Consider the following 57671-nt stretch of genomic DNA (forward strand, 5'->3'; position numbering starts at 1 on the left):
CGTCACCAAGTAACTCTGTATCAATACCTAATGCATTCAATTGAGGCGTATTTAATCTCTCTACACCTAACATCTGTTCCCAATCTGTATGGTAAGCCCCATACGATAACATGGCTAAAACAAAGTCTTTTTTTTGTGCGTCACAGCCAAAAAAATGTTCTTTTAACGTATTTTTTGGCCAACGCTCTCTTTCACATAATGAAATATCTAAACTGCGATTTTGCAAGTAAATGTCTAATCCTTCCCGAGCAAGAGAAAGGCCATCCACAGAATCAAGTGTTGGTTGTATTGAAAAAGGCATGAATTCTCCCTAACAAATGCGTATGTTGGAAGAGCATTGGAAGCTAAATAGCAGTGAAGAGAAATAATCAACTTTATTAGAGGCAAATAAAAAGCCATTGATATCAATGGCTTTAGAATTTATTATACTGTACTAGATGTAATAGTGTTTAAACTTTATTACAGGCTTTCAGTGAAAGTACGAGTAATAACATCACGTTGTTGTTCAGGGGTTAATGAGTTAAAACGAACCGCATAACCAGAAACACGGATAGTTAATTGTGGGTATTTTTCTGGGTTTTTCACTGCATCTTCTAACGTTTCACGGCTTAATACGTTAACGTTTAAGTGCTGTCCACCTTCTACACGTACAGTTGGCTTCATTTCCAGTGGAACTTCGCGATATTCAAAAGCACCTAATTCATTTTTATCAACGATTTGGCCTTCATTATAATCTGCTTTAGCACAAACACAGCGAACTTCATTTTTCTCGTTATCCAGTAACCAGAAAGAATTCAGTAATGCTGCATTATCAGTTTTAGTAATTTGAATACCTGTAATCATGTCGACCTCCACGTTCGAACTTGATTGCGCCCGATTTTTTATATCAATCAAAGCTGCATTAACCATCAATCTTATGTAAATTTGCAATTGGATATTTGGTCTAACCAATGTCTATAGTTATTTTATACCAGCTCAACAGGTCACTTTCTTTGATATTTATCAATTGTTCCGTATAGCAATTAATCAAATCCATTCAACTTTATGATTTAAATCAATATTCGCCATAATGAATTTTTAATTATTTTTATAGATTTTCAAATTAATTTGAAGCGTAATTATAAAGATCAGGGCTTTATCTCTGCCCAACGAACCAGTAAGCTTATTACCATCATTTGGTTCAGTTATAAATTGCGCCAGCCAACATTCATTGTTATGGAAAATTTCATGTCAAATACCATTACATGGCACGACGTTATTGGCCCCGAAAAAGTAAAACCGTATTTTAAAGAAACATTAGCCTATGTCGCACAACAGCGCCAAGCAGGTAAAATAATCTATCCTCCGCAAGATGATGTTTTTAATGCTTTTCGCTATACCGAACTTGCTGATATTAAAGTCGTTATTTTGGGTCAAGACCCTTACCATGGTCCAGGCCAAGCCCATGGACTTTCCTTTTCAGTTTTGCCTGGCATTAAGCCACCACCGTCCCTTGTGAACATGTATAAAGAACTCGAAAACGATATCGAAGGGTTTACAAGACCATCACATGGTTATCTACTGAGTTGGGCTCAGCAAGGTGTATTACTACTTAATACTGTACTCACTGTTGAACAAGCTAATGCGCACTCTCATGCACATTTAGGGTGGGAAACATTTACAGATAAAGTTATTGAAGCTATTAATGAAAATACCAAAGGTGTAGTCTTTTTACTCTGGGGTGCCCATGCGCAGAAAAAAGGGAAAATCATTGATACCAAACGCCATTATGTTTTAAAAGCACCGCATCCCTCCCCGCTTTCTGCGCATCGCGGCTTTTTAGGTTGTGGGCATTTTTCACAGACCAATGAAATTTTAACTCAGCAAGGTAAAGCGCCAATTGACTGGAATCCAGTTATTAACGAATAGCTGCATATTTTAGGTAAGCAAAAAAATGGGATACACATGTATCCCATTTAAACAATTATTTCGAAACAATAACCATTGCTGGTCTGAGTAATCGGTTATTTAACGTATACCCTTTTTGCATCACGTTAATCACATGATTAGGTTGGTGGTCAGGTGATTCAATCATTGTCATTGCTTGATGAACTTCAGGGTTGAATGGCACATTCGCATCCCCCACAGGTTCGATACCAAACTTAGCGACAGCATCCAAGAACGTTTTCAGCGTTAAATCTAGCCCTTCTAACATGGCTTTAGATTGCTCATTATCGCGATCAGCAGCATCGATCGCACGTTCCAAATTATCAATCACAGGTAAAAGCTCATTTGAGAATTTCTCAAGTGCAAATTTATGTGCTTTTTCAATATCTTGCTCTGTACGACGACGAATATTTTCGATTTCAGCATGAGCGCGTAACATTGCTTCTCGTTCGGTCTTTTGTGAAGCGGCTAATTGCTCTTCAAGCTCAGCAATACGCGCTGCTAACGCTTGTTCATTTGCTTGTGCATCTTCTACTTGCTGGGCGTTCACTTCTTGCTCTGCTTGAACTTTTTGTGATTCATTTAACTCAGAAGCTTGCTCATCATGCATGTTTTGGTCTTTACTACTCATGAATATCTCCGCGTATTTAGCATTAATCCCATATATGAGAGTATTATGGGGATCTAATACAGGGATTCAAGGGAAGTCATACAATGAGAGGCCAAAAAAGTATGCAAAAGGACAATAATACAGCACATTCTCACTTCAAAACGATAGGCATTGTCGGGCACCCAAGGCATCCTGAAGCGTTAGCAACCCATGAACTGATTTATCACTGGTTAATTTCAAAAAATTACCATGCCATTATCGACAAACAAGTTGCTAAAGACTTGAAGTTAACAAATGCGACAACTGGCACATTAACTGAAATTGGCCAACAAGCCGATTTAGTCATCGTCGTGGGAGGGGACGGTAACATGTTAGGTGCAGCCCGTATATTATCTCGCTATAACAATAAAGTTATTGGTGTGAATCGTGGAAATTTAGGTTTTCTAACTGACCTTGACCCCGATAATGCCTTACAGCAACTTTCACGCGTGCTTGAAGGAGAATACCGTGAAGAACAACGTTTTCTTCTTGAAGCTCAAGTGATTAAGGCTAATCAAAAAGCGCGGAAGAGCAGTGCGATCAATGAAATCGTACTCCACCCTGGGAAAGTCGCTCATATGATTGAGTTTGAAGTTTATATTGATGATAAATTTGCATTCTCACAACGTTCTGATGGGTTAATTATTGCTACACCAACAGGCTCAACAGCCTATTCGCTATCGGCAGGAGGCCCTATTTTAACTCCTAATCTGGATGCCATTGTCTTAGTTCCCATGTTCCCACACACACTATCTTCTCGTCCTTTAGTCATCAGCAGCGACAGTAGTATACGCTTGAAATTCTTACGCACGAATATTGATTATGAAGTCAGTTGCGATAGCCAAATTATGTTGCCAATTCAAGATGGTGAAGAGGTTATTGTAAAACGCAGTAATAAAAACCTCAATTTAGTTCATCCTAAAGATTATAATTATTTCAATACGTTAAGTTCAAAATTAGGATGGGCAAAAAAAACTTTCTAATTATTTTACTCTGCCTCTTTACTGTATAAAAAAACAGGATAAACTGTATGAAAACACAGGTGTGTATTTTTACAGGAGAGCGCAGATGCTTACTCAATTAACTATCAGTAATTTTGCTATCGTTCGTGAATTAGAAATTGATTTTCGTAGCGGTATGACAGCCATCACTGGTGAAACTGGTGCGGGTAAATCTATTGCAATTGATGCGCTTGGCCTGTGTTTAGGTAACCGTGGTGAAGCCAATATGGTTCGTCCTGGTGCTCAACGGGCTGACCTCTGTGCCCGCTTCTCTCTATCTGATGCAAAAATAGCCGCAAATTGGTTGGTAGAACACCAACTTGATAATCAAAACGAATGTTTATTGCGCCGTACTATTGCCTCTGATGGGCGCTCAAGGGGCTTTATCAATGGCACATCGGTTCCCTTATCTCAACTCAGAGAATTAGGCACCCTATTAATCCAAATTCATGGCCAACATGCTCACCAACTGTTGCTTGATAATACTCATCAAAAATCCTTACTTGATGCCTATGCAAATCAGCAAGAATTGCTTGTACAAATGAAAAAAGCATGGCAAACATGGCATGATTCCTGTCAGCAACTCGCTGTATTTCAAAAGCAAATGCAAGAACGTGAATCACGTCAGCAACTGCTGGATTACCATTTAAAAGAGCTTAATGAATTTCTTCCTGTCCAAGGTGAATTTGAGGAAATTGACCAAGAATACAAACAACTCGCCAATCATGGTCAATTTTTAACGATTGGGCAAAATACAGCACAAATTTTGTCTGAAGATGATGGTGCTAATGTCATCAGCCTGCTAAACATGGCAAAAAGTGAATTAACCGATCTTGTTGCACTAAACCCTAAATTCTCAGGGTTACTTGATATGCTCGAAGAAGCATCAATACAAGTCAGTGAAGTCAGCGATGAAATAAAACATTATTGCGACCAATATGAGCTAGATCCTAATCGCTTGTTTGAACTTGAACAGCGCATTTCTAAGCAAATTAGCTTAGCGCGCAAGCATCGCATTGCTCCCGAGGCTCTACCTGAATTATTTCAACAGCTTTCATCTGAACAAGCGCAAATTGCTAACCAAAACGAAGATTGTGAGGCACTAAATGCACAAGTCTTTGCTGACCACCAAAAAGCTCTCTCTTACGCAGAACGCTTGCACCATGTTCGTTTACATTATGCACAAGAACTCAGCACACTTATTACAAATAGCATGCACCAATTATCAATGCCTCATGGCTTATTCACAATTGATGTAAAATTTATACCAGAACAACTCCAAATTGATGGCGCTTGTAAAATTGAATTCAATGTTACAACCAATCCAGGGCAGCCACATCAAGCACTAGCAAAAGTCGCTTCAGGTGGCGAACTTTCACGCATAGCTCTTGCTATCCAAGTGATTACTGCGAAAAAAATGGATACCCCCGCATTAATTTTCGATGAGGTTGATGTTGGTATTAGTGGCCCTACTGCTGCCATTGTGGGTAAATTATTACGTGAACTCGGCGAATCGACGCAAGTGATGTGTGTAACGCATCTACCACAAGTTGCGGGATGTGGTCATCATCATTTTTATGTGAGCAAAGAAACAAATGGCATTGAAACTGAAACTCACATGCAATTATTAGATAAAAAAGCAAGATTACAAGAACTTGCAAGGCTTCTAGCAGGTTCTGAGGTCACAAAAAACACGTTGGCAAATGCAAAAGAATTGCTTGCAGCGTAATTTTTGACAACTTTTTTGCGCTCATGTGGTCTTAGAGTCGATAAGGAAGGTTTTAAAATGTATCAATGTCGATTATCATTGATGTTCTGACTCCAAAAGGAATGAGATATCCATGCGTTATAAATTGTTAACTGCTGCTGCACTATCACTCGCATTAATGTCTACGGGCTGTTCAATGATGGAACGTCTTGTCTATCACCCAGACATTAACCAAGGTAATTACCTCACAGCGAAAGATGTTGCTAAGATCCAAAAAGGAATGACACAGCAACAGGTCGCTTATACTTTGGGCACACCAATGTTATCCGACCCGTTTGGTACTCAAACCTGGTATTACGTATTCCGTCAAGAGCTGGGGCATGATCCGGTCAAGCAAGAAACTCTGACACTTATTTTTGATCGCAACGGTATTCTTACTGACATCAAAAATGAGAAGAACCTTGCAGCTCAGGAATCGATGGAAGCTGCTGAGACTAAAACCGCTGACTAATAATGCATATGCATTAATATAGAACTAAAAATGTAACTACCCATAACCGAGCCTTAGCAGGTAGTTACTTGTGTTTTTATAAATGTCTGATAATGCCTTCTAGGCTATAAAGTCACAGCAAACATAAACAAAAAACCGAGCAAATAGCTCGGTTTATCAATTAACTGAAGTTTAATTACTTTTCGCTTCTTTCGATTTTTCAGCACGCTTACGGCGTAATTCTTTTGGATCTGCAAGCAAAGGACGATAGATTTCAATCCGCTCCCCATCTTGCACAGTATCAGAAAGTTTTGCAGGACGACTATATATCCCTACTTTATTTTTTTTTAAATCAATATCGTCACGCAGTGAAAGAATACCTGAAGCGATAATTGCCTCTTCTATTGTTACACCTTCAGTAAGCTTTACGGATAGTAAATATTGCTTCTCTGGCAGTGCATACACCACTTCAACATTGATATCAGACACTATAAACATCCTTAGCTCTTAATGTAAAAGCCTGAACCATATTATTAGCAAGCTCTTTAAATATTTTGCCAAATGCTAGTTCTATCAGTTTATTGGTGAATTCAAAATCAAGATGAAACTCGATTTTACAAGCATCCGCACTGAGAGGAATAAATCTCCATCCGCCAGACAACTTACTAAACGGCCCTTCTACTAATTGCATATGTATGCACTTATTGTCTTCAAGCACATTTTTGGTAACGAACGTTTTGCTAATTCCCGCTTTGGATACCTCAACAGAAGCCGTCATTTCCTCAGCACTGTGACTGATAATACGACTCCCCACACACCCAGGTAAAAAGCTTGGGTATGAAATCACATCATTTACGAGTTTATACATTTGTTCTGCGCTAAAAGGGACTAACGCAGAGCGACTAATCTGTGGCATATCAATTCCTATCCCTAAAAACTGGGCATATAATAGCACTATTGATTGGTTAAACAAAAAACAAAACCCACACAGGGCAAGAAATGCACAATCAAAAAAATATCAACGCAGAAAGATTTCTTTCGACTCAGCTTACAGTATAATGATTGCACTATGACAAAGAAAAAACCATATAAACCCGGTTCAGCAACAATTGCTATGAACAAGCGTGCTCGCCACGAATATTCTATCGAAGAGGAGTTCGAGGCGGGTTTGTCCCTACAAGGTTGGGAAGTTAAATCACTGCGTGCTGGCAAAGCCAACATCGGTGATAGTTACGTATTACTGAGAGATGGCGAAGCCTATTTATTTGGTGCTAACTTTACGCCTCTTAACGTTGCTTCTACTCATGTTGTTTGTGATCCAACACGTAGTCGTAAACTATTGTTAAATCAACGTGAATTAGACACCCTTTATGGTAAAGTCAACCGTGAAGGTTACACCGTCATCGCACTTTCTCTCTATTGGAAAAATGCATGGTGTAAAGTAAAAATCGGTGTTGCAAAGGGTAAAAAAGCCCACGATAAGCGTTCTGATATCAAAGAACGTGAATGGCAACTTGATAAAGCACGTATAATGAAACATTCTAATCGCTAAGTCCTAGCTTTATAGGATAATTTTCTGTTATACTGCGTTCAACAACTTGGGGCTGATTCTGGATTCGACGGGATTTGCGAAACCCAAGGTGCATGCCGAGGGGCGGTTGGCCTCGTAAAAAGCCGCAAAAAAATAGTCGCAAACGACGAAAACTACGCTTTAGCAGCTTAATAACCTGCTTAGAGCCCTCTCTCCCTAGCCTCCGCTCTTAGGACGGGGATCAAGAGAGGTCAAACCCAAAAGAGATCGCGTGAATGCCTTGCCTGGGGTTGCAGCGTTAAATTTAATCAGGATAGTTTGTTGATGGCGTGTCTGTCCGCAGTTGGCAAATGAATTTAAAGACTAGACTAAGCATGTAGTACCGAGGATGTAGAAATTTCGGACGCGGGTTCAACTCCCGCCAGCTCCACCAAATTATCTTCTAAGGACGTCCAAAGAAGACTGAAAAGCCCGCTAACTCAATGAGTTACGGGCTTTTTTATGTCCTACGCTGTCCTATTTTATCCCACCCAAGCTAATTCCTTTAGGCCCATTGATAGGCCCAACGAAAAGAACTAACATCTTTGTTGGGCCTAAACGCATGGAGATTTTTCATGGCAAGAAAAACAAAGCCATTAACCGATACCGAAATCAAAGCAGCTAAACCACAGGACAAGGACTATCAGCTGTATGATGGTGATGGACTCACACTGCTAATCAAATCTAGCGGAAGCAAGTTATGGCAATTCCGTTACTACCGCCCGTATACAAAACAAAGGACCAAACAAAGTTTTGGGGCCTACCCTGCAGTCACACTTTCAGATGCTAGAAAACTTAGAGCAGAATCTCGCTCATTACTGGCAAAAGATATTGACCCTCAAGAATATCAGAAAGATCAAATAAGAAACTCTCAAGAGGCTAAAACCAATACCTTTCAACTTGTCGCTGAACGTTGGTGGGAAGTGAAGAAGTCCACCGTAACCGAAGATTATGGTAATGATATCTGGCGCTCACTTGAACGAGATGTGTTCCCTGCCATTGGTGACATCAGCGTTACCGATATCAAAGCGCATATATTGGTTCAAGCAATACAACCGGTTCAAGCTAGAGGTGCGCTAGAAACGGTTCGTCGCCTATGTCAGCGTATCAACGAAGTGATGATCTATGCTCAAAATACTGGCTTAATTGATGCCGTACCGAGTATCAATATTGGCAAAGCTTTTGAAAAACCCAAGAAAAAGAATATGCCAAGTATTCCCCCTGATCAGCTACCAAAGCTCATGCAGACAATGCGTACAGCTAATATTATCTTACCTACCAGATGTTTGTTTATGTGGCAGCTACTCACCATCTCGCGCCCTGCCGAAGCCGCTGAAGCCCGTTGGGATGAAATCAACTTTGAAACCAAGGAATGGAAGATACCGGCTGCTAGAATGAAGATGAACCGTGAGCACACCGTTCCATTGTCTGACGCTGCTTTAGCTATTCTAGAGCTAATGAAACCACTCAGTGGTCATCGTGAGTTTATCTTTCCTAGCCGTATCAAGCCTGCCCAACCGATGAATAGCCAAACCGTCAATGCAGCATTAAAACGCGCTGGGTTCGGCGGTGTCTTGGTTTCTCACGGTCTACGCTCAATTGCTAGTACCGCCCTAAATGAGCAAGGCTTCCCACCCGATGTTATTGAAGCCGCCCTTGCCCACGTTGATAAAAACGAAGTTAGACGTGCCTATAATCGTAGTGACTACCTAGAGCAAAGACGCCCTATGATGCAATGGTGGGCTGATTTTATTGAATCGGCTGACAGGGGAAGTATTATAGAAGGCGGGATAAGGGGAATATCGTTAGTTGGGTAATTTACTGTGTACCAGCTAAATTTAGCTGGTACTATACTCAAAGTTAACAGAAATACATGGTAAGTTCATTGGGACATTTATGGAACTCGAACAATGATGATATAAATATTGAATACATGTCCCTTCAGGGATAGGTTCTTAATAAATTTTTTACTATCTTTCTGATTATTCATCAAAAAAACATTCTAAATATGCTTATAAGGTATTGATAATTATTTTATCAGAATATATTAAAAACATTTAAAAATATCTTATACTTATCTAAAATAGTTTCAATATAGTGATTTACCATCACCATAAAATTAATAAAAAAGTAATAAATGAAAGGGAAGCCATGTACGAACTATCTAACGAAATATATGAGAAAATTCAGAAACAAATACAAGCGGTTACAGGAAAATTAACAGAAGAACAACTTGATGAACGATTAGCAGAAGATATTTCTGATGCAATGGACAACTTAAGTTTACTCAACAACCATATTCAAGAAGAACTAGAAAAATTAAAAGAAAATAGCGAATGGAAACGTTTTACTATTGCTTTTTATGGTGAAACCAATGCAGGTAAATCAACTTTAATTGAAGCTTTACGTTTATATCTCTGCGAAAAAACTAAAAAAGAGAGTCAGTCAAAGTTTAAAGAAATCCAACAGCAGCTTGGATTAACGCAAGAAGCATTTGATAAAGTTTGTCGTATAATTATGGATATGACGAAAGCGATTGAAGAAATACAACAAGAAATAACCGAATTGTCGAAAAAATATGCTGAGCCAATTATACAAGCAGAGTTAACCATTCGCCAAACAAAAGAGAAAAACATCCAAGAGTCAAAAATATTGGCAACAAGACATAACAATACGATAAACGAAATTGAGTCTGAAATTTTTAACTTAAGTGAATTAGTGGAAAAACTAAAAGCAGAGCAAACTTGGATACAAAAAATAATAGCCTGCTTCTTCAAATCTCATGAAGAAAAACAGCTTATTGAGCTTGAAGATCACTGTTCACAAGTGAAGAAACAACAACAAATTAAGCAGCAAAAACTCCTACAATGCCAACAACAAGAAAAACAACAGGCAACTGCGGCTCTTCAACAAATACAAGAGAAAAAACAGCAAGAACTCACCCTATTAAGTCAAAAGGAGCAAAAGCTACAACAAAAACAACAACAAGCTGAGCGAGAAAAAAACCGTTTAGATAATGATGCTAAGAAATTAACCGATTTTGCTGATGGGCAGATTATTGGGGATGGTCGTTCTGATTTTACTCGTAATAATACTTCTTTCGACTTTAATGTCGATGGACAAGCATTTTCTTTAATTGATGTTCCGGGTATCGAAGGTGATGAAACGATTGTAAGTACGCCAATTGAAGAGGCTGTACGCAAAGCCCACGCTGTATTTTATGTTACTCGTACAGCACGCCCACCACAAACGAGTGATGGTGAAAATGTAACGACAAAAGGAACGCTGGAAAGAATTAAAAAACATCTTGCCGCACAAAGTGAAGTATGGTCTATATACAACCACCCTGCGAACAGTCCGCGTCAACTCACATCACCACTATTAAATGAAGATAACAGTAACAGTTTGGCGGCCATGAATGAAAAATTAAAATCAGAATTACAAGAACAATACTACGGAAGCTTAGTTGTAAGTGCTCGCCCAGCTTATCTCGCACTGACAGAATGTATCGTACCTGGTAGCAAAGAAGCCAGAGAACAAAAAAAGTTTTTAGACAAATTTGGTGACCCAAAAACCATTTTATCATTAAGTGGTGTGACTGATTTTATCACTCATTTAAAGACTGCAATTATTGGCGATTACAGAAATAAAATTAAGCAATCAAATTTAAATAAAGCTTATAAAACACTCAAAGAGTCTTTAACTGAATTACAAAAATTGCAAACTGAATTTTCTAATTTAAATAGAAATGTAAAAAGTGAAGTTTCAAATGCAAAATCAAAAATTAATGCTGCTTTAGATGAATTTATCGGCACATTAAATGCTATAGGGAGTAAAATTTGCCGTAATTTTCACGATCAGGTACAAACGCATATTTACGAAAGAATTGATAATGATATAAGCAATGATGAATTTAAACGCGATCTAAAAAATATATTAGAAAAAAAAGCTATCACTATACAAAGTGATCTTAAACATGCTATTGAAAATGAAGCCGATATTTTTGGTGAAAAAATTAGAAATATTATTGACCGTTCAAGTCAACATTTAAAGAATATTGTTATCAAACAAAATAACAATCTTAATTTTCAACAAAATTTTAAATTTAATATTAATGTTGATAATGGACTACAAATAAGTGGATTAATTGCTAGTGGTGTTGGTGGTGCTCTGGGTATTGCTTTTTTGGCAACAAATCCTGTGGGATGGACGCTAGCATTTGTTGGAGGAGCAATCGCCCTAGTTGGTTCATTAGTTGGTATAGCAAAATCTATTTGGGGATTTTTTGACTCAGGTTATAAAAAATCCCAACAAAAAAAAGAAGTTAATAAGATCTTACGTAATGCAAATGGAACCGTCGAAAAAGAGATAAATAAAATCATAGGAGAAATTCAGCAAGAAATGCTGGTAGAAGTGCAAAAGATCCAAAGTGAACTTGAGCTGCCAGTAAAACAATGTACTGCTATCAATAACTCATTAAGACAAGCTAATACTGAATTAACGACTATCGCTAACCATATTAAATACTAAATAAAAAGGAATTGTTATGAGTAATACTGTAACTGAATTTAAATATCAGCAAGAAAAGAACTATCAAATACTACAAAAATTAGCTGAATTTATTGAAAAAGGACGTGATTTTGGTTTAGAGCCAGATGTAAATTTAATCAAAAAATTAACAACAGCACTCAAAACTGCAGAGGAAAAAATATTAAAAGTAGCTTTGATTGGTGGTTTTTCTGAAGGTAAAACATCCATTGCATCCGCTTGGTTAGAACGTTTAGATAAAAGTATGAATATTAGCCAGCAGGAGTCATCTAATGAAGTGCAAGTATACCGTTTAGATGACGACATTGAGCTAATTGATACTCCTGGATTATTCGGTTTTAAAGAACAACTCAATAGTGCTGGAGAAATTGAAAAATATAAAGAAATAACAAAAAAATATGTTAGTGAAGCACATTTAGTGCTGTATGTTATGAATTCAGTTAACCCAGTGAAAGAAAGCCATGGAGAGGATTTAACCTGGCTATTTCGTGAACTGAATCTACTTCCTCGTACAATCTTTGTTCTCAGTCGCTTCGATGAAGTCGCTGATATTGAAGATGAATGGGATTATCACGAAAATCTAAAAATAAAAAAACAAAATGTAATTACCCGTTTAAAAAACTTAATTAAGTTGACTGTTCAAGAAGAAAAAAACATAAAAATTGTGGGTATCTCAGCCAATCCATTTGGTGAAGGTACATCCTATTGGTTAGAGCATTTAGATGAATTTAAGGAAATATCCCGAATTGCAACTTTGCAAAAAGCAACACAGCAAACAATAGAACAAAATGGAGGAGCCACTCCTATTGTAATAGAAACTCAAAAAAGCATTATTCAAGACATATTAGGCAAACAAATGCCAATCGTACGGCAACAACAGAGTTTATTAGATGATAAATTGAACCAGCTATCAGATACAACACAACATTTGAAAAATGAATTGGCATCGATAGAAAATAAAATTATCCGCACTCGTATAGAATTAATAAATTTTGTTAATGAGCATTTCACTTCACTTATTCGCCAAGTAAAAGGCACCGATCTAACCACGTTTAACGATTTTTATGAAAATGAAATTGGTGCAGAAGGCATTGTATTAAATACAAAAATAGAAACCGAATTTAGTCGTCAGTGTCAATCTATTTCTAGTGGATTACATCGTATTAGCCTAGATTTTGATAATGAAATAGCTCGATTTGAAACCTCAGTTGGTGCTGATTTAGCTGTCAAAGGTATTTCTAGCCTAAAAAATATCAAACTAAATAATACTCATATATTAGCTGCTCGCGACGGCATTGTCTCTGTAGGTAAAATGGTCGGCGTGGATTTGGCTAAATATATGAAATTTAAGCCCTGGGGAGCTGTTAACTTCGCCGCCAAAGCAAATGCGGCCATTGCTGTGGCTGGTCTTCTTTTGGAAGCATGGGATAGTTATAAAAAGGCCCAAGAAGAAGCTAAATTCAGAGAGCTAGTAGCAGAAATTGTTTCAATGCTAGAAATGCAACGTAAGGGCCTATTAGAAGCGTTAAACGATAAAGATTTTATCAATCAACTTTTCCCTGTTTATCAAGCACTACAAGAAAACCTTAACATTGTTTTGCAAGCAAATGAAAGATCATTTGAACGTAAAAAATCCTTCGATGAATGGCAACATGAGGGAGCTATAATTGAGGGCGAATATCGTATTATCACAGCAAGCTATGCTTAGTTTCCGCAAAAAAACAGGGAAATAACTATTTGTTTAAATAGGGTATTTCCCCTTAATTGTGTCACTCAGAACCTCGGCTGAGGTTAAGTCTTAAAGACTGAGGTTAAGTCTTAAAGACCAAGCTTATTTTTTAACACTTCATACGGTGTTTTACCAGCATGAGCTGAGTGGGGGCGATGATAATTATAAAAAGCCTCCCATTCAGCTAATTTTTCATGTAAATCGACATCATCCTTATAATCGATTAATTGATAAAACTCTTGTTTATCTGTTAAATGAGAACGCTCTACCTTCCCATTCAATCTGGGGGTAGCTGGCTTGATATAAACATGCTCCATCCCGAGATCATGAATATGCCAATTAAATTTTGATTGGAATTCGTGGCCATTATCCGTTCTAATCGTTTTGATTCTAAAGGGAAATTTATTTACAACGTAATTAATAAAATCAATGGCATTAGCCTGATTGTGCTTTTCATAAATTTTAAGTGCTCTGATCCGTGTCGCATCATCAATCGCCGTATATTGAAAACGTTTATTTCGTTGACCATCTGGCGTATTAAAAAATAGGCACTTCACATCAACTTGAACATGGTGCCCAGGCACTTGTTTCTGATAACGTTTAAATAGTGGTTTAGAGCGACTTCGCTGATTTTGGGGAAGTTGGTTTAATTTGTTTCTTAGTAATACATAGTAGCAGCCAGAGCGTGATATTTTGATGTTATGAAACCGCAGAAGATACCAAGCGATGCGCTGGGGGCCAAAATGGTAAGTCGTACGCAGATAAATAACCAGCTCTTCGATATGTTTTGCAACTCTTCTGGTTGGATTTTCAGGACAGGGTTTATTATTGATTAATCCTTTCTCGCCATCTCGTTCATAAGCTCTTTTCCAAGTATAAAAAGTTTCTCTACTGATCCCAAAATGACGACAAGTTTTAGCAATGTTTTTGCTTTCGCGGGCATGATTTAAGATTTTTGTTTTATGTGCAATATCTCGTTTAGCTTTAATATTCATCATATCTGACCTCCGGCTGCAACTAGAAAAAACTAATTGTCAACCGAAGTCCAGACTTTCATACCGAAAGAATACTTATTAAATCTGACTTGTTCCGAAGTTTCTAAAGTCAGTAATGAGCTCCTTGGTATTCATTTTAGCCAGATACGCTATTCGTAATAGGAAATCCAAATAATTGGAATTACTAGTCAGAGCATCTCGTCTATCAAATCGAAATACGGGATTCTCTGGAAAGTTAACTAATGGCGCGTAGTCCGGGTAAACCAAGCCAATAGCACTACACCATGCCCGTTGTATTCTAGTCGCCATATTATTGGCGTCATCTTGTAAATAGTTACCAAGATAATTATAAACGTCAGCATTGAATAACAAAACTAGATGATAGTGTGCGTATTCACTTTCGTTACGTTCTCTTACCCAAACATAATAAGGGAGTGTCGGTGTACCAGAACGTCCAGAACTGTGATGTGCTGCTTTCAGTTGACTTTTCAGTGACTCGATAAAACGGGTAATAGCTCGCTCATCTGTGCGTTGAAAACATACCGGCATATCTGGGGCATCAGGAATATGATCCTGAGCGAATCGTAAATCGACTCGGATTGCAAATACTAGGTTATAGTGTTCTAGTGTATTATCAACTACTGCCAGTAATCGACGAAGAATATAATACGATATGGAGGAATCATAACGATCACTCGCGAGAGTTATCAGGTGATTAAATTCTGGTTCACTTAATGCATAAGATGACATTTTTATTACCTTACTATCATAGAAATAGCGATATCTGTATTCATGTTTAAGCACCTATCGTGTCCATAACACTATAAGTTATAGACACAATAGGTACGGTGATTAGATAATCATTGCTTTGTTGATTGATGAGTGCTATTATTTGAAATTAATATTGCATTCAGTAAGATGGTATATAATACCTATACCGACATAATTCCATCCAATAAAAAACAGACTCCCCCTCCCCAAAACCGCAATAAACCTAGTTTGGTGATATAATCCTACTCACTGATATTATTAAAAATAACTCTGAAGTTATCCTTATTTTGGTGAGTTATTGAGTATGAATACCCCTCTACTACTGAACGGAATATTCAATCGTTCGGCTAGCTCTTCAGGTGTCATTTTTGCACCAATAAATCCCACATAACCAATACCATCTTGAATAAACTTTTTCAGTTTCCCCTCTCTTTCCAATTGGTTAATAGCTGGCTCTAAACGCTCACTATGTCTAACAGCTCTTGGTCCATATTTAATAATATAATTCGTTCTAAAATTATAAGACCCATTACTCACTAAATGACTCTCAAGCCAATCGATTAATTTTTCAGCATCACTTGACTCCCTCGTTTCATCAGTTTTAGCAATAAAGTGATTGAGATACCACTGTGTAATATAAAATGCCGCATTCAAGGTTTCTTCTGTGATCAGCGTTGAATTCGGTGCCATAAAAACCTGCATCACTGCCGCAATTCTCGACGCATGCTCCATATAGCGTGCAATAAAATCTTCATAATGTGATAATGCCGTGTTCCGCTTCATACAATCTGATATGATTCGCTGCTGTTCATACCAGCGTTTTTGTGCCTCCGCCGTTAACGTGATACACTGACGTTCACTGCCATGCTCTCTTCGCAATGTAGCCTTGTCTAAATGGTCGGTCAAAATAGAAGAGAAAGTTTTAAATGCCTGATCGCTCAGTGGTAACGTTTTCAAGTCATCCAGTCGCGTTAAGGAATTGTTCAAATCCACGAGTAAAAAACGGACTAGTCCACCAGAATACCGAAATTTCGTGCCTTTTTTCCTCAAATAGTGATTAAGCAATTCCGGTTGTAACATTAACAAGATGCTAAAACGGGCATCTGAAATAAAGTAGCTGTCGCGTGAAACACGGCTCACCGAAATACTCTCGCCACACCAGAGTGAATTTAATAACGAAATTTTATGAAATAGATTACCGTCAAACAGAGCTCCAGCTTCATCTGAGGCCAATGTTAACACTGGATACCCTTGCCCTAATTCCCGAGTTAATGCCTCGCTGGTGGGATCATTGATAATTAAACGCCGTTGAACCGGCTTAACAGGTGCTTGTTGTAGGCATTCATCTAACTGACGACGAGCCTCAGCCACATCACCTTTATCCTTAAGTACTTTTTGATAATATTTCTCATGAGCTTTTAGCTCTATTTTCCAAATAGCCTCATGTCGTTGATACTCCGCCTGTGCTGAACCATATTCTCTTTTTTGTGTTTTTTCCCACTGAATAACGGGTGCTATCAGCATTCTGAATACCGATGTCTTTTTACTGCCCGACTTGGCAAGCACGAGCGTATAGAGCGAAGTCGGATAACGAAGCCCTTCGATAGGTTGAACATCAACGTTATCCTGACACCCCATCCCCATAACCCCTAATAGGGTGGGTAAAATAATATCTGGGCTCGCCCCTGTTTGAGTGTGTATGTGCCCGATCAGCTGCTGAAAAAATTCAGGTAAAACTTTCAACTGCAAACACAGTTCTGGATTGTCATTTGACATTTTTCTTGCCCCTTAAATTTGATAGACACCTAAACTTCACGTGAAGCAACCCATTTTTCCACCGAACTGTATAGCCATCCAACCGATGAAGCGCCAAGCTTAATTGGTTTTGGAAACGTGTCATCATAATACTTTGAACGTGGATTCAATTTTTCATAAATACTGGAACGTGAAATTCCCAGCGCCTTGGTAAGTTCTGTAATGCGAAGAATACGTAAGGGTTGAATTGATGTTGACATTTTATGTCCTCCAAGTGTGTTTCGTTCGAAGTAGACTTTGCCACAAATTCTGGCAGTATTTCCCCGTACAAATTTGGAAACCAATTTAGGAAGAGCGCATGAGTCATCACAATTTTGTCAGTATTATGTTAACGGTTTGTCGAGTATTCGAGCTAAATACAAAAGACATCACCGGTAACGCACTGAATATGCGAGATAAATATGAAACTTCAGATTTTTCATTACATCAAAAGTTTTTTGATATCTATTACAATAAAATCATTGGCATGATAGATGCCGAGGCGGTTTATAGTCAGGAAGACAGGCGTGATGTATTCTATAAATACGACCAACTGTATAACGAAGTTGTGCATGCAGTGGTTTATTCCGACTTAGAAAGAGATATCATCACAAAAAAATATATGGAAACAGCGATACCCGCCATTATTGCACTCGATATGTATAAAACTCTCAATCGCCATACTCAAAATGCGCAGCCCCAAAGCTTTTATCACCATATACAGGCCTTTTTATTGAGTGATGACTTCCCCTTTGATAACTCAGATCCTAAACACCTATTTCAAGGTGCCAAGCATTACTTGAAAAAAGTCCTTAAACAACAAGGCATACAACCGAAAGAGAGTTTAATGGGAATTAACTCACTGATTGATAATATCCGGTGTGGCAAAAACCAAAAAACAAGCTCAATTAAACACGCCATTAATATTTGCAAATTTGAAGCGAAGAATTTCGAAAACGCACTTGACGCATTTGAAAAGACCTATACGTCTTTAAATACCTTATTAAGACTTCAAAATACCACAGGGTGGGTACCTCTCATTACTCAGCATTATCGTGAATTGATGGAGGAAAATATGCGCTCATCCCATCTATTATCTTCTCTACATATGTATCTCTATCGATTTGATTACGACAAAGGTTTATTAGAGGAATGTGCGAAAACCCTTATTCATTATGCCAATGTGATTACCCCAAAAAAAGATCGTATAGAACAGTACAGCCTGGCGATTAATTATTTAAAATCGATGATATTTAAAGGAGACTTTCCTTCCGCTAATCATACTGAAAATGAATTTAAAAATTTAAAACGTTGGTTTGAAAAAAGAGCGGATATTCCCTTATTAGCTCCCTATGCTAAACTCACTGTAATCATCGATTTATTGCACAATAAAAAACTTGAAGAAGCGTATCAACTGACGCATGAAATGTTATCTGAAGAATTACCTTACGGATATTTAAAAGCAGCCTTTGCAAACATTAACCTCGCATTGAAAATAAAGCTACAGAAAAACACAATAAAAAATGGGACACTACTGCATTTAATTAATCCGATTTTAAATTCGCAAGGTGAGTATGCTGATTTTGCACTGGGTTCAACAGCATCACTAAATAATCCCATCATCACTAAATAATCCCATCATCACAGACCCAAATAATTTAACAATCCTTCGAGCAATTAAAATCTACAACACACTCATTACCACAGTTACCTCCAATGAAGAGGACGAAAAAATTGAATATTATTCTCAAACGATCTCAGGATTATTAAGTGAGGTTAATACCGCTCTTGAAAAACTTGATGACCAGCTCCATTATATTGATGATATTTCTAGTGAACATTTTGCCGATTTAATAATTGAACAAAAGGTACTGACCCGTCGAGAGCTCACTCAAAACCTAATTGGCATCTTAAATCATTGTACCCTAATTAATTGCATTGGCTGCTTACCCGTGTTAATGAAATATCTGAAGGCACCAGATGAAAAACAAGAAGCTATCGCTTCTTTTATGGGAGTATCTGAAGACAGTGAACTCGAAAGAAACGTATTAGTTGAAACGTTACACATCGTGCATAAAAAGTTAGATCAGCAAGCCAACACACAATAATTTCTCTACAATACACTATGGGCCCGGCTACAATGGCTACATGTAGCCATTGTAGCCGGGGGAACACGCCTTTTTTATTTTTTATCGCTAAATAACGCGGAGTCAAACAGTATCATGTAGTCCCTCAAAACGTGATTTTTAATGTGCTTTCTAGATTAAAGAAATTGAAAGGTAATACATTTAATAATGCATTATTTATTCGATTTTAATTCCATCTATACATTACAATAATGGATGCTATTCATATTATTAATTGAATCTAATTTTGCAAAGGTTTCCAACTTTTAGAAAAGCTAGCACTTTTCGAAGTTGGTGCATTTATAGGACGTTTCATTTTCACTGTCATAGGGAATGGGAAATCGACTCCTAACAACAGCGCTTCTCCTTGTCCCAATACAGGTAGAAAAGACGCTGAACGTTGATCAATAGCACCAACAGCTTTTTTTACAATTTCTTGATCCAGCTGATTAGTCAACCTATGCACTATCAGTGTACCAATCTGACTTAAAACATCCTCAGGAATGTCACGTGGCCGCTGAGTAGCAATGATAGTATTCAAACCATACTTTCTACCTTCTTTAGCTATATTTCCAAAGGCATCCAACTCAAATCTATTCGTTTCTTCACCGATACGCTTATTTAGAAATTGATGAGCTTCATCAATAAATACTAATAGAGGTGCACCATGATTTATTGCGCCTTGCCTCGCTACAGATAACAACTTTCTACCTATGGCATTAACAAGTATTTCTCTTGAGTTTGCTTCAAATGGAACTTCAGAAAGATCTAATCTCAACACATTATTGTTACTTATTGGTGAACAAAACTCATCAATAAGGTTAGGTAAGGTTTTTAATTCATCATCTGCGTCAATCATCCATTTTAAATTGGGATTGTTTGAATAGGCTTTAATTCGAGCTATCAGGTTTAAACAGTGGCCGACATCATTATCAGCTCTACCGCCCCAAATAGTGGGGTTAGGATTATTACCAGTACCTCCATTAGGCCACACACACTCGTTTACAATCTGATCGGCAATGTTTTTAAACAACCATGGAGCTGTTTGAATAGAGCTATTCATAGATAACAGAGCGGCTTCGTAAGATGCCTTTGCTTGGCCTGATTTGTTCAAAAGATAATTTGCAGTAATATCAAGCCCATGATTGTGTTGCTGCCAAAATTGCCACACTATTTTTTGACTCTCAATAGCCGCCTCTAATTTAGGCGCTTGGCTTTGCGCTGAAGGCCTTAAAAATGCTCTAATATCTGAGTCTGTAAACTGCTAATGTGGAAAAGTTAACTGATTCAACGGTGTTGCATTTGTATGATTGCCAACATAGTAACTATCACAGCCCAGTGACTCATATTCCCCCGTCGGGTCGATAATAATTGCTTTGCCTCCAGCTTTAATCACTTGCTCAATGATGTTTGTCATTGAGTAACTTTTCCCGCCACCAGTTGCCCCTAAAATAGCGCAATGGCGTGAAAATAATTTTTCTGGAGTAATGTGAACAGTTACGGATTCATCATGCGGAAGTGAGGCTAATGGTAAATGGATTTGGCCAGGCTTCTCATCTTGTTTACCTTCAGCGATTATTGATACCAGATACGGGTGAGCTGAATATATTTGGCTACCTAATCTCGGATGCTGCTTAATTCCTTTGTAGTTACGACCACTAGCTGGATTCAGACTCACCAATAATTGAACCAGTCCAATAGGGTGATTTGCGGATGGTTTATCAGCCAAACCGTCAACACTTAATCTCTCTCCTCCCTCAATCCACACTTTCACTAAGCGCCCAAGTATCGCTGTTTCACCTATATCGATGAATACAAATTCATTTACTTCTCCAGCTGCTATTCGATTTCCGAATGACCAACTGGGCTCACCAGAGCCCGCTTTAGATAAGTTAATGATTAGCTCGGTTGCAGATACGCTAATGACGCTACCAATCCGTCTTGTTGGATCATACGGGGAAAACCACTTTTTCCGCTCCATGAATAGTAACTCCTATTTAATGTTCGCTGTGATCTTTTCAAATGCTTCGAAGAGTTCATCCTCGGGAGTTGTTGATCTTCGCTCAGGTAGCAGATAAGAAAACTGTTTAAACGTTGAATCCACTATCGCGATTCTGCCATCCCCATGGTCAATAGCAGCCATTAGCAGATTCCTAATTTCATTATTAAAAGAACCAGTTACACTAAATGGATCTTTAGTTGCCACCATTAGCATAAACTCCGGATTAGTCCTAAGCGCCATAGTTAATGCATTATTTATATGCTTATCATTAAAACCAAAGCCTAGACACAATACGGCCGTTTTGGGTTGTTTAACTACTTCCAAAAAAGAAGTCATCATATCTAAGTAAGGAGAATCATAAGAAGTCTGATATTTGCTACTACTTGGATAGATAAAAACAGGTTCACCAATTTTGCTATCAGCACCTAACTTTCTAACTCTGCCGTTAAATTTTCTCCAGTCCACAGAGCCATGCATCTTGTATAGCTGAACCACATTGGAGATGTATGCGCCCTCACTGCTCTTGGACTGCCCACGGTTCACTATGTCATACTTGAACCACATAGGATTAAAAAAAGAAGGGTTAGAAAACTCAAAACCATCAATAACAACAAAACCAGTATTTGATGCAGCGTACTCAAAAGCCAAGTCATAATTAGTCGTGAAAAGTTTAAGTCGTTGTTGCTGAGCACTCCTTCTACCTACTGCACGCATAAATTTATCATGACTAAACCAGTCTGATTCAGGGATCGATTCAGTAAAGCTAGTTTTAGCTAAAATTATGTTTTTGGCTTGCTCAAGAAACTTACTTGATTAGTTCTTTGATTTGAAAGGTTCCCAACGGCTAAAGAGGAATCGCAAAGAGACAATAATAGTTCAATATCTGGCTTTGCATCTCCGTTTGCTTCACGATGTTTTTGAAGGACATCATAATTCGTCGCCTTCAAAACCAATTGAAAAAGATTCTCATCTGCTCTTTTACAATAATCCCAAAGGTGCCACATACTTGGAGCGATAGGTGATTGGTTCTGCTGAGAAGGACTATTGAATGTTAAAGACGTGCCTGAACCAGCCAGTATGACTAAGTTATCAGTATCCAAAACTTTATTGATAAAACGAAAAAATGTGGCCAGCTCGTCATCTAAGTCATCGTTAGAAAGATCAATTTTGATTGGCTCTCTCTTCGAAGACACTGAGTTCCTTTTTAGGTCTGATGACAAAAACCTTATAATGTTTTCATTTTCCATTTCTTTAACTCACCTTCCACGTAATAGACAATTAGCCTAGCAATCAATAAAACTCAGACACTTTCGCTAGTTAACTTGCACCCTGCTCAGCACTTAATGACTTTTATATCTGTCCACCCACACCTTTGAATTTTTCAACAAAAGCGGCGATTTTCTGAAAAACCGTTTGCTTCTGGGTTCGGTACTGTGGACTCAAAGGGCTAAGTTTTGGTAGCGCCTCATTAAGCGCAGTGCCATTTTCAGAGGCATACTCTCGCTTAAGTGATGAAGCAATATAGCGTTTGGCAGCTTCTGCATTTAGCTTTTCAGAGACAATAATGACATCAGCTTCGCGCTTCTGTTCCGCTTGAGCGAACTTAAAGAAGGAGTCGATAATGCTAGCTTTGTCATTGATCTCATCAAGGTTTGTCTGATTAATAAAATCAACCACTAAGCTCTCTTTCGCTCTATTGCCAAGGCTACCTCGGATCATACGGCGGACTTCTTCAATCAAACCTTCTTTACTTTTGTTCTTCTTATTGTGATCAAAAATCAGTTCAAGAATGTAATCGAGGTTTATTTCTTGAGATTTAAGCAAGTCAATTTCAAAGACCACATCGTCCCAGTCTACCGTTGACTTATCTTTGTCCTGACCTTCTTTATCGCGGCGTAACCAGTCGCGGGTATCGTTGTAGGTAGAGCGATAATCTTGTATAGCACGCTCGTTAGGTATGTCGATGGTTTGCATTGCCTCGATATCAGCATCGTCTAGATAGTACTTTGACTTGAACTCTTCGACAGCTTGTTCATCATTGGTATCCAAGTTTTGCAACGCTTTTAAACCAGCAAACTCATCATAGTTTTGTAAAATATTTTCTGCTTTTAGGTATTCACCAAAAAGCTTGGCAAATTCTTTTTTATCTTGTTCTTTTTCAATGTGTTCTGGATTTGGAAAGCGTTCTTGCAGCTCTTTTACGATATCGATAAAACCTCGACGCGCTTGGCCAGTAACAATATCGTTAAAGCCCTCCATATATTCCTTATAGCTCTTCTCCAGTACCACATTTTTGGTATTTTTGTCTCCAAACAAGGTGATGGCATCAATGGTTGCCTGTTCCAGGTCCCGGAAGGTAACAATATTGCCAAAGGTTTTAGTTGCATCATAAATGCGGTTAGTGCGAGAAAATGCCTGCATCAAACCGTGATAGCGTAAATTCTTATCAACAAACAAGGTATTGAGCGTCGGTGCATCAAAGCCCGTTAAAAACATACCCACCACGATAAGTAGATCGATTTCTTGATTCTTCACTCGATGGGCAAGGTCACGGTAGTAGTTCTGAAAGCCATTACTATCCACGCCATAATTAGATTTAAACATTTTGTTATAATCCGTAATCGCAGCGTTCAAAAACTCTTTCGCACTGCTGTTCATGGCACTGACTTCAAAGCTCTCATCTAAAATATCACCAATGGCGTCCTGCTCTTCATTAGCTGCAAATGAGAAGATAGTCGCAATGCGCAGAGGTTTACTTGTGGGTCCCTTTTCAGCCTCGGCCTGCAATGTTTTAAAGGTTTCATAATACGCTTTAGCAGCATCAACACTACTTACCGCAAACATGGCGTTAAACCCTTTCGCACCAGAATACGCTCGATGCGTTTTCTGGTTAAAATGACTCAGAATATACTGCGATATTTCACGGATCCGCATCGGATGTAAAAACGCTTGCTTGTTCTCCGCGGCACTGAGCTTTTTATCATCCTGTTCAGTCTCAATACTCTTAAATTGTGGGCGAACGTCGTTATAGTCCACTTTGAATTTGAGTACTTTTTCATCACGAATGGCATCGGTTATCACATAAGTGTGCAACTGCTGACCGAATACACTGCCCGTTGTTTCAGCACTCAATGCGTTTTCAGGGAAAATTGGCGTACCCGTAAAGCCAAACTGGTAATACTTTTTGAATTTCTTCTTCAGGTTTTTCTGCGCTTCACCAAACTGGCTTCGGTGACACTCATCAAAAATAAATACCACTTGCTTGTTGTAGATAGGTAAATCGCTCTCACTTTTGATTAGGTTGTTGAGCTTTTGGATTGTGGTAACAACAATCTTGTTATCATCTTTGTCAAGGTTGCTCTTAAGCCCTGCAGTACTGTCTGAACCATTCACACTATCAGGCGAGAAACGCTGATACTCTTTCATGGTCTGATAGTCGAGGTCTTTTCTGTCCACTACAAAAAAGACTTTATCTATAAATTCTAATTCCGTGGCTAACCGTGCCGCTTTAAAGCTGGTGAGTGTTTTACCTGAACCGGTTGTGTGCCAAATGTACCCGCCGCTATCGGCGTTGCTCCAGTTCTTAGCGTTAAAGGCACTCTTTATTTTCCATAGGATTCGCTCGGTAGCCGCAATCTGATAAGGACGCATCACGAGCAAGGTATTGCTGACATCAAATACTGAGTATTTCAAAATGACTTCAAGTAGGGTTTCTTTCTGGAAAAAAGTTGCCGTAAAATCTTTTAAATCTTTAATTAACTTATTGTCTGATTTCGCCCAGTTCATCGTGAAGTCAAAGCTGTTCTTGTCACGCTTGGTCGTATTAGCAAAATAGCGCGTGTCGGTGCCATTAGAGATCACAAATAGCTGTAAGAACTTATACAACGAATTCTCTTCATTAAAACTCTCTTTGCTGTAACGATGTATTTGGTTAAACGCCTCACGGATCGCTACACCACGCTTTTTCAGTTCGATTTGTACCAAAGGCAAACCATTGACCAAAATCGTCACATCGTAACGATTGGCATGGCTTCCCGTTTGCTCAAACTGCTTAATGACCTGCACTTTGTTGCGAGCAATGATCTTCTTGTCGAATAGGTAGACATTTTCGATATGACCATCATCAAAAACAAAATCGAAGATATAATCACTGTGCACTTTGCGGGTTTTATCGAGAATATTATCGCTTGGAGTATTCAGGTATTGCTCACAAAAACGAGCCCACTCAGCATCAGTAAACTCAACTTTATTTAGAGCTTGTAGCTGCTTGCGTACATTCACCATCATGGCATCTGGTGTCGTAAGCGCGGGTAAATACTCATAGCCCTGGTTGCTTAGATCCTGAATCAGCTCACGCTCTAAATCACCTTCACTTTGATAGCCCTCAGCAATTTGCTCTTGTCGTGTATATTTATCTAAAACAATGTAATTTTTAGACTCTGCGATTGTTTTGTATTCTGCCATATCTATTCCTAAACCTGTGTCCCTTGTGGAGCGCGAATTCCTTTATAAATATTGTCTATCTCTTTCACCAAAAACTTAAAGACGCGCTTATGATCATCTTCGACTTCGGCCACTTCATGGCCTGCGTGTTTTGCATGGTTATATAAATTGATCACCCGTGCATACGGGTTTACTTGCCCCGTAGCCCTACTACCTCTGACACTAGGTAACAGCTCGCCCCACTCTTTGTAACCCAAAAACGTTGAGGTTTTTTCGAGCACATTTCGCAAAAAGTTAAAGTGGTATTTTTGGATATCGCCTGAGTCTGCTGCTTTCATTAATTCATTTTTTAAATACAGGTGATACGAGAAGGGTGAGTCATTTTCTTGCTTAATCAAATCATGGTGACCATCATCAAGCTTGCGCAAAACGAACTTTGGTGCTCGATTAAATTCATTATGCAAAACATTATAAAAAAGCGGATTATGAGTGGTGATAATGAACTTAAGACCAGAATCACTCGACTTAATTAAACGAGCTAAATCAACAGCCAACTCTATTAGATGGTTGTCATCTAACGAACTTACTGGGTCATCAATAAACACATATTCTAATTGGTTAAACTGGTCAGTTTCGCGGCCAACATCTTCATGTACATTTAAAATGGTAATCACTTGCTCAAGCAGCGAATAAAAAATACTCCAAATAAAGTTACTTTCTTCTCCCTTAGATATTTTAATTTTTCTATCCGACTCATCATCCCCACCCTGATGTGAAAACGTCACCTCAGAAAAGGCTTTAACGGTAACTGGGTTGCCGTCTTTATCTTCTAACGTATATCGCGGATTAAAACGTGGCGTAAGTTTATCGTTGGTGTAGTGCTGGAACGTACTGATCACGTTCATGTCTTGCCCTTGGTCTTGCAAAATCCAATCGGTAAACGTATTGGGTTGGATTTTTAGCTTCGGCTCCGCATCAGTATCTAAATCGTTATCCCAGTAAAACAAATCTTCAGTAAACGCGTTGTAATACAAAATTTTGTGGCGAGACAGTGGCGCTTGCTCTGCCTCGTCAAACTCATCCTGTCTATCTTCTTTTGGTGCTATAAGTTCTTTAAATTCACGCGACAAACGCGTTTTACCTGTGCCATTAAAGGCATAGATCAACTGTACTTTTTTGTCGGACGCTTGCAACAGCGCTGCTATTTCTGTTAGCGTTTTACTCATTAAGCCACCTCATCTGATTTCGGAAAGCTTAGTAACGTGTCACGATAATACTCGTATTGCTTTTGACGTAACTCGATTTCGCGGGGTAGGCCCTCTTGAATAGAACAGGTCAAAGCATCAAACTTATCTAATATTGCCACAATGCGTTCTTTTTCTTTTGGGGCTGGATTTGGAATTTTGATACTTTCCAAGTTCTTTTTATTCAACTTAGGTTGGGCTGCTCCAGAAATATAAGGTGTTAAATCGATACTATTCAGATAGTATTCAACGTACTTTCTCTCCGCGTAAGTTTCAAATTTAAGCACGTGAGCATGATTATTTACCCACGTTTTACCACTAATACTAAATGCTATAGGCGTATTACGGGCTAATAGATTTGCACCATCCTCAGAGACTAATAAGTAATCATCGTCAAATATGTAATCCTTGACATAATCGACAATACCTGATGCGCCGTAGTATGGAATTTCGCCAGATTCTCTCAGTCCACTGGTTATAGGTTTACGCTTTGAGTCCAAATTTTCCGCAAGCTCACCTAACGTCCTCCACTCAACTTCACCCTCTTCAAAACTTAACAACTGATCGCGGTAGTAGTTGTACTGTTTTTTACGCATGTTAAGCTCTACTGTCAGCTCGGCTATCAGGGCGGTAAATGCGTCCAGAATACACACAATTTCAGCTTGTATTGCCAACGACTTTTCTGGGTTATCTGGGCATGGGATGGGGACTAGGATTTTTTTAAACCTGGCCTTGGATACATTGAAGCGGGTTACTCCACTTGCTGATTTGGCAATCTCTGCCCGCATGAGCCTGCTACGGAATAAATACTTTGAGAACTCAGGCATCAGTTTGACATTATTATTAAACCTTACACCAAACGAAAAACTGTTTAGGTAGACAGGCTCTTTGAAATCGATCGTAACTGCAGAAGACATCCCAGCTTCAATTGCAATTTCGGATGATCCTGTAAATAGAATATCACCATATCGAACCTTATGTTGACGTTCGTTCTCGCTCACCTTTACGAGCTCTAGCTGGCTTGGGTCAACATCAATGTTATTGAAAATATTCTTATACGAAATGTATTTAGCATTTCCACTCTCAAAATCAATCTTACTCTTACCAGTAAGACCACCGTAAATCTCAGCAATATCAGCAAGCGGCTTCCACTCCACTTTTACACCTTCAAGTAGATTCTCCATGTAATTCATATTACTCATGCTTCAAACCTCCTCACCTTCAATTTCCGCCACAATGGCATCAAGATCACTGCGAAGCGCATCAATTTTAGCTACAGTGGTTTTAAGTTCAGCATTAAGCTCTGCAATATCAACTAACTCGCGATTATCTTTAGATTCCACATAACTGCTCACCGAAAGGTTGTAGCTGTTGTCTGCGATGACATCCAAATCAACGGATTTAGCAAAGTGCTCAACGTTTTCCTTGCTAGCAAACACCTTCATGATGTCTTCAATGTGTTGCTCAGTCAGGACGTTGTTATTGGTTTCTTTTTTAAACAAACCACTGGCATCAATAAACTGAGTGGTGGTGCCGGTTTTGTGCTTAGACAGCACCAAAATATTCACAGCAATGGTGGTACCAAAGAATAGATTAGGTGCCAATGAAATCACGGTTTCAACATAGTTGTTATCTACAAGGTACTGGCGAATTTTTTGCTCCGCGCCACCGCGGTAAAAAATACCGGGAAAGCAAACAATGGCAGCACGGCCTTTGCTTGATAAGTAACTCAACGCATGAAGCACAAAGGCAAAATCGGCTTTAGATTTAGGCGCAAGCACTCCTGCGGGCGCAAAGCGGTCATCGTTGATTAAGGTTGGGTCGTCGCTACCAATCCATTTCACTGAATAAGGCGGGTTAGAAATAATCGCATCAAACGGTTTGTCGTCTAAAAAGTGCGGTTCGATTAAGGTATCACCCAGCTGAATATTAAACTTGTCGTAGTTAATGTTGTGTAAAAACATGTTCATACGCGCCAAGTTGTAGGTGGTGTGATTAAGCTCTTGGCCAAAAAAACCATCCTCAATGATATGCGCATCAAAGTGCTTCTTGGCTTGTAAAAGTAACGAGCCCGAACCCGCTGCGGGGTCATAGATTTTATTGACGCTGGTTTGGCCGTGCATGGCGAGCTGTGCGATCAATTTTGAAACGTGTTGAGGGGTGAAAAATTCGCCACCAGATTTACCTGCATTTGCGGCATAGTTTGAAATAAGGAACTCGTAAGCGTCACCGAATAAATCAATTTGGTTGTCTTCAAAATTGCCGAAGGTTAAACCTGCCACGCCTTTTAACACAGCTGCCAAACGCTTGTTCTTTGCCTCTACCGTATTACCCAGACGATTACTGGTGGTATCAAAATCTGCAAACAAACCTTTAATGTCTTTTTCTGAATCATAGCCATTAGCTGAGTTTTCAATGGCCGCAAAAATACTGGCTAAATCGGTATTTAAGTTGTCGTTCTTGTGTGCATTAGCCGCCACATTGCTGAACAACTGGCTAGGGTAAAGAAAATAGCCTTTGGTTTTAATGGCATCTTCTTTAGCAAGTTTGATATTTTCATCATCGTCAGACATTGCTGCATAATTAACGCTCTCATCACCGCCAGTAATGTACAACACAAAATTTTCACTGATAAAGCGATAGAAAAGCGTACCCAGTACATATTGTTTAAAATCCCAGCCATCCACTGAGCCTCGTACATCGTTGGCAATCGCCCATATTTGGCGTTGAAGTTCTGCACGTTGTTGTAAACTTGTCATCTGCTAATTCCTGATTTTAAATCGTCATAATTCGTTTATTGGTTAATCCTATCATAAATTATTTTGTAGGAAAGACTAAGCGATAACTTGATGATCTATAATGAATAACAATCTATCTGCTACTCATGTCATATAGCCAAGTAAGCAAGAATTTTTCTCATGAATGGTCTTATCCTCTGACCTTACAAAAAATCTCAGATATATATTATCTCCTTGAATAACTATCATTTTCTTTTATTTCAAGGAGTAATATGCCTCAGCACTCTCACTTCAAACCGCTCCTATCAGCACTACCTCATTCATTCCAAACCTCTTTTTTCAACCAACTCAATCACCTAATTAGCTACTCTCCCACCATCGGCCTGATGGGTAAAACAGGTACTGGAAAATCCAGTCTTATCAATGCGCTATTTCAATCTCCCTTATCCCCCGTCAGTAATGTTTCTGGCTGTACGCGCCAAGCCCAACACTTCAGTATGACGATGAACGACCATACCCTCACCTTTGTAGATTTACCCGGCGTGGGGGAAAGCCTTGAGCGAGATAAAGAATACCACCAGCTCTATCGTAACTTATTGCCAGAACTGGATTTAATCATTTGGGTACTCAAGGCAGATGACAGAGCATGGTCTTCGGATGAACAGTGTTATCGCTTTCTTACGGAGCAATGTGGTTATCAACCAAACCGCTTTCTATTTGTGCTGAACCAAGCTGACAAAATAGAGCCCTGCCGACATTGGGATGAATACAACCACCAGCCATCCCCAGAGCAATCAGCTAATTTAGAATTAAAACAGCAAGCCGTGATAACAGTATTCAAGCCGCACCACCCTGTGATGACGGTTTCTGCGGCAGAGGGTTACCAACTCACTGAATTAGCAGAGCAATTAATACAGGCGTTACCAAAGCAAGCCAGTAGCGGTGTTGCTAGGCAACTGAACAGCGCTTACCGGACGCAATCCGTGGAAAACTCAGCACGTAACGATTTTGGGCAATGTATCAGTGATATTGTTGATACTTTAATCGACATCATTCCCTTGCCACCATTGATAAAAAGTACGATTGGTACGGTCAAAAATAGCATCATTTCCGTCGCTAAATCCCTGTGGAGCCTATTTTTTTAACCTCCTACGTTAATTAATTATTCATCACTCTCAGCGCCAGTCCTTAACAGGATTGGCGCTTTTTTATTTCTTTTTATTGGAGTATCAACTTATGAGTAACACAACTGAATCTGCTATCACAATGACACTCGTTCCCGATGAACAACGCCTTGATTTTTGGTTCAATCATTTTGGTACCGTTAAAGGCTGGGCCACCTTTGAAGTGGTGACCTTCACCACGATGGGCCAATTCTGCGATGAGTATCATGGCGGTTATTGGGAGTATGGCTCGCTTAGTAATGGCGGTGCCTTTATCTACCCCGATATCAACGCGGACACCTTAACCCTATTCAACATGCACAACGGCAACGAAGCTACCGTGAGCCAAGAGGCGGCAGGTATTGCGGTGTGTCTGATCTTGTACAGCATCTGGTCATTCCAAACAGAAAGCGAAGTGATGTGCGACCGCTTTTATCAGCTGCGTGACTACGCTTCACAACATCCCGAATCTGCTGCCATTTTCCACTTAATTGATTAATCAGGAGTCTATCATGAGTTTATTAGCCTCTCGTTTCGGTTCTGCCAACAGTATTCGCCGTGACCGTCCACTCACCATCGAAGAGTTATTCCGTACTGTACCGAGTGTGTTTTCTGAAGAAAAACACGATTCACGCAGTGAACGATATACTTATATTCCTACCATTACCTTACTCGATAGCCTGCAAAAAGAAGGCTTTTATCCGTTCTTTGCTTGCCAGACCCGTGTACGGGATATCAGTCGTCGAGAGCACACCAAGCATATGTTAAGGCTTCGACGCCATGACCAAATTACGGGAATACAAGTCCCTGAAATTATTTTGCTCAATAGCCATGATGGCTCAAGTAGCTATCAAATGTTACCGGGACTCTTTAGAGCCGTGTGCTCTAACGGTTTGGTGTGCGGTGATGTATTAGGTGAAGTGCGTGTACCCCATAAAGGGGATGTGGTGGGTAAAGTGATTGAAGGGGCGTATGAGGTACTCGATACGTTTGAGCAAGTGGCTGAAAAACGCGAAAGTATGCAGTCGTTATTGTTACCTCCACCCGCCCAGCAAGCCTTTGCTGAAGCGGCTTTGACCTATCGCTTTGGTGAAGAGCATCAGCCAGTGACACGGGAGCAAGTTCTTCAGCCTCGACGCTTTGAAGATAAAAAAGAAGACCTCTGGACAGTGTACCAACGTCTACAAGAAAACCTGATTAAAGGAGGATTATCAGGCAGAACCGCAAAAGGTAAACGCGCTCGTACTCGTTCGGTGAATGGGATTGATGGCGATATCAAGCTCAATAAAGCCCTGTGGGTGATGGCGGATACCTTATTTAACCAACTCGCTCCCCGCCAGCCCAACTAATTTTCCCGCCCTGACAGGTTGTGTCGTTACGCCTTACATTCTTATCGTTCAAATAAAAAGCATAACGTTATTTATCAAATAATTAGATATAGCTATTTTTAACTAAAAAGCCCAATGAGAATTTTTCCCAACAGACATAACCTGTCAATCCCCTAAGTTAAACTCCCTCACTTCTTAATTTCCTAACGTCTGTTATTGAGAGCAATACGTTATGTTTCAGACCAACCGAAAATATGACCGCATGGCTGTGCGACTCTCTGCGCTGATTGCCCGCTTAATGGCAGGAGAAAACCTTGTGCTCTCATGTTTAGCCCAAGAGTTCAATGTTTCTGAGCGCACGTTACAACGGGATTTACGTGAACGCTTGGCTTATCTGGGTGTAGAAGGTCGGCAAGGTTGTTATCGCTTGCCCATCAATACGCTAAAAGCTTACCGAGATAAAGATGTTCTTACCTTTGTGAAACAGATTGGGATGACTCGGTTGTTTCCGGGGCTAGACAGCCGCTTACTCGGGTTACTGTTAACCCAGCAGCCTCATGCACCTTGTTTGATTTGGAATCACGCCCATAAGATTTCGGCTTTGCATGCCGACCATTTCTATCAATTGGTGTATGCCATTACCAGTAAGCAATCTATTAGCATACTCACGTTTGAGCGTCGTTTTAATCCGCTACAACCTTATCAACTGATTTACCGTGAAGGCCAGTGGTATTTATTGGCGGAATACCACCAGCAAGTACATGTCCTGTTGTTGGATGATATCCAGCAAGTTCAACCACTCAATACCCCCTTCACACCGAAACACGCAGTGATGCAACTGTCACAACAAAACAGTTTTATCGCAGCCTTACCGCATTTTAGATTGATATCACAATTACTTACCTCTCTTCCATCACACAAAGAAAGGAGCCGACCATGACGTTATTAACCCCACCAGCATCGCATCCCACACATTGCCCGCAGTGTTCTTCTGAGCAAGACATCATTGCATGGGGCTCGGGCTGGATGTGCCGCGATTGTGGTCACGAATGGATCATGCCTATTCAAAATAACCATCACATCGTGAATTCATCATCACATAAGGAAGCTTAAAAATATGAACACCGTTTCACACTTACAACTGGGTTTAGAACGCATCGCTATCGTTATCAGTATCTTGTTATGCCTTTGGATCACTGGCGTATTGCTAACACATTTCCAGCTTATCGCCCTTATCATGAACCCGTATGGGATCACATTGATGTACTTCGTTTTATATCTCTTGGCTTTGGTTACCCCACAACTCTTAGCGCAATTAGGTTTGTGGGTTTTGAGTGCCTTTAAAGGGATAGATTATAAAATCCATTTCAACCCCAAATTAGTTGCCATTATCTCATCCATCATTATCGGATTAGCCCTTTCTAGCCTACTGATTATCATGTCATCCGATTGGCTATACGGTTTTACTGAAGGTATCGCCACCACGATATTGCTGGTTGATTTGCTTATCGCCACTGGTATTGCCTTTTATCTTCATCGACGAATTCGTCACTGGGTTTCAGTGCGATTAAACCGCTAGCCATAACATTAAACATGATCAGCAATTTTTATTGTGGATACCTTATTCACCATTCACCCGATAACCATCGAATACGCCATATCAGGGAAAACCAAGCACCCATTAGACGGTGTTCATCAAGCGTCAATCTGACGTTTCTATTTATGTTGATAGGAATTTATAATGAAAAAATATGTAGTTGTAACTGTATTGGCCTCACTGTGGTTGATGACATTACCCGCCTCTGCCACCAGCCAGCCCCCTAAAAATACTATTTGGGAATATAAAGGCGATGGCGGTAAAACCTTATGGCAAGTGTGTGGAAGCCAAAACAGTACCTGTAGGATTGTGGGCTCAACCAAGCATTATGTTGCTGTACTGAATCATAAATCCGCGTCAGGTTGCGCATTTGGTGATTTTTATATCGTGACAAGAACTGACGGAAACTGGCAACAACGCGATACGGGCACTTGTAGCCCTAATGCCTACGTCCAAAAAGGAACCATTAATAATGGTCAGTACTCCTCGGTCGATATTGGTGTTGGTGGGACGATTGTAGCCCGTTACCCCATTGGGTATTGGAGTATGCAAAAAGAATTCTCAGGCAAGAATCGACCGCGCTGGAAAGAAAAAGACCGTACTAAAGGTGGATTGCAAACCAATCAACAATAAATCTATATTCTCGCTACCGTCAATGGCGGTAGCGAGGACGATACAAGATAACTAAAGGTAACGTAATGAATAAGGTAAAAAGTGTATTCGCGATAGGACTATTAGCAGTTAGTGCATTTAGCTTGGCTGAAGAACAACAGCGTTATGCGAGCATCACACATACCAGTTCAAACTTTATTAACCAAGGTTACTGTGGTTATTCATTTACCCTCGATAATGGCGGCAACCATATGGTTCTAGACCACGCGGAGTTTGGTGCGCTTGAACTCACGCTGCGGATGAAAGATGGGCAAGGAAAAGTATTAGGGGATACGGTACTGGAAGTGGAACCTTTTGGCGATTCTAGCGCCACTCGTGCCACCTTTGCTGGATTAGAAATACCTTGTGAGGATGTCGCTGAGTTTGAAGTGGTTAAAGCGGTGGAAGATCAGAACGGGCGTAAGGTTGAGTTACCACTATCAATCTTTGAGGCCAATAATCCAGAGTTGGCGAAGATGTCGGTGGCTGAGGAAAAATAATAGTTTTTTTTGCTATCTATCAAAGTAACGAGTGGCAGATTGAATGATCTGCCATTTTTGTTTTTTTACTCTCACGCATTCTGGATTAGAATGAACTAATATTTATCAGCTAAAAACGTGGTGACTTAAAGAATAATGAGCATAAACATCTATCCATAACTCAGCTAACATTAAAAAAACGGTATAAAAATCTTCTTTAATATACATACCATAGTTAATACAAGTTATTGTTTTACAAAATAGAAATAATAGCTACAATGGCAAAAAAGTATAATTGATTACTAGATGGGTATATTCATATTGAAGCAACGGTGATTTATGGGGATTTTATTTTTATTTTCTTTATTATTGGCTTGGCCTACTTATGGAATATCAATAATTTTATATATTGGTATTTTTACCTATCTAGCAAATTCAAAAGATAAAAATAATTTCGTTAAAAATAAAACAGTCAGAAATTTCGCTAAGAATGACGAAACGAGATATCCATCTTGGATAGATAACGAAAATGAATTGAGTATATTTTTAGAGGTAGTTCAGCAATTATCTTTAAAAAAAGGAGTCCCTTTACTCTTTTACACATCAGTCTTTAAAAATAAAAATTCCAAGGAAAAAATTTTTTCTTATTTAATGAATATAGAAAAATCAGGGGCTAGCTTTATTGAACAACAGATATTAACATCCGAGATTATCTATAATATATGGGAAGAGCAAAAAAAAGTACATTCAATAAAAAATATAGAACCAAGTTACTCACCAATAAGTAGTATTGTAAATACACACAAAAACAACACTAAAAACCATCAAGCATTTATTCGATTTTTGTATTTAACAAGAAAAACAAACAAAAAAATAAAACATGGAGTTAATTCTTTAAAAATACCACAAGATAAGCTAAATGTTTTCTTTGCAAATGAGGTTGACTATAGTAATTTATCAATACCAAAAATAAAAATAGAATTAAAATCCAAAAATAAAGAAACACTAGATATTTTATTTTTCAAAATAAATAAAAATTTAGATAAAAAAGTTTTATTTATCTGCTTTCTTTTTAAAGAACTTGGAGATGATTCATTTTTTTACTACCTAGCAAAAAATCATAAAATAACCAATAATACTGTTATTGGTGATAACCTAGATTTTAAATTCATAACCAATGGTATTTTAAATGCTAAAAGAATATAGGATAAAATCAGAAGGGAAAGAACTAATCTTTTACAAGTTTAATTTAAAGAAACGAGGTAAAACTAGGTTAATATTCAAAGTAAGCGAGCATTTATCCTCATTCTATAAGGAAATAGCAAAAAAAATCGAGTCCTACTACTACTCAATGCTTAATGATGAAAGTTTATATTTCTCTAAATTAATGTTAAATAATAGTTTAGAGGAAAAGATGGCCAGAGGATTTATTAAAAATGTCCCTCATGCTTTTTTTAAAGAAAGAAGCGCTGTAACTAATGCATTAAAGCATATAGGCTTTGATCTAACATTAAAACTAGATATAAAAGATTTCTTTAATAATATAAAACCACGTATGCTGCAAGGGCTGTTGGATGAGAAATATTTAGATTTGTGTTTTATAAATGAAACACTGCCACAAGGATTAAGCACTAGCCCTATAATCTCAAATATTGCAATGATAAATATAGATAGAATGATTTATTTGAAATTATGTTCTATTTTACCTATCGATAAATTTATTTTCACTAGATATGCTGATGATATATCAATAAGCATAAAAACCATTGAAAATAACGACATTAAAGCAATAGCAAAGAACATAATAGAAGAAGTGACATTGATTCTAGATAAAAAAGGGTTCCAAATCAATAATAAAAAAACAAAAATAATGTTAAAAAGTAATGGATATAGAACAATAACTGGCATATCAGTAAATGAACACGAAATAAAACCGACAAGAAAAACAATAAAAAAATTAAGGTCAGCTGTGCATAATTTAGATTTTAATGGTGCAGTCGGATTACTAAGCTGGATTGAATATGTCAAAAGAGCGAAATAATCGCTCTTTTGACAAGAGCCTACGTTTTAAGTGTAAAGTGTAAAACACATTTTCAGAACGGACAATTCAGCGGACGAAACATCACGCCATACCTGTATAGGATAAGTCTCTAAGCTAGGCTTGCAAACTATAACCTAAAAAAAGTAAGAAGTCTTGGCTTATTTATGATTATTGAAAAACCTTAAGTTGATTGTAAGTAAGACTATGATTTGTATTAGTCCCCATAAAAAACAGTAAAATAAAATTTAGGCCCAACAATAGGCCCAAATTAAAAGTTGAATTGAATATTAGCGCTATAAAATCATTCAGTTAAGCGACGAATTCAAACTCCGCCAGCACTACGCACTGACACAAATAGGACTACAAATGATACGCAAATATACGCGGATTATTAAGTTCACTAAAAGCCTGCTTCCGTGGGCTTTTTGACATAAACTGAATTTTTAGCTGCTCGATATTGTAATCAAAAAACTATATTTATTATTACAAATAATGGAATGATAACATGCCAACAATCCCTGCATTCTGTGATAACTGCCACGCCCTATTCTCATCTGGCATTTTTGTTGATAATTGTACAAACCTTTAATATCGTTTTGTTTCGCTCGCTCTTGAAAATAAGACCAACGAGACTGCTGCGGCAAAAAGAAACGTTATCTTGTTGATAGAAAACATCCATATCAACAAAGGCTTCTGACCATTTTTGGTTAATTGGCTGCGTTTGGCTTCGAATTTATCACTGATAAATTTCAGAAACACCAAACTATGCACCACGTGTTTATATTCGGAGGATTCAACGCTACCACGTAGTTGATTAATGGTATCCCAAAGGGTTTCTTCAAAGCCTTTGGTTGGTTTTTTCGCGGGAGATTTAGTTATGTTGGTAGTTTCTCTTTTCTTACCAATTATTATCAGAGAGCATTGAGTTAATGTTGATTATTTTTACGCCAACTGACGATAATATATACAAAATAGGTTTGAAAAAGATTACCTCATAAAACCAGGTGGGATTGGGCAGCTACAGCTAAAATAATATCCCTTTTTTCTATTTTTCAGAACAGTAAAAATAATAAAATTGATTATAAAAACACCAAGAGACCCATGTGTATGCCGAGTATAACCGATTGATATTACTTAGAAATATCATCGTTTTTATCAGTTCCCCTGCTATCTATGGCTGGGGAGCTAATTATTTTGTACATCAGTACCACATGCAAAACATAACGACTCAAGAGGCGCTGTTGTAAACATAGTTTGATAAAACGTTTTTAATTACAACAATAACATGGCCTAGAATATTAATTTTTTAGCAGTCCCTTGCTTGCAATTCTTGTCTTATAGACCCTTATTAGCCCTATAATCAGAGAAACACGCATATTTTATCGTCGCTAAATATATAAGGAAGGCTCCCCATCCGGCCTAGTTTTAAATCGTCTATGAGCCCATAAATACTGCTCAGGTGCTTTTATTATTTCCTTTTCTAATATGGAATTAATAATAGTGGCGTCTTGTAAAGCATCATTAGTCGGATAATTAATAATTTCTTTTCCTAGTACTAAATCATAATTAATACCACTATTATTACGTAATAATGTCACCGTCAGTGTTGGTGATTGAGATAATTGAGCAAGCGTTGATGTGCCTTTTGAGGTAGAGGTATTTTTAACTGAAAAAAATGGGGCAAATACTGTCCCTTTCCTACCAAAATCTTGGTCTGGTGCAAACCAGATGGCTTTACCACTTTTCAATTCTTGTACCATGAATCTTAAGTTTTTTCGGTCTATCATCCCTTTTCCTGATCTGCATCGTCCTTTTGTTTGAATATACTCCATCGCCTTATTGTTGTGTGGCCTATACATCGCATTAACAGGAAAACAAAGCCCCATTATCCTACCGCCCAGCTCTAAAGACATGAAGTGAACGCCAACTATAATGACCCCTTTATTTTTGCTCATAACATCTTGATAATTAGACATTCCTTTAACTTGAAATAATTTTTTTATTTTATTATCACTCCAAAACCATGCAATCCCTGTTTCAAATAATGCAATACCTAACGACCTTAAGTTCTCAGTAACGAGGTCATTTATCTCTTTGGTACTTTTATTTGGGAAACATAGCTCTAAATTTCTTTTTATAATTGAAACTCTTCTTCTAATAAAATACTTCGAGTTTTCGCCTAAAAAAGCACCAAGTTTAACTTGCCATTTATAAGGAAATTTAACTAGTAAAAATAAAAATATAATTCCTAACCATGTCATAGCATATTTAGGATGGAGCAACTTTATAGAAAATAAATTTTTGGTGTACATGATATTTATCAACACTTCATCTTTGCGGTGTGCAATCTAGGTTAGACAGTTAAATTTTTTTAAAATTCAAAATATATGATTAATTATTTATCAACGCCACGGGGTCAGTAAAAAGCTCTCACTGAGTTCATGTCCATAATGGGTACCCTGAAATATGTTACCACTTTGTATCTAAGTTCACTAAAAGTGGTATCGTTATACCTCATATAGAAACAGTTAGCGAAGGCTAACTGGTAAGGTTATACATGTACAAACAAAACCTGGTCATTATTTAAACAGCAAGCGCCAACTAAAATGGCTTGCTTAATAAATAGTTGCAGCGAATACGTATGCTCTGTTTACTAGGCAGTACAGAGATCCTTAGTGTTCTGAACAACATTCATCGATTTCTCATGAAAGCCAATAATAAATTAACATTGAAATTTTTAGCAAACAGAGACTTTTAATTAAATTATTTTTATTAAAAAATACTCGGGGAAATAATTACGTGGATCATTTTACTTACAACTAAGATTAAAAATATCGCGAATATTTGACGGATCATTTTAACTGACAGTTTATACGCAATTTTAACGCCAAGAGGAGCAAATAAAACACTGGTTATGCCAATACCAATAAATGCTGGAAGATAAATAAAACCGAGATAATAATCTGTAATTTCAGTTTTATTCCACCCATAAATGACTCCCGCTATCGCCCCCATTGTTGCTAAAATAACACCAAGCATTGAAGATGTTGCTATACATTTTCGCGTGTTAAACCCCCAAGCGCTGAGAAGAGGCAATGTAATCGCTCCACCTGCAATGCCGATAAAGCTGGAAATAAATCCGATTAATACCCCACCACTGGATAACCAATGTTTTGATATAACAGGATCTTCTACATTTTTAATTTGATCAGCTTCATTTTTTTTTGAAAATAACAAAGTATATATCGTATAGCCCATGAAAAGACAAAAAATAATCTGCAAAATAATATCTGATGTTTTGTGAACGAAATAAGCACCAATAAATACGCCCATAATGGTACCCATTGATAAATATGGAAATTCATTCCACAGAATCGCTTTATGCTTACTGTGGGAATAAGCAGATGATGCCGTAGAAAAAATAATAACAGAGAATGAGGTCGCTAAAGCTATTTTCATTGTCAATTCATGAGGCATTCCTTGCTCTGTTACTGTATATATAATAATAGGCACAATGATAGCGCCTCCACCTATACCTAACAAACCAGCTAAAAAACCCGTAACACACCCTATTAATAAGAAAATTAATAGCATATCCATAATTATTCCTTATATTATATGGAAATAAAAACGAAGATATAATTAATACATATTATATAGGAATGCAAGTTGATAATTTATTTTTTAATTAATTTATTTAACTCATGATTTACTATGAAGTACTGAAAAAATATTTACCACTGCGATTAGAATAAAAATATTCAAATATTATATAGAGTTAAATCCATTTCAAATAATAGTTCCCCCTTAATCAGAGGATTTTAAATAAAATGAAGTACACCAACCAATTACAATATTAATTTTTAGATACATAAAAATATTTTCAAATCTTTAAAAGAATTTTTTCACCATATTTCTTAGCCATCGATGAGCAGGATCATTATCTTGCCTTGGGTGCCATGCTTGAACTATTTGTATAGGCGCAAGTTCAAAAGGTAACTCAAACTTTTCGAAAGGAAGTCCAATTTTATCAATGCCTTTTAAAACATACTCGGGTATCGGTAAAATACAATCAGAAGCCATTACCATCATGAGTGCTGAATGAAAACTGGGTAATGTAACCTCGATAGTGCGTGTGTAACCTAAACTAGCTAAAACTTCATCAAGTTGGCTTTGCATTTGGCCTTTTGATGAAACTGCAATATGAGGATATTGAATTAAACTTTTCACTGAAACATTACCTAAAATAGGATGGTCTTTTCTTACAACAGCTTGAAAATTACTATAAAATAATCCTTGTACTTTGATTTCTGGGTGCCAGTTTTTTCGAGCTCCGATCAATAAATCAATTTTATTCTCACGTAAGAGATCATCATAATCTTCTAATTCGCCAATAAACATTAATTTGATATTGGGCGATTCTTCTTTAATTTTTTTTAAGAGCCCATGGCTTAATAAACCAATAAAAATATCATTAGCTCTAATTGTAAAAGTACGCTCAAGATGGCCTGGGCTCACAACATGCTCTGGTGCAAATAAGGTTGCCATCTGTTCTAAAACTTCAGGCAATTGAGATTTTAATTCAAGGGCTCGTTGTGTTGGAACCAAATGTTTACCTGCCCGAACCATAATGGGATCTGAGAATTGCTCTCGCATTTTGTTGAGTGCTCGACTCATTGCAGGGGAACTTATGTGTAATTTTTTTGCAGCGCCAGTCACACTGCCCTCGTCCAATAAAACATGTAAGAAATAAATAAGATTAAAATCAATATTTTGAAACTGGTTTTTGTTCATCTCGCCATCTCGATTCCATTTTTAGGAATTAGTCTTTCCTATAATTTCATTTTTCATAATGTATCAAATCTCAGATACTGAGTCACGTTTTCAATGGCTTTATTGGAGGGCATGACTTATGGAGCAGGGAGCAATAACGTTAGATAAAGAGAATAAATGGATTAAAAGCGTGAATGAGGTTAGCTCCAGAGTCTGGCTTGGGCTATTAGGTATATTTTTTGCCGTTATGTCCAGTGGAATAGGCGAAGGAGCAAGTAAGATTGCTCTTGCTGACATCCAAGGCAAACTTTTTTTAGACATCGATAAAGGAAGCTGGGTAACAACCTGCTATGTGATTGGTTTTATTTTAGGTGCTAGCTTTACGCCTAATCTTTGGCCAACATTTTCTTTACGTCGAGTTGCATTAACTTCGACTGTATTGTACTTCATCACAAGTATTTTAATTCCTATTTTTGACAGTGATTACCGAGTAGTACTTGCCTTGCGTAGCTTACAAGGGATAGGTGGTGGTGCCCTCCCCCCTATGCTAATGGTCGGGGTTTTACGGTTTATGCCGCCATTAATTAAGGTGTTAGGCCTCAGTATTTATAGTTGGGCTGCTGCTTGGGGGATAACAATGGGAGCATCGGTTGCCTCTGTTGCATTTCATTGGGGAGTCGATGGTTATTTTTATTGGAATTTACCTTTTATGGCTTTGGCTATTATTCTCATTGGAATTGGAATCCCACAAGATCCATTAAATCGTGAGCGTTTAAAAAAATTTAATTGGAGAGGATTATTACTAGGCGGAACATCATTAATATTATTGACAATAGGTATAAGCCAAGGAGAGCGTCTTGATTGGTTTAATTCATTACTTATTTCAATGTCGTTAATTGGAGGAACAGGTCTATTTATTGCATTTTTAATTAATGAATGGTTTCATCCTATTCCTTTTTTTAATTTACAACTGCTAAAAACTCGAAATTTAGCATTTGCATTAATATCATTAGGTGGAGCAACGTTAGTGATGTTTGCATTAGCAAATATAACTTCAACATACTTAATTTCAATACAAGGATATAGACAAGAGCAAATAGCGGACTTAATGCATTGGATTGCATTACCTCAGCTCATTTTTATTCCTATTATAGCCACGTTGTGTAATTCGCCTAGAGTTGATTGCCGGTGGGTTCTTGCAATGAGCTTATTACTGATGGGAACTGCTGCATTATTATCCGCTCAATTAACATCAAGCTGGAATAAAGAAAATTTCTATTTAATCGCTATTTTACAAGCCGCAGCACAACCAATGGCAACAATTCCATTACTTATGCTGGCTACGGGGAGTGTTAAACCAATGGATGGCCCTTATGCTGCCGCGATGTTTAATGCTGTTCGTGCTTTTGCTGCGATATTAGCGGGAGGTATTATTCCACTATTAACGAGACAACGGGCAAACTTTCATGAAGTCTCTGTCAATACATCTCTTATTTCTGAGCCATCGACAATTATTAATTGGGATCCAATTTTAGTTTCTGAATCAATTATAGAGCAAAGTAAAGTATTAGCATACTCAGATAACTATATTATGGTTATTGGGATTATTTTATTTATTTTTATCTTAAATTTTATTTACCCAACACGTATTTATCCACCTTATATATTAAAAAACCAACAACCGATTAATCATAAAATAGAAGTGAAATAAAGATGATGAAAAATAAAAAAGTGACAATATCAATATTAACAATTATTGGTATCACATGCACTTTAGTATTAAGTAAGTTTGCATTCGAGAATATTGAAGAAAATACAAATAATGCCTACATTCGAGCAGATATTTCGCAAATATCACCTCAAGTTTCAGGGGAAATAACACAAGTTCTAGTGAAGGATAATCAGAAAGTTAAAAAAGGCGAATTATTAGCAACTATTGACGATAAAGCATTTAATATTGAACTTGCAAGAGCAAAAGCGAATGAGCAATCTGCGATTGCACGTAAACAAAATGTTGAAGCTAATCTCAAGCGTCAGGATGCGCTACTTTTAGTCGCTGAAGCTGACTTAAAAGCTAAACAAGCTGAGTTACTATTTGCTCGCCAACAGCAAGAACGCTATGAAAAAATGGCAATAACAGGCTCGGGCTCGCGAGAGGCGGCAGGAAAAGCTCGCACACAGGCTAAAACAGCGAGCGCGAATGTAACCCAAGCAGAATCTAATATTAAAGCCACAAAAGCGATGAAAAATATGTTAACGGCTCAATTAGATGAAAGTTTATCCGAGATTCAACTCGCACAATCTCAAAAAGAAATGGCCGAACTGAATTTATCCTACACTAAAATCAATGCCCCTATTGATGGGGTCGTTGATGGTAAAAAAGTTCGTATTGGCGAGCAAGTCAAAGCTGGAGAAGGGTTATTGTCTCTGGTTCCTCAAAATGAGTTATATATCATTGCTAATTTCCAAGAAACTCAGCTTGAACATGTATTACCTGGATTATTTGTTGATATTGAAATTGACACTTTTTCAGGGAAAAAATTGCAAGGAATTGTAGAAAGCATAGCCCCCGCTTCTGGAGCAAGTTTTTCGTTAATAAAACCAGAAAATGCCACGGGTAACTTTACTAAAATTGTTCAACGGATCCCCGTAAAAATTACATTTCTGCCCAATAATGATCAACGTGAAGTATATAGCGCTTTGCGAGTCGGCATGTCTGCTGAGGTTAGTATTAAACTCAAAAAGGATAGCAAATGATGAAAATTGGTTTTGTTGCAGCATTGATAATTATGCTATCGGGATGCCAAATAGTTGGCCCTGATTATGAAACACCATCGAATATGCTACCAAAACAATGGGAAAAAATATCGTATGGTGCTGACATTCCCATAGAGTGGTGGAAAAAATTTGATGATCCTCAATTGAATATTTTGATGGAGAATATGCTTTCAAATAACCTAGACTTACAATTAATATCATCGAGAATAGCGCAAAGCCGCGCATTACTGGGTATAACTGAAGCAGAAACACTACCGAATTTTAATTTAAATACATCATATAAAAACCAACGCGCATCAGAAAATGGTTTGATGGATCCTTCAGGTAAAGACGGAAAAAACAACTATAACATTATAAATGCGGGAATTGGATTATCTTGGGAAATTGATATGTGGGGAAAATTACGTCGAGCATCTGAATCTCAACGAGCTAATTTTGCTGCATCAGAATATAACCGCCGAGGGATTCAAGTCTCTATTATGGCTGAATTGGCAACATATTATTTCCAATTAAGGTCAGTGCAACAGCAAATTATCGTATTGAATGAAACTGAATCTCTATTGAATAACAAACATAGAATATTGAAAGAACAATTTAGCTATGGAGTGGGCCAAAAAACCGAAATTGAAAAAAACAGAATAAAAATAGATGAGATTGGTGTATTACGCACAGAAAAAGAAGGAAAAGTTAAAAGAGTTCATAATGCTATTGCTCTATTAATAGGTGAAAATCCGAGTACGTTAAAGCTGCCTTTACCAGAAGGTTATCAGCTTCCCCAATTTAAAGATGAAATGTCATTAGGCATTCCATCTGAATTAGCTGTACGGAGACCCGATATTCGTGAGGCAGAAGAATTGCTTCATAAAGCCACCGCGGATATAGGCGTTGCAAAAGCGGATTATTATCCTCGAATTACGCTAACTGGAAATGCAGGAACTCAATCCCTCTCATTATCAAATTTAGGTAATTGGTCATCAAGCCTTTATGATTTAGGCCCAACATTATACTTTCCTCTCTTTGATGGAGGAAAAATTACTCAACAGGTTCGTTTTAGTGAAGAAAAACATAAGGAAGCTGCGCTAAATTACCAATTCACCATTTTAAAAGCTTGGCACGAAGTTGATAATGCCCTTTCTGACTATCAAGTTCAGCAAGAAAAACTACATATTTTAATGAATTCAATAATGGCAGAGGAAAAAAATATGTTCCTCGCAGAGAATAAATATCAATTAGGGGCAAGTAGTCATATTGAGATATTAAATGAAAAAAATGACTTGTTATCATTAAAATTATTACTATCAGACTTTCAGCGTGATATGGCTTTATCAGCGATCCAGCTCTATCGCTCATTAGGTGGAGGATGGGAAAACACATACCCTATTTAATAAAAACGAAATTTTCACACTATAATTTTTAAATAATTATTATTTTTCTATACTATGATAAAAGGCTTAGTTATGAGTATATTTTATGCAGCTATTTTCATTGGTGTTGGAGCAACACTTATTTCTGATATTTGGTCTATTTTACTTAACAAGCTATTTGGGGTGCAAATATTAAATTTTTCGATGGTAGGAAGATGGATCTGTTATTTCCCAACAGGAAAATGTATACATGAGGATATTAAGCAAGCAAAGCCAATTCGAATTGAGAGCTGGGTAGGATGGAGTGCTCACTATTTAATAGGAATTACTTTTGCAATATTATTACTTGTTATTGTTGGTGAATCTTGGATTGATTCTCCCACTTTTGTCCCTGCTTTAATTTTAGGTATTATTACTGTGCTAGCACCTTATTTATTGATGCAACCTGGAATGGGGTTAGGTCTGGCAGCAAGAAAAACACCTAAACCGACTATTTCAAGGTTGAGAAGTTTGATGGTACATACTGTATTTGGCGTTGGGTTATATTTAAGCGCCTTATTATATAACTTTATTTTCATTTAATTTACCCTATTTTAAATAAAGTATAAAATGTGAATTTTCAGTAATATTCCGAAAACATGCTTTTAAAAATCTTAGAGTGTGATATTAATTAATATCACTAGTATAAATTAAACTTTAATCGATAAAAAACAAAGGGAAGAAAATGAAAAAATTATTTATCTCTATCTCAGCTGTTTTATTTACCCTCATTTCTTTTTCAACTCAGGCTGCGTATATATCCGCATGGGGAGATACAATATCCTCTGCCGAGGAAAAAATTGAAGAGAAAGCAAATGGAAAACCCTATGAAATTACCAGTGTGAGAATGGGGGATTATGCATATATAACTGCGAATATATCTAATAAATAGTAAACATTATAAAGTCTGATAACATTCGATATATTATCAGACTTTACCTTGTGAAATATTGAAGTTTTAATGACCTTCATTTAAATAAAACGAGCTTTAATCAAGTGGCCAACCCTATGGTGCATCTGTTAATTATGAAAAACGTGATGAGAATTCGTTGTCTCATTAACCAAACTCGCTAAGGAAATAATATTTCTAGCTTAAGATGACGTTATATCTGAGCTTCAATCACATCCATCATACCAGGCAATGAGCTAACTAATTTATCGATAGCAATCCTCACTTTTAGTGAAAGATTAGGTTTACGTAGCCATACAGCGTATACAGGCCAGCTTGTAGGAGACTGATCTTTTAATATCTCTTTCAAGCTACCATTAGCAAGCTGCTCACGGACAAGCCAATAGGGCAACCAAGCAATACCTCCCCCTGTTACCGCGATATCTTTTATTGCCTGCATATCATCCATCATCAGTCTCGCGGGCGGATTAATTTCTGAAATTTCTCCACTTTCGTTTTTAACTTGCCACTTTAGAATATGCCCTGAATGAATATAAGCAATGCCCGTATGCTGCTTCAATTCTTCAGCTGAAACAGGTTCGCCCGCCTGCTGAAAATAATCTGGCGAAGCACAAAAAACCATGGTGTGAGAAGCTAACTTACGGGCTATTAGACTACTGCTATCAGGTAATGAGCCTATCCTGACGGCTAGGTCAAAACCTTCTTCAGACAAATCTACCTGGCGATCACTGAATGAAATCTCAAGTTCCAATTGCGGATGTTCTTTTGCCAGCGCCGATAGTAATGGTGAAATACATAAGTGCCCGAGCAGAACGGGGACAGATACCCTCAGTTTTCCGTTAGCTTGAAGCTTGCCCCCCTCAAGAATATCTTCTGCCATTTTTATTTCATTCAGCGCACGGCGGCAGGATTCATAATAAAGTGAACCTTCATCAGTCAGGCTCTGACTACGTGTAGTTCGGTTAAATAAGGTTACTCCAAGTCTCTTTTCTAGCCGAGATATTGTTTTCGCCACCGCAGATCGTGTGACATGCAGTTTTTCAGCAGCCTGTGAAAAACTAGAGGATTCGGCTACGACCACAAAAATAGGGATGCTGTTCATTTCGCCTTTCACATTGTCACCCAAATGGAACCAATAGAGAGAAATAATATCCCCACTGTCACTTATCTGGCAATGATAAAATGTTGATCATCCATTATTTATAACTAAAGGTTTTCCATGAAACAGACAATGAAACGCTGGACATTAAGTGAAATAGGCAGTCAAAACCTAAAACTTTCGGAAGTAGAAATACCCCAACCAGGTCCAAATGAAGTATTGATACATGTGAGCGCTGTTTCGCTCAATTTTCGCGATAAGGTCATTATTGACGGCGGAATGGGAAATGGTATGCCAATGCCTTTCACTCCAGGTTCTGATATGGCTGGCGTCGTTGTGGCGGTAGGTCCGAACACCACCCGCTTCTATCCAGGGGAGCGGGTTATCTCATCTTTTAATGCTGATTGGGTTGATGGAAAGCTGAAAAATAATGCAAAAGATCCTAACTATAACACGCTAGGTTATGCGCTTCAGGGCGTTCTAGCAGAATATATCGTCATGAATGAAGAGTGGTTGGTTAAAGCACCACACTCACTAACTGATGCACAAGCCAGTACCCTAGTTTGTGCAGGTCTTACGGCTTGGTTTGCCCTGATTGAACGTGGAGGCCTACGTGCTGGAGAAACAGTACTGCTTCAAGGTACTGGTGGCGTGGCGCTTTTTGCTCTTCAAATAGCCAAGGCGATGGGTGCTGAGGTATTTATCACTTCATCAAGTGATGAGAAGTTAGCTGCGGCATCGGCTCTCGGAGCCGATCACGGTATTAACCGTAACAAAGAAAACTGGGTCGAGGCTATTTACCACCTCACAAAAGAACAAGGGATTGATCATGTTGTTGACACTGTAGGTGGTTGTAATTTTGCAGATTCTGTTCGTGTGGTAACATCGCATGGGAGAATTTCCTTGATTGGAATGATGGACACACACGATATCTCTGCGCCTGGGGTATCACTACTCCTAAAATCACCCACAATTCAAGGAATTGGTGTTGGTCATCGCCGAGCACTTGAAGATTTTGTCAGGGCTGTCGACTCAGTCAAGTTAAAACCAGTAATCGATAAATTATTCCGCTTTGACCAACTGCCAGAGGCACTGGCATTACTCGAGCAAGGGGCATTTGGGAAAATCGTTATCGAAGTAAGCTGATATCCGACCCAAAATAAGATCTAATAAATGACAAAACCCACTGTTGTGGGCTTTGTCATTTTACTTATGTCAATACACTTGCTGATTACCAAAACAAAGCATACAACACACACAAGATAACCATAATTGCATAGGACGCAATATTGAACCCTGTTGATGTTTTAAACGTTTCAGACGTCAAGATAATCGCGCCATTGCTATCATCCTCTTTTGCAGTTGTCAGGCTAATTAAACCAATCACTACCGCAGTGAAGAAGAAGGTGTACATCATTTGGTCGAGGAATGGCATTCCAAGTGGCATTAACTTTAAAAATAATGCAAATGGAATGGAAAGCAGCACGCCGATAATCGCGCCTTTCGCATTGGTTTTTTTCCAGAATAGACCAAGCAGGAATACTGCTAAAATACCAGGGCTCACTAGGCCAGTATATTCTTGAATATACTGGAATGCTTGGCCAATATTCCCCAGCAGTGGCGCAATAAAGCAAGCAATAATTAACGCAATAACTGCACTGATCCGCCCAACATTCACTAATTTATGATCGGCAGTTGCTGGGGCAATATATTCTTTATAAATATCCATAGTAAAAATGGTTGCAACGGAGTTCAACATGGAGGCTAAAGAAGAAACAATCGCAGCGGCCAATGCAGCAAACACGACACCTTTCGCACCAACAGGCAAGAACTGAGTTAACCATGGATAGGCTTTATCAGCTTGCGCCAAGGTTGGCATGTGTTCAGAGGCCATTGTCCCTAAGCCAGCCAGTAATGCAGGATCAGAGACAATCACAAATGCAGCAATCCCAGGGACGACAACAAGAATAGGGACAATGAGTTTTAAGAATGCCGCAAACACTAAACCTTTTTGTGCTTCGCCAATAGATTTAGCGGCCAATGCACGCTGAATAATGTACTGGTTAAAGCCCCAATAATATAAGTTTGCAACCCATAGGCCACCAATCAGTACTGCGATACCAGGTAAATTACTAAATTGCGGGTTATCTTGGCTCAGTATCATCTCAAAGTGAGCTGGAGCCTCACTCGCCATTCTGCTCATACCTGCAAACAAACCCGCATCGCCACCGATATAATTCACAGCCATAATCGTGGTTAAAAAGCCACCGAGGATTAGGAAGAAAACTTGCACAACATCGGTCCATGCAACTGCCGATAACCCCCCATAAAGGGAGTAAATAACGGCGAACAATGCTAAACCAAAAATAGCGTAATACATTGGAATACCAAGGATGGTTTGTAATGCCAATGCACCTAGATAGAGTACTGAGGTTAAGTTAACAAAGATAAATAAAGCCAGCCAAAATACAGCTAAGATCGTTTTTAATGTTTTATTAAAGCGTTTTTCAACAAACTCAGGAATGGTGAATATGCCTTTATCTATAAATACAGGCATAAAATACTTAGCAACGATAATCAGCGTCAATGCGGCCATCCACTCATAAGAAGCAATGGCTAATCCGATAGAAAAGCCGGAGCCTGACATACCAATAAACTGTTCTGCGGAGATATTTGCTGCAATCAAAGATGAGCCGATTGCCCACCAAGGCAGTGTTTTCCCTGCTAAAAAGTAGTCTTTTGTTCCTTTTTTTTGCCCATTTTTATCTCGAGATACCCAAAGCCCGACGGTAATAATGATTAGCACATACAAGATAAATATCCCGTAGTCTAAAGTGCTTAATCCAACACCTTCTGTCTGCATAATAAATTTCCTTCGCCAAGTGATAACAAAGCAAGTGTAAACGTTACCACAAAATAACTCCGTTACTTGAATCACATATTTTCACCCTTTTTTTACTTATGCCTATTAATCCCGCAAAAAATGCACTGACGGAGCAAAATCAACGTGTTAAAAATAAGGAAAAGCAGAATTTCGACTAAAATAATAAGGACAAATGTTAAATACGTGACAAACCTCAAAAACAAAATGTAAACGTTATCATTTGCCGTTATGCTTTGTGTTTTTATTGAGACAGAACGATTAAGAATGCAGTGGACGAACAGAGTTTCGTTGAACTAACGTGGGCGAATAAATTAAGTTATCACCTGCAATTTTTTCACCACGGGCGAGAGAAAGGGCTAACTGCGTGGCTTTTTCTGCCATCATTTGAATAGGATAACGGATGGTAGTTAAACGTGGATGAATATAACGAGCGATCAATACATCATCAAAACCAATCACAGATACTTGGTCAGGGGCATTAATTTCATTTTCATCAAGTACAGCAATCGCACCCGCAGCCATAAAATCGTTATACCCAACGACAGCGGTTATTTCCAAAGATTTGGTAAGCAAATTGGTCATGGCTTGTTCACCGCCTTCACCATAAGGCACACCATACTCAATATAGCTATCAGAAAGCACTATCCCGTTATTTTTCAAGGCATCTCGATACCCTAATAAACGCTGTACCGCATCCTCTATTTGATGATTTGACGAAATATAGGCAATTTTAGTATGGCCATGGCGAATAAGATGTTCTGTCGCTAAATACGCGCCTTTGTAGTTATTCAGTGAAATACAGCGATTACCGATTGCTTCAATATGGCGATTTATCAGCACCATACTGGGAACCTCTTTCGCATATTCAATCAGTTCATCATCAGATAGCGCTTTAGAATGGATAATCAACGCATCACATCGGTTATTGATCAGCAACTCTATTGATTGCCGTTCTTCTTTCGCATTGTGGTAACCATTACAAATTAAAATATGTTTACCATTTTTGTGAGCAACTGCATCAACAGCTTTGACCATAACGCCAAAAAAAGGGTCTGAAACATCGTTAACTAGTACGCCAATGGTGTTTGAGCTCTGATTAACAAGGGCACGTGCGGCAGCATTTGGGCGGTAGCCAAGTTTATTCATGGCTTTTTTTACGGATTCAATCGAGGCTAGGCTAGCCTTTGGTGACTTATTTATCACCCGTGAAACAGTTGCAACGGAAACGCCTGCTTCTTTCGCTACATCTTTGATTGTCGCCATCGTGCACCTCTACAATTAGGATGGCTTATTAAACAATGTGCTAGGATTAAAAACAATGGCATAACGCATAATAAAATTGTTTAAATCAAAAGAAAACACCGCCAAATCGCGGTGTTGAACAGACAAAACAATAAGCCTAGAAAATAAATTGATAACACGTTTCACTGATGTAAATCTGTTCTGGCTGTGAAATCGGGCTGTACTGCGCCCCCCACTCAGGGTGGTTTACCGCATCAGGGGGAAATTGCGTTTCAAATGCGACGCCTGAATAGGGGGCATATTCCCCTGTCTTTCCTGCAACTGAGATTAAATAATTTCCTGTATACAGTTGCATTGATGGCATTGTCGTTAAAACATTCATTTGTACATCCCCGTTAGGAGAACGCAGTGATGCAACGGGTTGCCGAGCATTATTCAATGTGTCATCAAGAATAAATGTGTGGTCGTAACCTCGAGCCGCTTTTTGGTCTGCATCTTGTAAAAAGTCGCGGCCAATTGTTTTTACACAGCGAAAGTCAAAATGTGTATTAGCTACGTTTTTCCATTCTCCCGTCGGAATACCGTCTAAATCAGTCGGTAGGTAATAGCCGCTCTGGATTTCTAGCTCATGGCCTAATACAGTTTCTCCCGCCCCTTCCCCCGCAAGATTAAAATAGGTATGGTTTGTTAGGTTAACTGGGCCTGCCTGTGTTGTTTGGTGTTGATAACGAATAACCACTTGGTTTTCTTCCGTTAATTCATAACTCACCTCAACCTTTAGCTCCCCTGGAAAGCCTTGGTCGCCATCAGGTGAAATTAACGAAAAAGTGACTTGATGTGCATTTTGCTGGGAAATATTCCATATTCGATAACTGAAATTATCTTTTCCACCATGTAAGCAATGAGCACCTTGGTTATTTGTAACGTTGTACTGTATTCCATTAACTGAAAATTGTGCATTTTCAATGCGGTTTGCCACTCTACCGACCGTTGCCCCTAAATATACCTCCTGCTCCTTTTGTTTGGTCATATTAGGGGAACCTAAAACAACATCACGTTGCCCATTTACGAGGGGTAAAATGCAACTTAACCAGCTCGCACCTAGGTTTGTCAGGATAATAGTCATTCCTCGTCGATTAGTTAAAGTTACCACCGTGGGTTCAGATGAAACGGAGTCTCTCTCTTGCATAAACAATCCTTTGCCCTGAATTATATAACGCCTGCACCTTGGCTTGGTTGGCACACATAAATATCCGCATGTAAACCTGTTTTATTCGCATATTGCGCTTCAACCGCATCGATGACAGGCTGAACAAATTGCTGTTGCATTAGGGCTACCACACAGCCGCCAAAACCGCCCCCTGTCATGCGTACGCCACCTTGAGATCCTAAAACCGATTTTACAATATCTACTAACGTATCAATTTCTTTAACCGTAATTTCAAAATCATCACGCATTGAAATATGGGATTGCGCCATTAATTGGCCTAGAAGTAATAAATCATTTTCTGTCAATGCTTTAGCTGATAACAATGTACGTTCATTTTCACTAATCACATGTTTTGCACGCTTAGCAACAAGGGGGGATAATTGGTGCTGCTTGAGCAAAAAGTCTTCATAGCTCACATCACGCAATGCTTTAACACCAAAGGTTTTCGCCGCTTCTTCACACTGTTGGCGACGCGTGTTGTACTCGCTGCCAACCAGCCCTCGTTGTTTATTTGAGTTGATTATCATCACAACCAAATCATCAGGGATGGAAATAGGGAACAGTTCTAAGCTACGGCAATCAATCAATAAGGCGTGCCCTTCGTCCCCACACGCAGAAATAAGCTGGTCCATAATGCCGCAATTACAGCCGACAAATTGGTTTTCTGCCTGCTGACCATTAAGCGCAATCTCTTGTTGGCTAATATCTAATTGATACAAACTCTTAAGAGTCTGACCTATCACCACTTCTAATGAAGCCGAAGAGCTCAAACCTGCGCCTTGAGGGACGTTTCCACTAACTGCTATATCACAGCCATTAAATGAAAAACCGCGTTCTAATAAGAACTTAACTACGCCACGAATATAGTTCGCCCACATCTTTTCAGGTAAAAATGTAATTTCGTCGTCTAAGCTGAATTCATCACAGTCATTATCATAATCAGCAGCAACAACACGAATAATACGATCTCCACGTTTTGATGCCGCTGTCATGGTTTGGTAATCAATGGCACAAGGTAAAACAAAGCCGTCGTTATAATCGGTATGTTCACCAATTAAATTGACCCGCCCAGGCGCTTGAACATAGGTATCCGCCGGGTAACCAAATGTTTTTTCAAACGAACTAGCAACCGTCTGTTTTAGTAATTCCATTATTGTATTCCTTAATCATAAAATAGATTTGCTCGGATAATAAAAACCAAACAAATATTAATTAGTGGCATTTTTGTAGGCTTAGCGCTGTTTATAATGCTTATCACTGACATCTCTTAGACGTTGAGCCGCCTGCTCTGGCGTTAAGTCCCGTTGTGTTTCCGCCAGCATTTCATAACCCACCATAAATTTTTTTACGGTAGCGGAACGTAGCAATGGCGGATAAAACAGCGCATGTAATTGCCAATGTTCAATGTTTTTAGGTTCTTTGAAATAAGGGGCGAAGTGCCATCCCATTGAATAAGGAAAGGAACATTCGAATAAGTTATCGTAGCGGCTAGTCAGTTTTTTTAGTGCAACACTCAAGTCCAAACGAATGGTTTCACTCATTTCATCCATGCGTTTAATATGTTGTTTCGGCAACAACAACGTTTCAAATGGCCAAGCTGCCCAATATGGCACCAGTGCGACCCAATGCTCAGTCTCCACCACAATGCGAGAGCCATCCTGTCGCTCTGCGTTAACATAATCCATCAGTAAGTTAGTACCATTGCGTTGATAATATTCAGATAAAAAATGGTTTTTACGCTCAATTTCATTAGGCAAAAAATCACTCGCCCAAATTTGCCCATGGGGATGTGGCTGTGAGCACCCCATAATTTCACCTTTATTTTCAAATACCTGAACCCATGTATAACGCTCGCTTAGTTCACTAATCTGCTGCTGCCAAGTGTCTATCACGCTGCCAATTTCAGACAATGAAAGTTCAGGTAAGGTTTTACTGTGATCTGGCGAAAAACAGATCACCCGGCTAACGCCGCTCACTGATTGAGCTTGAAATAATTCAGACTGGTTTTTCGGTTGCGCACAGGCATCTGCCAATAAAGCACCATGGTCATTTTGAAAAACATACGTCCCTTGATAGTTAGGGTTCACTTCCCCTGAAACCCGTGTATTGGTTGGGCAAAGAAAGCAATCTGCATCATAATGGGGTAGGTTTTCTACCGCAGGCTTTTCATCTCTACCACTCCAAGGGCGTTTGGCTCTGTGAGGGGAAACTAACACCCATTGCCCAGTTAGTGGGTTATAACGGCGATGAGGGCAGTCAGAGGGGTTAAATTGCATTGTTTTCATCCAATTACTCTCCTATACACCATAACCATCGGGATTATTTGATTGCCAACGCCAGCTATCTACCGCCATATCATCAATGGTACGGCACGTTTTCCAACCAAGTTCGCGATACGCTTTTTCAGGGGTTGACCAATATTCGGCAATATCCCCCGCACGACGTGGTTCAAACACATAAGGAATGGGTTTTCCTACAGCTTTTTCAAAAGCCTGCAATACTTGCAGCACACTGACACCGTAGCCCGATCCTAAATTATAGGTGTGCAGCCCCGCTTTATGACCGACACCCTGTAATGCAGCGACATGCCCATCCGCCAAATCCATCACATGGATATAATCACGAACCCCTGTTCCATCAATGGTTGGGTAATCGTTTCCATAAATAGCCAGTTTTTCCCTTTTTCCAACAGCGACCTGTGTAATATAAGGTGTTAAGTTATTTGGGATACCTTGAGGGTCTTCACCAAGTAATCCTGAAGAATGTGCGCCAACGGGGTTAAAATAGCGCAAAATCGAAATTGACCAAGCGTTGTCAGCTTGGTAGAGATCCCCAAGACAGCGTTCAACCATATATTTACTCGTACCGTAAGGACTCTGGGTATTTCCTGTCGGAAAATCCTCAGTAATGGGGAGTGAATGAGGCTGGCCATATACCGTTGCTGAAGAACTGAAGATCAAACGCTTGACGCTCGCTTTTTGCATACAGCGCACTAAAACTAGGGTTCCATTAAGATTAACATCATAATATTTAATTGGTTTTTCGACTGACTCACCGACCGCTTTCAACCCTGCAAAGTGGATCACCGAATAAAATTGATGCTTGGCAAAGATAGCATTGAGTGCTTGCTCGTTACGAACATCACATTGGTAAAATACAGGGCGACTACCCGTTAATTTTTCAATACGGTTAAGGACTTCCTGCTTTGCGTTATATAGATTATCCACAATAACAGGTGAAAAACCTGCTTTTATTAGTTGAATACAAGTATGGCTACCGATATACCCCAACCCACCTGTGACTAACACTTCAGTCAGTTGCATTTTTCACCTCTACACGTTTTTTAATCTTTAAACTTGCCATTACTGCGGAGTATACCAATGAGTCACTGCCCGCTTCTGTGATCAATCTCGACTTAGTGTAAACGTTTACACAAAAAATATAAAGGCTACCTGAAAATAACCAAAAAATAAGCGTGAAGGAAAACCACACTATTTATTTAGCTAATGAGGGCATTCTCTCGTTTGGATTGTGTCGCTAGTAGGAACACACCGAGAAATTTAAAAGTCATTAAAATTCAACTAATTATAATAAATATTGAAAATATAAATATAAAAAACTGATTAATTAAGTGATCCAATTAACACTGCGGCAACAATTCATTTACTTCACCAGCTATTTAATCTAATTATATCTTTACTCGATATAGGAACACTGTTCCTCAAAAAGGAACGGCAGAGATAACAATAAAATCGCATTCTCACGTTAACACATAGGGGAAATTTATGAATAATCGACTACAATCTGCGGGTTTTGTCCTCGCTCTGCTTGATTATTTCTCAATTAGCAAACCAGTATGGGGAGTGCGAGAACTCGCACGTCATATTGATAAGAGCCCTTCTGTTGTCCAACGTGGCTTTAATATTTTAGAAGAACAAGGCTTTCTGCAAAAAAATAAAAATAAAGAGTATTTATTAGGTTTACGCTGTATTGAAATTGGTCACCTTGCAAATAATACACGGCAATTTTCACAATTAGCAAATGACTACTTACGTCCCCTTGCGGATAAAACCCATGAGACTATTTTTATCTATCGTCGTTATAATGACATTGCTATTTGCAATTTTATTTTAGAAAGTGAGCACCTTATTCGTTTTACTTCAAAAGAAGGTGAAGCATTATCATTGCATGAAGCACCTTTTACCCAAATTATTCTCAGCTCGATGGATATCTCCTATATTGATGAGTATCTCCAAAAACACGCTTTACAAGATAACGAACCATTAAAAAAACAATTAAAGCTGTATTCTGATGAAGGCTACGCTTATTCCAAAGAGGCTTACTTAGTGGGAACTCAAGGGTTATCCGTCCCTATTTTT

The 57671-nt window shown here is 38.5% G+C and carries 54 protein-coding genes, 1 other RNA gene and 1 pseudogene (2 of these 56 cut by a window edge); 28 read left to right on the forward strand and 28 right to left on the reverse strand.

The window, feature by feature from the left end; all coding sequences use genetic code 11:
• A protein-coding gene (locus KDJ85_RS07165; protein WP_225819060.1) for a Tle-like phospholipase domain-containing protein crosses the window boundary here: on the reverse strand, positions 1 to 301 show its start. Its footprint begins 1145 nt before the window's first position; the window shows 301 of its 1446 coding nt (coding positions 1–301); it begins with the start codon at positions 299 to 301; its stop codon lies beyond the left edge, outside the window.
• Between the two features lie 158 nt (positions 302 to 459).
• A complete protein-coding gene (grcA, locus tag KDJ85_RS07170; RefSeq protein WP_225819061.1) occupies positions 460 to 843 on the reverse strand; it encodes an autonomous glycyl radical cofactor GrcA in 384 nt (127 codons plus the stop codon).
• A 384-nt stretch (positions 844 to 1227) separates the two neighbouring features.
• On the opposite strand from grcA, the gene ung reads away from it, so the two are divergent.
• Entirely contained in the window at positions 1228 to 1908 is a 681-nt protein-coding gene (ung, locus tag KDJ85_RS07175) for a uracil-DNA glycosylase (protein WP_225819062.1), read from the forward strand.
• Positions 1909 to 1963: 55 nt separating this feature from the next.
• On the opposite strand, the gene grpE is transcribed toward ung, so the two are convergent.
• Complete coding sequence (gene grpE / locus KDJ85_RS07180) at positions 1964 to 2557, reverse strand: nucleotide exchange factor GrpE (protein WP_225819063.1); 594 nt, start codon at positions 2555 to 2557, stop codon at positions 1964 to 1966.
• Between the two features lie 101 nt (positions 2558 to 2658).
• Here grpE and nadK point away from each other — a divergent pair, with 101 nt between their 5' ends.
• From nadK to bamE, 3 genes are all read left to right on the forward strand, one after another.
• Positions 2659 to 3558 carry an NAD(+) kinase gene (gene nadK, locus KDJ85_RS07185; RefSeq protein WP_225819064.1) on the forward strand — a complete coding sequence of 300 codons (900 nt, stop codon included), beginning with the start codon at positions 2659 to 2661 and terminating at the stop codon, positions 3556 to 3558.
• An 85-nt stretch (positions 3559 to 3643) separates the two neighbouring features.
• Entirely contained in the window at positions 3644 to 5305 is a 1662-nt protein-coding gene (gene recN / locus KDJ85_RS07190; protein WP_225819065.1) for a DNA repair protein RecN, read from the forward strand.
• A 112-nt stretch (positions 5306 to 5417) separates the two neighbouring features.
• Positions 5418 to 5795, forward strand: coding sequence for an outer membrane protein assembly factor BamE (gene bamE / locus KDJ85_RS07195; RefSeq protein ID WP_206082529.1), 378 nt, complete (start codon positions 5418 to 5420; stop codon positions 5793 to 5795).
• 171 nt (positions 5796 to 5966) lie between these two features.
• Here bamE and KDJ85_RS07200 read toward each other — a convergent pair whose 3' ends face one another.
• Positions 5967 to 6263 (reverse strand): RnfH family protein, encoded by a 297-nt coding sequence (locus KDJ85_RS07200; RefSeq protein WP_225819242.1) that lies wholly within the window; start codon positions 6261 to 6263, stop codon positions 5967 to 5969.
• Positions 6256 to 6690, reverse strand: a complete 435-nt coding sequence (locus KDJ85_RS07205; RefSeq protein ID WP_225819066.1) for a type II toxin-antitoxin system RatA family toxin — start codon at positions 6688 to 6690, stop codon at positions 6256 to 6258. The genes KDJ85_RS07200 and KDJ85_RS07205 overlap by 8 nt, the downstream gene beginning before the upstream one ends.
• 153 nt (positions 6691 to 6843) lie before the next feature.
• Here KDJ85_RS07205 and smpB point away from each other — a divergent pair, with 153 nt between their 5' ends.
• The 5 genes from smpB (at position 6844) to KDJ85_RS07230 (ending at position 13600) form a co-directional block, all read left to right on the forward strand.
• Positions 6844 to 7326 carry an SsrA-binding protein SmpB gene (gene smpB, locus KDJ85_RS07210; protein ID WP_206082532.1) on the forward strand — a complete coding sequence of 161 codons (483 nt, stop codon included), beginning with the start codon at positions 6844 to 6846 and terminating at the stop codon, positions 7324 to 7326.
• Positions 7327 to 7374: 48 nt separating this feature from the next.
• Positions 7375 to 7738, forward strand: a transfer-messenger RNA (tmRNA) gene (gene ssrA / locus KDJ85_RS07215).
• A gap of 181 nt (positions 7739 to 7919) precedes the next feature.
• Positions 7920 to 9161 (forward strand): integrase, encoded by a 1242-nt coding sequence (locus KDJ85_RS07220; RefSeq protein WP_225819067.1) that lies wholly within the window; start codon positions 7920 to 7922, stop codon positions 9159 to 9161.
• 334 nt (positions 9162 to 9495) lie between these two features.
• Positions 9496 to 11874 (forward strand): OLD family protein, encoded by a 2379-nt coding sequence (locus tag KDJ85_RS07225; protein WP_225819068.1) that lies wholly within the window; start codon positions 9496 to 9498, stop codon positions 11872 to 11874.
• Positions 11875 to 11890: 16 nt separating this feature from the next.
• Positions 11891 to 13600, forward strand: a complete 1710-nt coding sequence (locus KDJ85_RS07230; protein ID WP_225819069.1) for a LeoA/HP0731 family dynamin-like GTPase — start codon at positions 11891 to 11893, stop codon at positions 13598 to 13600.
• A gap of 110 nt (positions 13601 to 13710) precedes the next feature.
• Here KDJ85_RS07230 and KDJ85_RS07235 read toward each other — a convergent pair whose 3' ends face one another.
• The 4 genes from KDJ85_RS07235 to KDJ85_RS07250 form a co-directional block, all read right to left on the reverse strand.
• Complete coding sequence (locus tag KDJ85_RS07235; protein WP_377210592.1) at positions 13711 to 14619, reverse strand: IS481 family transposase; 909 nt, start codon at positions 14617 to 14619, stop codon at positions 13711 to 13713.
• 75 nt (positions 14620 to 14694) lie between these two features.
• Positions 14695 to 15366 (reverse strand): inovirus Gp2 family protein, encoded by a 672-nt coding sequence (locus tag KDJ85_RS07240; RefSeq protein WP_225819070.1) that lies wholly within the window; start codon positions 15364 to 15366, stop codon positions 14695 to 14697.
• A gap of 303 nt (positions 15367 to 15669) precedes the next feature.
• Positions 15670 to 17163, reverse strand: coding sequence for a YfjI family protein (locus tag KDJ85_RS07245; RefSeq protein ID WP_225819071.1), 1494 nt, complete (start codon positions 17161 to 17163; stop codon positions 15670 to 15672).
• A gap of 29 nt (positions 17164 to 17192) precedes the next feature.
• On the reverse strand, positions 17193 to 17402 hold the full coding sequence (locus tag KDJ85_RS07250) for a helix-turn-helix transcriptional regulator (protein ID WP_109911354.1): 210 nt from the start codon (positions 17400 to 17402) through the stop codon (positions 17193 to 17195).
• A 98-nt stretch (positions 17403 to 17500) separates the two neighbouring features.
• On the opposite strand from KDJ85_RS07250, the gene KDJ85_RS07255 reads away from it, so the two are divergent.
• Together KDJ85_RS07255 and KDJ85_RS07260 are read left to right on the forward strand one after the other, a co-directional pair.
• Positions 17501 to 18814 carry a hypothetical protein gene (locus KDJ85_RS07255; protein ID WP_225819072.1) on the forward strand — a complete coding sequence of 438 codons (1314 nt, stop codon included), beginning with the start codon at positions 17501 to 17503 and terminating at the stop codon, positions 18812 to 18814.
• Positions 18815 to 19139: 325 nt separating this feature from the next.
• Complete coding sequence (locus KDJ85_RS07260) at positions 19140 to 19289, forward strand: hypothetical protein (RefSeq protein WP_225819073.1); 150 nt, start codon at positions 19140 to 19142, stop codon at positions 19287 to 19289.
• A 259-nt stretch (positions 19290 to 19548) separates the two neighbouring features.
• On the opposite strand, the gene KDJ85_RS07265 is transcribed toward KDJ85_RS07260, so the two are convergent.
• From KDJ85_RS07265 to KDJ85_RS07300, 8 genes are all read right to left on the reverse strand, one after another.
• Entirely contained in the window at positions 19549 to 20478 is a 930-nt protein-coding gene (locus tag KDJ85_RS07265; protein WP_225819074.1) for an ATP-binding protein, read from the reverse strand.
• Between the two features lie 93 nt (positions 20479 to 20571).
• A complete protein-coding gene (locus KDJ85_RS07270; protein ID WP_225819075.1) occupies positions 20572 to 21288 on the reverse strand; it encodes a helicase HerA domain-containing protein in 717 nt (238 codons plus the stop codon).
• A gap of 12 nt (positions 21289 to 21300) precedes the next feature.
• Positions 21301 to 22023: an SIR2 family protein gene (locus KDJ85_RS07275; RefSeq protein ID WP_225819076.1), complete on the reverse strand. Its 723-nt coding sequence runs from the start codon at positions 22021 to 22023 to the stop codon at positions 21301 to 21303.
• A gap of 65 nt (positions 22024 to 22088) precedes the next feature.
• Entirely contained in the window at positions 22089 to 22556 is a 468-nt protein-coding gene (locus KDJ85_RS07280) for a hypothetical protein (RefSeq protein ID WP_225819077.1), read from the reverse strand.
• 103 nt (positions 22557 to 22659) lie between these two features.
• Positions 22660 to 25773 carry an HsdR family type I site-specific deoxyribonuclease gene (locus KDJ85_RS07285; protein ID WP_225819078.1) on the reverse strand — a complete coding sequence of 1038 codons (3114 nt, stop codon included), beginning with the start codon at positions 25771 to 25773 and terminating at the stop codon, positions 22660 to 22662.
• Between the two features lie 8 nt (positions 25774 to 25781).
• Positions 25782 to 26978 carry an AAA family ATPase gene (locus KDJ85_RS07290; RefSeq protein ID WP_225819079.1) on the reverse strand — a complete coding sequence of 399 codons (1197 nt, stop codon included), beginning with the start codon at positions 26976 to 26978 and terminating at the stop codon, positions 25782 to 25784.
• On the reverse strand, positions 26978 to 28198 hold the full coding sequence (locus tag KDJ85_RS07295; RefSeq protein WP_225819080.1) for a restriction endonuclease subunit S: 1221 nt from the start codon (positions 28196 to 28198) through the stop codon (positions 26978 to 26980). Before KDJ85_RS07295 ends, KDJ85_RS07290 begins: the two co-directional genes overlap by 1 nt.
• 3 nt (positions 28199 to 28201) lie before the next feature.
• A complete protein-coding gene (locus KDJ85_RS07300) occupies positions 28202 to 29755 on the reverse strand; it encodes a type I restriction-modification system subunit M (RefSeq protein ID WP_225819081.1) in 1554 nt (517 codons plus the stop codon).
• Positions 29756 to 30006: 251 nt separating this feature from the next.
• Here KDJ85_RS07300 and KDJ85_RS07305 point away from each other — a divergent pair, with 251 nt between their 5' ends.
• The 10 genes from KDJ85_RS07305 to KDJ85_RS07350 all read left to right on the forward strand — a co-directional run bounded on the left by KDJ85_RS07305 (position 30007) and on the right by KDJ85_RS07350 (position 36993).
• Entirely contained in the window at positions 30007 to 30879 is an 873-nt protein-coding gene (locus KDJ85_RS07305) for a GTPase family protein (RefSeq protein WP_225819082.1), read from the forward strand.
• Between the two features lie 91 nt (positions 30880 to 30970).
• Positions 30971 to 31396 (forward strand): antirestriction protein, encoded by a 426-nt coding sequence (locus KDJ85_RS07310; RefSeq protein ID WP_225819083.1) that lies wholly within the window; start codon positions 30971 to 30973, stop codon positions 31394 to 31396.
• A 13-nt stretch (positions 31397 to 31409) separates the two neighbouring features.
• The gene (locus tag KDJ85_RS07315; RefSeq protein WP_225819084.1) at positions 31410 to 32246 is read left to right on the forward strand and encodes a DUF932 domain-containing protein; all 837 of its coding nucleotides are present in this window, start codon (positions 31410 to 31412) and stop codon (positions 32244 to 32246) included.
• 211 nt (positions 32247 to 32457) lie between these two features.
• Positions 32458 to 33165, forward strand: a complete 708-nt coding sequence (locus tag KDJ85_RS07320) for a helix-turn-helix transcriptional regulator (RefSeq protein WP_225819085.1) — start codon at positions 32458 to 32460, stop codon at positions 33163 to 33165.
• On the forward strand, positions 33162 to 33338 hold the full coding sequence (locus tag KDJ85_RS07325) for a hypothetical protein (RefSeq protein WP_225819086.1): 177 nt from the start codon (positions 33162 to 33164) through the stop codon (positions 33336 to 33338). The genes KDJ85_RS07320 and KDJ85_RS07325 overlap by 4 nt, the downstream gene beginning before the upstream one ends.
• A gap of 4 nt (positions 33339 to 33342) precedes the next feature.
• Complete coding sequence (locus KDJ85_RS07330; RefSeq protein ID WP_225819087.1) at positions 33343 to 33804, forward strand: hypothetical protein; 462 nt, start codon at positions 33343 to 33345, stop codon at positions 33802 to 33804.
• 162 nt (positions 33805 to 33966) lie between these two features.
• On the forward strand, positions 33967 to 34455 hold the full coding sequence (locus KDJ85_RS07335; RefSeq protein WP_225819088.1) for a hypothetical protein: 489 nt from the start codon (positions 33967 to 33969) through the stop codon (positions 34453 to 34455).
• Positions 34456 to 34520: 65 nt separating this feature from the next.
• On the forward strand, positions 34521 to 34973 hold the full coding sequence (locus tag KDJ85_RS07340; RefSeq protein WP_225819089.1) for an IrmA family protein: 453 nt from the start codon (positions 34521 to 34523) through the stop codon (positions 34971 to 34973).
• A 318-nt stretch (positions 34974 to 35291) separates the two neighbouring features.
• Positions 35292 to 36158 (forward strand): hypothetical protein, encoded by an 867-nt coding sequence (locus KDJ85_RS07345; protein ID WP_225819090.1) that lies wholly within the window; start codon positions 35292 to 35294, stop codon positions 36156 to 36158.
• Entirely contained in the window at positions 36142 to 36993 is an 852-nt protein-coding gene (locus KDJ85_RS07350) for a reverse transcriptase family protein (protein WP_225819091.1), read from the forward strand. Before KDJ85_RS07345 ends, KDJ85_RS07350 begins: the two co-directional genes overlap by 17 nt.
• Positions 36994 to 37580: 587 nt before the next feature.
• On the opposite strand, the pseudogene KDJ85_RS07355 reads toward KDJ85_RS07350, so the two are convergent.
• The 4 genes and pseudogenes from KDJ85_RS07355 to KDJ85_RS07370 form a co-directional block, all read right to left on the reverse strand.
• Positions 37581 to 37872, reverse strand: a pseudogene (locus KDJ85_RS07355) (type I restriction-modification system subunit M N-terminal domain-containing protein); the annotation flags it as partial.
• Between the two features lie 509 nt (positions 37873 to 38381).
• Entirely contained in the window at positions 38382 to 39305 is a 924-nt protein-coding gene (gene lpxL, locus KDJ85_RS07360; protein ID WP_225819092.1) for an LpxL/LpxP family Kdo(2)-lipid IV(A) lauroyl/palmitoleoyl acyltransferase, read from the reverse strand.
• Positions 39306 to 39765: 460 nt separating this feature from the next.
• Positions 39766 to 40593, reverse strand: a complete 828-nt coding sequence (locus tag KDJ85_RS07365) for a sulfite exporter TauE/SafE family protein (RefSeq protein ID WP_225819093.1) — start codon at positions 40591 to 40593, stop codon at positions 39766 to 39768.
• A 291-nt stretch (positions 40594 to 40884) separates the two neighbouring features.
• Positions 40885 to 41787 (reverse strand): LysR family transcriptional regulator, encoded by a 903-nt coding sequence (locus KDJ85_RS07370; protein ID WP_225819094.1) that lies wholly within the window; start codon positions 41785 to 41787, stop codon positions 40885 to 40887.
• Positions 41788 to 41905: 118 nt separating this feature from the next.
• On the opposite strand from KDJ85_RS07370, the gene KDJ85_RS07375 reads away from it, so the two are divergent.
• The 5 genes from KDJ85_RS07375 (at position 41906) to KDJ85_RS07395 (ending at position 46839) form a co-directional block, all read left to right on the forward strand.
• The gene (locus KDJ85_RS07375; protein WP_225819095.1) at positions 41906 to 43477 is read left to right on the forward strand and encodes an MFS transporter; all 1572 of its coding nucleotides are present in this window, start codon (positions 41906 to 41908) and stop codon (positions 43475 to 43477) included.
• Between the two features lie 2 nt (positions 43478 to 43479).
• Positions 43480 to 44523 carry an HlyD family secretion protein gene (locus KDJ85_RS07380; RefSeq protein WP_225819096.1) on the forward strand — a complete coding sequence of 348 codons (1044 nt, stop codon included), beginning with the start codon at positions 43480 to 43482 and terminating at the stop codon, positions 44521 to 44523.
• Complete coding sequence (locus tag KDJ85_RS07385) at positions 44520 to 45929, forward strand: efflux transporter outer membrane subunit (protein WP_225819097.1); 1410 nt, start codon at positions 44520 to 44522, stop codon at positions 45927 to 45929. Before KDJ85_RS07380 ends, KDJ85_RS07385 begins: the two co-directional genes overlap by 4 nt.
• A 72-nt stretch (positions 45930 to 46001) precedes the next feature.
• Entirely contained in the window at positions 46002 to 46490 is a 489-nt protein-coding gene (locus KDJ85_RS07390; RefSeq protein ID WP_225819098.1) for a DUF2938 domain-containing protein, read from the forward strand.
• A gap of 142 nt (positions 46491 to 46632) precedes the next feature.
• Entirely contained in the window at positions 46633 to 46839 is a 207-nt protein-coding gene (locus KDJ85_RS07395) for a hypothetical protein (RefSeq protein ID WP_225819099.1), read from the forward strand.
• Between the two features lie 211 nt (positions 46840 to 47050).
• On the opposite strand, the gene KDJ85_RS07400 is transcribed toward KDJ85_RS07395, so the two are convergent.
• Positions 47051 to 47971 (reverse strand): LysR family transcriptional regulator, encoded by a 921-nt coding sequence (locus KDJ85_RS07400; protein WP_225819100.1) that lies wholly within the window; start codon positions 47969 to 47971, stop codon positions 47051 to 47053.
• Positions 47972 to 48076: 105 nt separating this feature from the next.
• Here KDJ85_RS07400 and KDJ85_RS07405 point away from each other — a divergent pair, with 105 nt between their 5' ends.
• On the forward strand, positions 48077 to 49102 hold the full coding sequence (locus KDJ85_RS07405) for a zinc-dependent alcohol dehydrogenase family protein (protein ID WP_225819101.1): 1026 nt from the start codon (positions 48077 to 48079) through the stop codon (positions 49100 to 49102).
• A gap of 85 nt (positions 49103 to 49187) precedes the next feature.
• Here KDJ85_RS07405 and KDJ85_RS07410 read toward each other — a convergent pair whose 3' ends face one another.
• The 6 genes from KDJ85_RS07410 to galE all read right to left on the reverse strand — a co-directional run bounded on the left by KDJ85_RS07410 (position 49188) and on the right by galE (position 56615).
• Entirely contained in the window at positions 49188 to 50819 is a 1632-nt protein-coding gene (locus KDJ85_RS07410) for a sodium/sugar symporter (protein WP_225819102.1), read from the reverse strand.
• Between the two features lie 279 nt (positions 50820 to 51098).
• Positions 51099 to 52103, reverse strand: coding sequence for a substrate-binding domain-containing protein (locus tag KDJ85_RS07415; RefSeq protein ID WP_225819103.1), 1005 nt, complete (start codon positions 52101 to 52103; stop codon positions 51099 to 51101).
• 136 nt (positions 52104 to 52239) lie between these two features.
• The gene (galM, locus tag KDJ85_RS07420) at positions 52240 to 53271 is read right to left on the reverse strand and encodes a galactose-1-epimerase (RefSeq protein WP_225819104.1); all 1032 of its coding nucleotides are present in this window, start codon (positions 53269 to 53271) and stop codon (positions 52240 to 52242) included.
• Between the two features lie 20 nt (positions 53272 to 53291).
• Entirely contained in the window at positions 53292 to 54443 is a 1152-nt protein-coding gene (gene galK, locus KDJ85_RS07425; RefSeq protein WP_225819105.1) for a galactokinase, read from the reverse strand.
• 81 nt (positions 54444 to 54524) lie between these two features.
• On the reverse strand, positions 54525 to 55577 hold the full coding sequence (locus KDJ85_RS07430; protein WP_225819106.1) for a UDP-glucose--hexose-1-phosphate uridylyltransferase: 1053 nt from the start codon (positions 55575 to 55577) through the stop codon (positions 54525 to 54527).
• A 12-nt stretch (positions 55578 to 55589) separates the two neighbouring features.
• On the reverse strand, positions 55590 to 56615 hold the full coding sequence (galE, locus tag KDJ85_RS07435; protein WP_225819107.1) for a UDP-glucose 4-epimerase GalE: 1026 nt from the start codon (positions 56613 to 56615) through the stop codon (positions 55590 to 55592).
• Positions 56616 to 57077: 462 nt separating this feature from the next.
• Between galE and KDJ85_RS07440 the strand changes: the two genes are divergently transcribed.
• On the forward strand, positions 57078 to 57671 hold the 5' portion of the coding sequence (locus KDJ85_RS07440; protein WP_225819108.1) for an IclR family transcriptional regulator. 120 nt of this gene lie beyond the right edge of the window; the window shows 594 of its 714 coding nt (coding positions 1–594); its start codon is at positions 57078 to 57080; the stop codon falls past the right edge of the window.

Origin of the sequence: Providencia vermicola (assembly GCF_020381325.1) — a bacterium.
Lineage (GTDB): Bacteria > Pseudomonadota > Gammaproteobacteria > Enterobacterales > Enterobacteriaceae > Providencia > Providencia vermicola.

Coding starts and splice junctions, on each gene's coding strand:
- KDJ85_RS07345 (WP_225819090.1), top strand. CDS start 35,292: ATGGGGATTTTATTTTTATTTTCTTTATTATTGGCTTGGCCTACTTAT.
- KDJ85_RS07325 (WP_225819086.1), top strand. CDS start 33,162: ATGACGTTATTAACCCCACCAGCATCGCATCCCACACATTGCCCGCAG.
- KDJ85_RS07390 (WP_225819098.1), top strand. CDS start 46,002: ATGAGTATATTTTATGCAGCTATTTTCATTGGTGTTGGAGCAACACTT.
- KDJ85_RS07225 (WP_225819068.1), top strand. CDS start 9,496: ATGTACGAACTATCTAACGAAATATATGAGAAAATTCAGAAACAAATA.
- KDJ85_RS07330 (WP_225819087.1), top strand. CDS start 33,343: ATGAACACCGTTTCACACTTACAACTGGGTTTAGAACGCATCGCTATC.
- KDJ85_RS07405 (WP_225819101.1), top strand. CDS start 48,077: ATGAAACAGACAATGAAACGCTGGACATTAAGTGAAATAGGCAGTCAA.
- KDJ85_RS07395 (WP_225819099.1), top strand. CDS start 46,633: ATGAAAAAATTATTTATCTCTATCTCAGCTGTTTTATTTACCCTCATT.
- KDJ85_RS07410 (WP_225819102.1), bottom strand. CDS start 50,819: ATGCAGACAGAAGGTGTTGGATTAAGCACTTTAGACTACGGGATATTT.
- KDJ85_RS07250 (WP_109911354.1), bottom strand. CDS start 17,402: ATGTCAACATCAATTCAACCCTTACGTATTCTTCGCATTACAGAACTT.
- KDJ85_RS07335 (WP_225819088.1), top strand. CDS start 33,967: ATGAAAAAATATGTAGTTGTAACTGTATTGGCCTCACTGTGGTTGATG.
- lpxL (WP_225819092.1), bottom strand. CDS start 39,305: ATGTACACCAAAAATTTATTTTCTATAAAGTTGCTCCATCCTAAATAT.
- KDJ85_RS07380 (WP_225819096.1), top strand. CDS start 43,480: ATGATGAAAAATAAAAAAGTGACAATATCAATATTAACAATTATTGGT.
- KDJ85_RS07260 (WP_225819073.1), top strand. CDS start 19,140: ATGAAATATCTGAAGGCACCAGATGAAAAACAAGAAGCTATCGCTTCT.
- smpB (WP_206082532.1), top strand. CDS start 6,844: ATGACAAAGAAAAAACCATATAAACCCGGTTCAGCAACAATTGCTATG.
- KDJ85_RS07255 (WP_225819072.1), top strand. CDS start 17,501: ATGAGTCATCACAATTTTGTCAGTATTATGTTAACGGTTTGTCGAGTA.
- KDJ85_RS07375 (WP_225819095.1), top strand. CDS start 41,906: ATGGAGCAGGGAGCAATAACGTTAGATAAAGAGAATAAATGGATTAAA.
- KDJ85_RS07310 (WP_225819083.1), top strand. CDS start 30,971: ATGAGTAACACAACTGAATCTGCTATCACAATGACACTCGTTCCCGAT.
- grcA (WP_225819061.1), bottom strand. CDS start 843: ATGATTACAGGTATTCAAATTACTAAAACTGATAATGCAGCATTACTG.
- KDJ85_RS07290 (WP_225819079.1), bottom strand. CDS start 26,978: ATGAGTAAAACGCTAACAGAAATAGCAGCGCTGTTGCAAGCGTCCGAC.
- KDJ85_RS07315 (WP_225819084.1), top strand. CDS start 31,410: ATGAGTTTATTAGCCTCTCGTTTCGGTTCTGCCAACAGTATTCGCCGT.
- KDJ85_RS07350 (WP_225819091.1), top strand. CDS start 36,142: ATGCTAAAAGAATATAGGATAAAATCAGAAGGGAAAGAACTAATCTTT.
- galK (WP_225819105.1), bottom strand. CDS start 54,443: ATGGAATTACTAAAACAGACGGTTGCTAGTTCGTTTGAAAAAACATTT.
- KDJ85_RS07305 (WP_225819082.1), top strand. CDS start 30,007: ATGCCTCAGCACTCTCACTTCAAACCGCTCCTATCAGCACTACCTCAT.
- KDJ85_RS07235 (WP_377210592.1), bottom strand. CDS start 14,619: ATGATGAATATTAAAGCTAAACGAGATATTGCACATAAAACAAAAATC.
- KDJ85_RS07285 (WP_225819078.1), bottom strand. CDS start 25,773: ATGGCAGAATACAAAACAATCGCAGAGTCTAAAAATTACATTGTTTTA.
- KDJ85_RS07245 (WP_225819071.1), bottom strand. CDS start 17,163: ATGTCAAATGACAATCCAGAACTGTGTTTGCAGTTGAAAGTTTTACCT.
- KDJ85_RS07320 (WP_225819085.1), top strand. CDS start 32,458: ATGTTTCAGACCAACCGAAAATATGACCGCATGGCTGTGCGACTCTCT.
- KDJ85_RS07275 (WP_225819076.1), bottom strand. CDS start 22,023: ATGCGTGCAGTAGGTAGAAGGAGTGCTCAGCAACAACGACTTAAACTT.
- ung (WP_225819062.1), top strand. CDS start 1,228: ATGTCAAATACCATTACATGGCACGACGTTATTGGCCCCGAAAAAGTA.
- KDJ85_RS07385 (WP_225819097.1), top strand. CDS start 44,520: ATGATGAAAATTGGTTTTGTTGCAGCATTGATAATTATGCTATCGGGA.
- KDJ85_RS07365 (WP_225819093.1), bottom strand. CDS start 40,593: ATGGATATGCTATTAATTTTCTTATTAATAGGGTGTGTTACGGGTTTT.
- KDJ85_RS07205 (WP_225819066.1), bottom strand. CDS start 6,690: ATGCCACAGATTAGTCGCTCTGCGTTAGTCCCTTTTAGCGCAGAACAA.
- KDJ85_RS07270 (WP_225819075.1), bottom strand. CDS start 21,288: ATGGAGCGGAAAAAGTGGTTTTCCCCGTATGATCCAACAAGACGGATT.
- grpE (WP_225819063.1), bottom strand. CDS start 2,557: ATGAGTAGTAAAGACCAAAACATGCATGATGAGCAAGCTTCTGAGTTA.
- KDJ85_RS07280 (WP_225819077.1), bottom strand. CDS start 22,556: ATGGAAAATGAAAACATTATAAGGTTTTTGTCATCAGACCTAAAAAGG.
- bamE (WP_206082529.1), top strand. CDS start 5,418: ATGCGTTATAAATTGTTAACTGCTGCTGCACTATCACTCGCATTAATG.
- galM (WP_225819104.1), bottom strand. CDS start 53,271: ATGCAAGAGAGAGACTCCGTTTCATCTGAACCCACGGTGGTAACTTTA.
- KDJ85_RS07220 (WP_225819067.1), top strand. CDS start 7,920: ATGGCAAGAAAAACAAAGCCATTAACCGATACCGAAATCAAAGCAGCT.
- KDJ85_RS07370 (WP_225819094.1), bottom strand. CDS start 41,787: ATGAACAAAAACCAGTTTCAAAATATTGATTTTAATCTTATTTATTTC.
- KDJ85_RS07415 (WP_225819103.1), bottom strand. CDS start 52,103: ATGGCGACAATCAAAGATGTAGCGAAAGAAGCAGGCGTTTCCGTTGCA.
- KDJ85_RS07240 (WP_225819070.1), bottom strand. CDS start 15,366: ATGTCATCTTATGCATTAAGTGAACCAGAATTTAATCACCTGATAACT.
- KDJ85_RS07430 (WP_225819106.1), bottom strand. CDS start 55,577: ATGAAAACAATGCAATTTAACCCCTCTGACTGCCCTCATCGCCGTTAT.
- galE (WP_225819107.1), bottom strand. CDS start 56,615: ATGCAACTGACTGAAGTGTTAGTCACAGGTGGGTTGGGGTATATCGGT.
- KDJ85_RS07340 (WP_225819089.1), top strand. CDS start 34,521: ATGAATAAGGTAAAAAGTGTATTCGCGATAGGACTATTAGCAGTTAGT.
- KDJ85_RS07295 (WP_225819080.1), bottom strand. CDS start 28,198: ATGAGTAATATGAATTACATGGAGAATCTACTTGAAGGTGTAAAAGTG.
- recN (WP_225819065.1), top strand. CDS start 3,644: ATGCTTACTCAATTAACTATCAGTAATTTTGCTATCGTTCGTGAATTA.
- nadK (WP_225819064.1), top strand. CDS start 2,659: ATGCAAAAGGACAATAATACAGCACATTCTCACTTCAAAACGATAGGC.
- KDJ85_RS07300 (WP_225819081.1), bottom strand. CDS start 29,755: ATGACAAGTTTACAACAACGTGCAGAACTTCAACGCCAAATATGGGCG.
- KDJ85_RS07230 (WP_225819069.1), top strand. CDS start 11,891: ATGAGTAATACTGTAACTGAATTTAAATATCAGCAAGAAAAGAACTAT.